Annotated in this window: 40 protein-coding genes, 1 pseudogene and 1 riboswitch; of the genes and pseudogenes, 32 read left to right on the plus strand and 9 right to left on the minus strand. The window is 60.4% G+C overall.

Annotated features, from left to right (window positions below; genetic code table 11):
- The first annotated feature begins 214 nt into the window (after positions 1-214).
- From ACIP66_RS18205 to ACIP66_RS18275, 15 genes and pseudogenes are all read left to right on the plus strand, one after another.
- Positions 215-340, plus strand: a complete 126-nt coding sequence (locus ACIP66_RS18205; RefSeq protein ID WP_276514720.1) for a hypothetical protein — start codon at positions 215-217, stop codon at positions 338-340.
- On the plus strand, positions 337-3,276 hold the full coding sequence (gene glnE / locus ACIP66_RS18210) for a bifunctional [glutamate--ammonia ligase]-adenylyl-L-tyrosine phosphorylase/[glutamate--ammonia-ligase] adenylyltransferase (protein ID WP_212549883.1): 2,940 nt from the start codon (positions 337-339) through the stop codon (positions 3,274-3,276). Before ACIP66_RS18205 ends, glnE begins: the two co-directional genes overlap by 4 nt.
- Before the next feature lie 461 nt (positions 3,277-3,737).
- The gene (gene waaF / locus ACIP66_RS18215; RefSeq protein WP_053116714.1) at positions 3,738-4,772 is read left to right on the plus strand and encodes a lipopolysaccharide heptosyltransferase II; all 1,035 of its coding nucleotides are present in this window, start codon (positions 3,738-3,740) and stop codon (positions 4,770-4,772) included.
- Between the two features lies 1 nt (position 4,773).
- Entirely contained in the window at positions 4,774-5,835 is a 1,062-nt protein-coding gene (waaC, locus tag ACIP66_RS18220; RefSeq protein WP_400649673.1) for a lipopolysaccharide heptosyltransferase I, read from the plus strand.
- Entirely contained in the window at positions 5,835-6,956 is a 1,122-nt protein-coding gene (locus ACIP66_RS18225; RefSeq protein WP_053116716.1) for a glycosyltransferase family 4 protein, read from the plus strand. The genes waaC and ACIP66_RS18225 overlap by 1 nt, the downstream gene beginning before the upstream one ends.
- Positions 6,956-7,762 (plus strand): lipopolysaccharide core heptose(I) kinase RfaP, encoded by an 807-nt coding sequence (rfaP, locus tag ACIP66_RS18230; RefSeq protein WP_400649676.1) that lies wholly within the window; start codon positions 6,956-6,958, stop codon positions 7,760-7,762. Before ACIP66_RS18225 ends, rfaP begins: the two co-directional genes overlap by 1 nt.
- On the plus strand, positions 7,762-8,496 hold the full coding sequence (locus ACIP66_RS18235; protein WP_053116718.1) for a lipopolysaccharide kinase InaA family protein: 735 nt from the start codon (positions 7,762-7,764) through the stop codon (positions 8,494-8,496). Before rfaP ends, ACIP66_RS18235 begins: the two co-directional genes overlap by 1 nt.
- Positions 8,493-9,245: a lipopolysaccharide kinase InaA family protein gene (locus ACIP66_RS18240; protein WP_400649680.1), complete on the plus strand. Its 753-nt coding sequence runs from the start codon at positions 8,493-8,495 to the stop codon at positions 9,243-9,245. The genes ACIP66_RS18235 and ACIP66_RS18240 overlap by 4 nt, the downstream gene beginning before the upstream one ends.
- Positions 9,245-10,693 carry a lipopolysaccharide kinase InaA family protein gene (locus tag ACIP66_RS18245; protein ID WP_400649683.1) on the plus strand — a complete coding sequence of 483 codons (1,449 nt, stop codon included), beginning with the start codon at positions 9,245-9,247 and terminating at the stop codon, positions 10,691-10,693. Before ACIP66_RS18240 ends, ACIP66_RS18245 begins: the two co-directional genes overlap by 1 nt.
- A gap of 235 nt (positions 10,694-10,928) precedes the next feature.
- Positions 10,929-12,686 (plus strand): annotated as a pseudogene (locus tag ACIP66_RS18250) (carbamoyltransferase).
- Positions 12,670-13,800 (plus strand): glycosyltransferase, encoded by a 1,131-nt coding sequence (locus ACIP66_RS18255; RefSeq protein WP_400649686.1) that lies wholly within the window; start codon positions 12,670-12,672, stop codon positions 13,798-13,800. Before ACIP66_RS18250 ends, ACIP66_RS18255 begins: the two are co-directional and overlap by 17 nt.
- Complete coding sequence (locus tag ACIP66_RS18260) at positions 13,800-14,696, plus strand: antimicrobial resistance protein Mig-14 (protein ID WP_400649689.1); 897 nt, start codon at positions 13,800-13,802, stop codon at positions 14,694-14,696. Before ACIP66_RS18255 ends, ACIP66_RS18260 begins: the two co-directional genes overlap by 1 nt.
- 8 nt (positions 14,697-14,704) lie before the next feature.
- The gene (locus ACIP66_RS18265; protein WP_400649691.1) at positions 14,705-16,141 is read left to right on the plus strand and encodes a PIG-L family deacetylase; all 1,437 of its coding nucleotides are present in this window, start codon (positions 14,705-14,707) and stop codon (positions 16,139-16,141) included.
- Positions 16,138-17,292, plus strand: a complete 1,155-nt coding sequence (locus ACIP66_RS18270) for a glycosyltransferase family 4 protein (protein ID WP_400649694.1) — start codon at positions 16,138-16,140, stop codon at positions 17,290-17,292. The genes ACIP66_RS18265 and ACIP66_RS18270 overlap by 4 nt, the downstream gene beginning before the upstream one ends.
- A 32-nt stretch (positions 17,293-17,324) precedes the next feature.
- Positions 17,325-18,209 (plus strand): glycosyltransferase, encoded by an 885-nt coding sequence (locus ACIP66_RS18275; protein WP_400649735.1) that lies wholly within the window; start codon positions 17,325-17,327, stop codon positions 18,207-18,209.
- An 18-nt stretch (positions 18,210-18,227) separates the two neighbouring features.
- Here the strand turns inward: ACIP66_RS18275 and ACIP66_RS18280 are convergent, their stop codons facing one another.
- Both ACIP66_RS18280 and ACIP66_RS18285 read right to left on the minus strand, forming a co-directional pair.
- Positions 18,228-19,445, minus strand: coding sequence for an acyltransferase family protein (locus ACIP66_RS18280; protein ID WP_400649696.1), 1,218 nt, complete (start codon positions 19,443-19,445; stop codon positions 18,228-18,230).
- Positions 19,445-21,307 (minus strand): O-antigen ligase family protein, encoded by a 1,863-nt coding sequence (locus tag ACIP66_RS18285; RefSeq protein WP_400649699.1) that lies wholly within the window; start codon positions 21,305-21,307, stop codon positions 19,445-19,447. The genes ACIP66_RS18280 and ACIP66_RS18285 overlap by 1 nt, the downstream gene beginning before the upstream one ends.
- Positions 21,308-21,466: 159 nt before the next feature.
- Between ACIP66_RS18285 and msbA the strand changes: the two genes are divergently transcribed.
- The 4 genes from msbA to hldE all read left to right on the plus strand — a co-directional run bounded on the left by msbA (position 21,467) and on the right by hldE (position 26,355).
- On the plus strand, positions 21,467-23,269 hold the full coding sequence (gene msbA, locus ACIP66_RS18290) for a lipid A export permease/ATP-binding protein MsbA (RefSeq protein ID WP_159811690.1): 1,803 nt from the start codon (positions 21,467-21,469) through the stop codon (positions 23,267-23,269).
- 256 nt (positions 23,270-23,525) lie between these two features.
- A complete protein-coding gene (locus ACIP66_RS18295; protein ID WP_400649702.1) occupies positions 23,526-24,230 on the plus strand; it encodes a sulfotransferase family 2 domain-containing protein in 705 nt (234 codons plus the stop codon).
- Positions 24,223-24,831, plus strand: coding sequence for an adenylyl-sulfate kinase (cysC, locus tag ACIP66_RS18300; protein ID WP_400649705.1), 609 nt, complete (start codon positions 24,223-24,225; stop codon positions 24,829-24,831). The genes ACIP66_RS18295 and cysC overlap by 8 nt, the downstream gene beginning before the upstream one ends.
- Positions 24,832-24,933: 102 nt before the next feature.
- The gene (gene hldE, locus ACIP66_RS18305) at positions 24,934-26,355 is read left to right on the plus strand and encodes a bifunctional D-glycero-beta-D-manno-heptose-7-phosphate kinase/D-glycero-beta-D-manno-heptose 1-phosphate adenylyltransferase HldE (RefSeq protein ID WP_159811693.1); all 1,422 of its coding nucleotides are present in this window, start codon (positions 24,934-24,936) and stop codon (positions 26,353-26,355) included.
- A gap of 84 nt (positions 26,356-26,439) precedes the next feature.
- Here the strand turns inward: hldE and ACIP66_RS18310 are convergent, their stop codons facing one another.
- The 4 genes from ACIP66_RS18310 to ACIP66_RS18325 form a co-directional block, all read right to left on the minus strand.
- On the minus strand, positions 26,440-27,408 hold the full coding sequence (locus ACIP66_RS18310) for a hypothetical protein (RefSeq protein ID WP_053116733.1): 969 nt from the start codon (positions 27,406-27,408) through the stop codon (positions 26,440-26,442).
- 31 nt (positions 27,409-27,439) lie between these two features.
- Positions 27,440-28,252, minus strand: coding sequence for an aldo/keto reductase (locus ACIP66_RS18315; protein WP_212549867.1), 813 nt, complete (start codon positions 28,250-28,252; stop codon positions 27,440-27,442).
- Entirely contained in the window at positions 28,249-29,424 is a 1,176-nt protein-coding gene (locus tag ACIP66_RS18320) for an NAD(P)/FAD-dependent oxidoreductase (RefSeq protein ID WP_400649708.1), read from the minus strand. Before ACIP66_RS18320 ends, ACIP66_RS18315 begins: the two co-directional genes overlap by 4 nt.
- Before the next feature lie 207 nt (positions 29,425-29,631).
- Entirely contained in the window at positions 29,632-29,964 is a 333-nt protein-coding gene (locus ACIP66_RS18325; protein ID WP_053116736.1) for a multidrug efflux SMR transporter, read from the minus strand.
- 110 nt (positions 29,965-30,074) lie between these two features.
- Between ACIP66_RS18325 and ACIP66_RS18330 the strand changes: the two genes are divergently transcribed.
- Complete coding sequence (locus ACIP66_RS18330; RefSeq protein WP_053116737.1) at positions 30,075-30,971, plus strand: LysR family transcriptional regulator; 897 nt, start codon at positions 30,075-30,077, stop codon at positions 30,969-30,971.
- A gap of 11 nt (positions 30,972-30,982) precedes the next feature.
- Positions 30,983-32,257 (plus strand): lipid IV(A) 3-deoxy-D-manno-octulosonic acid transferase, encoded by a 1,275-nt coding sequence (waaA, locus tag ACIP66_RS18335; protein WP_053116738.1) that lies wholly within the window; start codon positions 30,983-30,985, stop codon positions 32,255-32,257.
- A 98-nt stretch (positions 32,258-32,355) separates the two neighbouring features.
- On the opposite strand, the gene ACIP66_RS18340 is transcribed toward waaA, so the two are convergent.
- Positions 32,356-33,789, minus strand: a complete 1,434-nt coding sequence (locus ACIP66_RS18340) for a TolC family outer membrane protein (RefSeq protein ID WP_053116739.1) — start codon at positions 33,787-33,789, stop codon at positions 32,356-32,358.
- Between the two features lie 206 nt (positions 33,790-33,995).
- Positions 33,996-34,101: riboswitch (TPP riboswitch) on the plus strand.
- Positions 34,102-34,247: 146 nt separating this feature from the next.
- Between ACIP66_RS18340 and thiC the strand changes: the two genes are divergently transcribed.
- On the plus strand, positions 34,248-36,137 hold the full coding sequence (thiC, locus tag ACIP66_RS18345; RefSeq protein WP_400649712.1) for a phosphomethylpyrimidine synthase ThiC: 1,890 nt from the start codon (positions 34,248-34,250) through the stop codon (positions 36,135-36,137).
- 147 nt (positions 36,138-36,284) lie between these two features.
- Positions 36,285-37,577 carry a putative hydroxymethylpyrimidine transporter CytX gene (gene cytX / locus ACIP66_RS18350; RefSeq protein WP_400649715.1) on the plus strand — a complete coding sequence of 431 codons (1,293 nt, stop codon included), beginning with the start codon at positions 36,285-36,287 and terminating at the stop codon, positions 37,575-37,577.
- Here the strand turns inward: cytX and ACIP66_RS18355 are convergent.
- Entirely contained in the window at positions 37,546-38,292 is a 747-nt protein-coding gene (locus ACIP66_RS18355) for an RsiV family protein (protein ID WP_053116742.1), read from the minus strand. The two genes, cytX and ACIP66_RS18355, sit on opposite strands and share 32 nt — an antisense overlap.
- A 227-nt stretch (positions 38,293-38,519) precedes the next feature.
- On the opposite strand from ACIP66_RS18355, the gene ACIP66_RS18360 reads away from it, so the two are divergent.
- From ACIP66_RS18360 to ACIP66_RS18400, 9 genes are all read left to right on the plus strand, one after another.
- Positions 38,520-39,137, plus strand: coding sequence for an NUDIX domain-containing protein (locus tag ACIP66_RS18360; RefSeq protein WP_053116743.1), 618 nt, complete (start codon positions 38,520-38,522; stop codon positions 39,135-39,137).
- Positions 39,128-39,580, plus strand: a complete 453-nt coding sequence (locus ACIP66_RS18365; RefSeq protein ID WP_400649719.1) for a DUF1249 domain-containing protein — start codon at positions 39,128-39,130, stop codon at positions 39,578-39,580. The genes ACIP66_RS18360 and ACIP66_RS18365 overlap by 10 nt, the downstream gene beginning before the upstream one ends.
- Before the next feature lie 99 nt (positions 39,581-39,679).
- Positions 39,680-40,495: a 3',5'-cyclic-AMP phosphodiesterase gene (gene cpdA / locus ACIP66_RS18370; RefSeq protein ID WP_400649721.1), complete on the plus strand. Its 816-nt coding sequence runs from the start codon at positions 39,680-39,682 to the stop codon at positions 40,493-40,495.
- Positions 40,496-40,668: 173 nt separating this feature from the next.
- Positions 40,669-41,277, plus strand: a complete 609-nt coding sequence (locus ACIP66_RS18375) for a YqiA/YcfP family alpha/beta fold hydrolase (protein ID WP_053116746.1) — start codon at positions 40,669-40,671, stop codon at positions 41,275-41,277.
- Between the two features lie 41 nt (positions 41,278-41,318).
- Positions 41,319-43,226, plus strand: a complete 1,908-nt coding sequence (gene parE, locus ACIP66_RS18380; RefSeq protein WP_053116747.1) for a DNA topoisomerase IV subunit B — start codon at positions 41,319-41,321, stop codon at positions 43,224-43,226.
- Entirely contained in the window at positions 43,226-44,215 is a 990-nt protein-coding gene (locus tag ACIP66_RS18385) for an esterase-like activity of phytase family protein (protein WP_400649726.1), read from the plus strand. Before parE ends, ACIP66_RS18385 begins: the two co-directional genes overlap by 1 nt.
- Complete coding sequence (locus ACIP66_RS18390) at positions 44,212-44,736, plus strand: TIGR02281 family clan AA aspartic protease (RefSeq protein WP_400649729.1); 525 nt, start codon at positions 44,212-44,214, stop codon at positions 44,734-44,736. The genes ACIP66_RS18385 and ACIP66_RS18390 overlap by 4 nt, the downstream gene beginning before the upstream one ends.
- Before the next feature lie 7 nt (positions 44,737-44,743).
- Entirely contained in the window at positions 44,744-47,008 is a 2,265-nt protein-coding gene (gene parC, locus ACIP66_RS18395; RefSeq protein ID WP_053116750.1) for a DNA topoisomerase IV subunit A, read from the plus strand.
- Between the two features lie 176 nt (positions 47,009-47,184).
- Entirely contained in the window at positions 47,185-47,898 is a 714-nt protein-coding gene (locus ACIP66_RS18400; RefSeq protein ID WP_053116751.1) for a membrane integrity-associated transporter subunit PqiC, read from the plus strand.
- A 402-nt stretch (positions 47,899-48,300) separates the two neighbouring features.
- Here the strand turns inward: ACIP66_RS18400 and ACIP66_RS18405 are convergent.
- Positions 48,301-49,785, minus strand: a 1,485-nt coding sequence (locus ACIP66_RS18405; protein WP_400649732.1) for an AhpA/YtjB family protein, incomplete at its 5' end; no start/stop codon positions are given.

Consider the following 49,785-nt stretch of genomic DNA (forward strand, 5'->3'; position numbering starts at 1 on the left):
CGTCTGGCCTTGTGGGCAGACGATTTAAAATTCTTGGATTGCCGACAGGTTGTTCCGGCGGCGTGTAGTTTTACTACAAATCTTTGAGCATTTCAGCCTTTCGGATGTATAGACGAGTAGTAAAACTACAGATGAAAGGCTTGTGGCCTCTGACTGCGTTGTGAGAATAATCGTTAAGGTTGGTCGATTACCATCCGTAAAAGGTGAAACTTTGATGCTGGATGCTAAAGAAGAAGAAATTTCAGCTATTTCTAACTTTTGTTCGACAGTCCTTCAGGTAGCGGGTTTTCACCATTCACTACAAGCGGCTGATTACACGCCGATCAAGGATAGACCATGACCCTGCCCGTGCTTGCCGAACTGCCTGCCATCCTCCTGCCGTTGGTCACTCGATCCGAACAGTCGTTCCGTACGGCCGTCGCCGAACTGGAAGACGATCACGGCTTCTCGACCTGGACGCCAGAACGCTGGGCGCAATTCGCCCGCGTCACCGCTGCCAGCGAGTTCGTCATTGAACAGAGCGTTCGTGACCCTTTGATGTTGCTCGCGCTGGTGCAGTCTGGCGAACTCGACCGGCCGTTCGCACCGGGTGAATTGTGTGCGCAGATTTCCGCTGCGGTGAACGCGGCACAGACCGAAGACGAACTCGGTCGCGCCCTGCGTCGCCAACGGGCGCGCCATCAAGTACGGATCATCTGGCGTGACCTTACCCGTCAGGCTGATCTGGTGCAGACCTGCCGCGATCTCTCGGACATGGCCGACGCCACCATCGATCAAGCCTATCAATGGTTGTACAGCCGCCATTGCGAACAATTTGGCACGCCGACCGGCCGCCGCAGCGGTGAGCCGCAGCCCATGGTCATCCTTGGCATGGGCAAGCTCGGCGCGGTCGAGCTGAATTTGTCTTCCGACATCGATTTGATTTTTGCCTACCCCGAGGGCGGCGAAACGGTGGGCGTGAAGCGCTCGCTGGATAATCAGGAATTTTTCATTCGTCTCGGCCAGCGCCTGATCAAGGCGCTGGATCCGATGACCGTCGACGGCTTTGTGTTCCGCGTCGACATGCGCCTGCGCCCGTACGGTTCCTCCGGCGCGCTGGTGCTGAGCTTCAATGCGCTGGAACAGTATTACCAGGACCAGGGCCGCGACTGGGAACGCTACGCGATGATCAAGGCGCGGGTGGTGGCCGGCGATCAGGTCGCGGGCGCGCAGTTGCTCGACATGCTGCGGCCATTTGTCTATCGGCGTTACCTGGACTTCTCGGCGATCGAAGCGCTGCGCACCATGAAGCAGCTCATCCAGCAGGAAGTGCGGCGCAAAGGCATGGCCGACAACATCAAGCTGGGCTCCGGCGGAATTCGTGAGGTCGAGTTTATTGCTCAGGCCTTTCAGTTGATCCACGGTGGCCGCGACCTGAGTCTGCAACAGCGTCCTCTATTAAAGGTGTTGAGCACGCTGGAAGGGCAGGGCTACCTGCCGCCAGCGGTGATCAGCGAGTTGCGTGAAGGTTACGAATTTCTGCGTTACACCGAGCACGCGATTCAAGCGATTGCCGACCGTCAAACGCAAATGCTGCCGGACGGCGCGCAGGATCAAGCGCGCATTGCTTTCATGCTCGGCTTTGCCGATTGGGAGGCTTTCCACGAGAAGCTGATGTTCTGGCGTGGCCGCGTCGCTTGGCACTTTGCACAAGTGATTGCCGATCCCGATGAGGAAGAAGGCACCGAAAGCGAAGTGGTGGTCGGCGGTGAATGGTTGCCGTTGTGGGAAGAGGAGCAGGACGAAGAGGCGGCTTGCCGACAGCTGGAAGAGGGCGGTTTCGCTGATGCCAGCAAAGCCCTGAAGGCACTGGCCGGTTTGCGCGGCAGCCCGCAATTGCGCGCGATGCAGCGGCTAGGGCGCGAGCGCCTTGATGCGTTTATTCCGCGCCTGTTGGCGCAAGCGGTTGAGCATGCCAATCCGGATCTGGTGCTTGAGCGCGTATTGCCGCTGGTGGAAGCGGTCGCTCGGCGTTCGGCTTATCTGGTCTTGCTCACGGAAAACCCCGGTGCGCTGCGGCGCTTGCTGACGTTGTGCGCGGCGAGCCCGTGGATTGCTGAGCAGATCACTCGCTTCCCGCTGCTGATGGATGAATTGCTCAACGAAGGGCGTTTGTTCAAACCGCCCCTGGCGCCGGAATTGGCCGCCGAATTGCGCGAGCGGCTGACGCGAATCCCCGAAGACGACCTCGAACAACAAATGGAAGCCCTGCGTCATTTCAAATTGGCACACCGTTTGCGCGTCGCCGCCTCGGAAATCGCCGGCAGCCTGCCGTTGATGAAAGTCAGCGATTACCTGACTTGGCTCGCTGAGGCGATTCTTGAACAAGTGCTGGCCCTGGCCTGGCGCCAGACCGTTGCCAAACACGGCACGCCGCTGCGCACCGACGGCACCTTGTGCGATCCCGGCTTCATCATTGTCGGTTACGGGAAAGTCGGCGGGCTGGAACTGGGGCATGGTTCCGATCTGGATCTGGTGTTTATCCATGACGGTGATCCGCAGGCGGAAACCGACGGGGCCAAGCCGATTGATGGCGCGCAGTTCTTTACCCGGCTGGGGCAGCGGATCATTCACTTGCTGACGGCGCAGACCAACTCGGGCCAGCTCTATGAAGTGGACATGCGTTTGCGGCCGTCCGGTGCTTCCGGGCTGTTGGTGAGTTCGCTCGGCGCGTTTGCTCGCTATCAGGAAAATGAAGCGTGGACGTGGGAGCATCAGGCTCTGGTGCGGGCGCGGGTGCTGGTCGGCAGTCAGGATGTTGGCAAAGCGTTCGAGAAGGTTCGCGCGCAGGTGTTGGGCAAATCCCGTGATCTGGCGAAGTTGCAACAGGAAGTCAGCGAGATGCGCGCGAAGATGCGCGACAACCTCGGCACCAAGAGCACCGCGGCCGGCACAGCGGCGAATGCCTTCGACGCCACGGCGCCGTTCGACCTCAAGCAGGACGCCGGAGGTATCGTCGATATTGAATTTATGGTGCAATACGCGGCCCTGGCGTGGTCGCACAACCACCCGCCATTGCTGCGCTGGACCGATAACATCCGCATCACGGAAGAGCTGGAACACGAAGGGCTGATGCCTGCCGAAGACGCCAGCCTGTTGCGCGAGGCCTACAAAGCCTACCGCTCCGCCGCCCACCGGCAGGCCTTGCAGAAGGACCCGGGGGTGATCGCAGGCGACCAGTTTGTCGAAGAACGGCGACAGGTGTTGCGGATCTGGAAAGAGATGGGGCTAAGCTGAAAACAGTTTATGCAGCACCCAATACCCTGTGGGAGCGAGCTTGCTCGCGAAGACGGAGTGTCAGGCAACATTGATTTCGGATGTACCGGCCCCTTCGCGAGCGAGCTCGCTCCCACAGTGATCTGCGCTAAAACGCAGATATGTGAACAGATGCAAAACCCTGTGGGAGCGAGCTTGCTCGCGAAGGCGGAGTGTCAGGCAGCATTGATTTTGGATGTGCTTGCCTCTTCGCGAGCAGGCTCACTCCTACAATAGATCTGCGCTGAAATGCAGCTGTTGGAACGGATGCAAAACCCTGTGGGAGCTGGCTTGCCAGCGATAGCGGAGTATCAGACGACAATAATGTTGAATGTGAAGACCCTTTCGCGAGCAGGCTCGCTCCCACAGTAGATCTACAGTATTTGTAGAATTCTCGAGGCGGGGAGGCGTAATTGCCTCCCCGGTTCGTTTTTGGAAACCACATGAATATTCTGATCGTTGGGCCCAGTTGGGTCGGTGACATGGTGATGGCGCAGACACTGTTTCAGTGTCTCAAACAGCGCCACCCGCAATGCGAAATCGACGTGCTGGCCCCCGAGTGGAGCCGGCCGATCCTTGAGCGCATGCCCGAAGTGCGCCAGGCCTTGAGCTTCCCGCTCGGCCATGGCGCGCTGGAATTGGCGACGCGTCGGCGCATCGGCAAATCCCTGCGCGGCCAGTACGATCAAGCGATCCTGCTGCCCAACTCGCTGAAATCAGCGCTGGTGCCGTTTTTCGCCGGCATCCCGAAACGCACCGGCTGGCGTGGCGAATTCCGTTACGGCTTGCTCAACGACGTGCGCACCCTCGACAAAGAACGCTATCCGCTGATGATCGAGCGTTTCATGGCCTTGGCCTATGAGCCGAACGCCGAGCTGCCGAAACCCTATCCACGTCCAAGCCTGCAAATCGACCCGGTCACCCGCGAAGCGGCGCTGGCCAAGTTCGGCCTGAGCCTCGATCGCCCGGTATTGGCCCTGTGCCCCGGCGCCGAGTTCGGCGAGTCCAAACGCTGGCCGTCCGAGCATTACGCCAAAGTCGCCGAAGCGCGTATCCGCGAAGGCTGGCAAGTGTGGCTGTTCGGCTCGAAAAACGATCACGCGGTCGGCGAAGACATTCGCGCCCGATTGATCCCGGGCCTGCGCGAAGAATCGGTCAACCTCAGTGGCGGCACCTCGCTGGCCGAAGCCATCGACCTAATGTCCTGCGCCGACTCGGTGGTCTCCAATGACTCCGGCCTGATGCACGTCGCCGCCGCCCTGAATCGTCCATTGGTCGCGGTCTACGGCTCAACCTCGCCGGGCTTCACCCCGCCGTTGGCCGAGCACGTCGAAGTGGTTCGCCTTGGTCTCGATTGCAGCCCATGCTTCGACCGTACCTGCCGCTTCGGCCATTACAACTGCCTGCGCCAGCTGATGCCGGACGCGGTCAACGATGCCTTGCAGAAATTGCAGGGCTCCGTGGTCGAGGTTCATTAAGTTGCGGGTACTGTTGATCAAGACTTCATCGCTGGGCGACGTGATTCATGCGTTGCCGGCGCTGACCGACGCCGCCAGGGCGATCCCCGGGATCAAATTCGACTGGGTCGTTGAAGAAGGTTTTGCCGAGATCCCGACCTGGCACCCGGCCGTCGACAAAGTGATTCCGGTGGCGATCCGCCGCTGGCGCAAAAACCTCTGGAAAACCATCACCAGCGGCGAGTGGAAACGCTTCAAACAAAGCGTGCGCGCCAACAAATACGACTTGGTGATCGACGCTCAAGGCCTGCTGAAAAGCGCCTGGCTGACCCGTTACGTCAAAGCGCCGGTGGCCGGACTCGACAAAGGTTCGGCCCGTGAGCCGATGGCCGCGCGTTTTTACGATCGCAAACTGGCCGTGGCCCGTGGCCAACATGCCGTCGAACGCGTGCGCCAACTGTTCGCCATCGCCCTCGGTTACGACCTGCCAAAAGGCTTGGGCGACTACGGCCTCAACGTCGAGCGTCTGGTCGAACTGCCGCGCAAAAACGCCTTTGTGGTGTTCCTGCACGGCACCACGTGGGACACCAAACACTGGCCGGAAGCCTACTGGCGTGAACTGACCGAACGCGTCGGTTACCTTGGCGTCGGCGTCAAGCTGCCGTGGGGCAACCCGCAGGAAAAGGCCCGCGCCGAACGCATCGCCGCCGGTTTCAAACATGCCGAAGTGCTGCCGAAACTCAATCTGGCCGGCGTCGGCAAAGTCCTCGCCGGCGCGCAAGCCTGCGTGGCGGTGGACACCGGCCTCGGCCATTTGGCAGCGGCACTGGACGTGCCGACCATTTCGCTGTTCGGCCCGACCAACCCGGGCCTGACCGGCGCTTACGGCAAACTGCAGATTCACCTGGCCAGCGACTTCCCGTGCGCGCCGTGCCTGCAAAAGAAATGTACCTATCAACCGACCGCGCAGGATGCCCGTCAGTTTGACCTGAAGCGTGAACAGCCTCTGTGCTTTACGCGTCTGAACCCCGAGCGTGTCGCCAGCCGACTGAGCACGTTGTTAATGGCTGAGGAGCTGCGCTGATGCAATTGGCATTCGTCCTGTACAAATATTTCCCGTTCGGTGGCTTGCAGCGCGACTTCATGCGCATCGCCCTCGAATGCCAGAAACGCGGGCATCAGATCCGCGTCTACACGCTGATCTGGGAAGGCGACGTGCCGCCCGGTTTTGAAGTGCTGGTGGCCCCGGTGAAAGCCTTCTTCAATCATCGTCGCAACGAAAAACTCAGTGCGTGGATGGAAGCGGATCTGGCCAAGCGCCCGGTTGATCGCCTGATCGGCTTCAACAAGATGCCCGGTCTGGACGTTTATTACGCCGCCGACGGCTGCTTCGAAGACAAGGCGCAGAACCTGCGCAATTCGCTGTACCGCCGCTGGGGCCGCTATCGCCACTTCGCCGAATACGAGCGCGCGGTGTTCGCCAAAGATGCGAAGACTGAAGTGCTGATGATTTCCGAAGTGCAGCAGCCGTTGTTCATCAAGCATTACGACACGCCGCTTGAGCGCTTCCACTTGCTGCCACCGGGCATCGCTCAGGATCGTCGCCGTCCGGCAGACGCTGACGAAATTCGCGCCGGTTTCCGCGCCGAATTCAATCTGAAGGATGACGAGCTGCTGCTGGTGCAGATCGGTTCCGGCTTCAAGACCAAGGGCGTTGATCGCAGCCTGAAAGCACTGGCCGCATTGCCCGCCGAACTGAAGAAGCGCACGCGGCTGTTTGTAATCGGCCAGGATGACCCCAAATTATTCCAGATGCAGAGCGCGACGTTGGGTCTGGGCGATAACGTCACGTTCCTCAAAGGGCGCAGCGATATCCCGCGTTTCCTGCTCGGCGCCGACCTGTTGATTCACCCGGCGTACAACGAAAACACCGGTACTGTGTTGCTTGAAGCGCTGGTCGCCGGCTTGCCGGTGCTGGTCAGTGCGGTCTGCGGTTATGCCCATTACATCGCCGAGGCCGACGCCGGGCGAGTGCTGGACGAGCCGTTCGATCAAGCGCAGTTGACGCAATACCTGACTGACATGTTGAAAGACGACGCTGCACGCGCGGCCTGGAGCCGCAATGGTCTGGCCTTCGCCGAGACGGCCGACCTCTACAGCATGCCGCAGCACGCGGCCGATGTGATTCTGGCGGAGCACGCTTAATGAAGTTGATGCTGGCTGAACCGTTCAAAAGCCTTTGGGCCGGACGCGACCCGTTCGCCGAAGTCGAAGGCTTGCAGGGCGAGGTATACCGCGAGCTGGAAGCACGCCGGACACTGCGCACGGAAGTCGACGGCAACGGATTTTTTGTGAAGATCCACCGTGGCATCGGCTGGGGCGAAATCTTCAAGAACCTGCTGACCGCCAAGCTGCCGGTACTCGGCGCGGGTCAGGAATGGAAGGCCATCCAGCGTCTGCAGGAAGTCGGCGTGCCGACCATGACCGCCGTCGCGTACGGCGAGAAGGGCAGCAACCCGGCGGATCAGCACTCGTTTATCGTCACCGAAGAACTGGCGCCGACCGTCAGCCTGGAAGACTTCAGCATCGACTGGATCAAGCAGCCGCCGGAGCCAACGCTCAAGCGCGCGCTGATCGCCGAAGTCGCGCGCATGACCGGCATGATGCACCGCGCCGGCGTCAACCATCGCGACTGCTACATCTGCCACTTCCTGTTGCACACCGATAAACCGGTGACGCCGGACGACTTCAAACTGTCGGTGATCGACCTGCACCGTGCCCAGACCCGAGCGAAAATCACCCAGCGCTGGCGCAACAAGGATCTGGCCGCGCTGTACTTTTCCGCGCTGGACATCGGCCTGACCCGCCGCGACAAGCTGCGTTTCCTCAAGGGCTATTTCCAGCAACCGCTGCGGCAGATTCTCGCCGAAGAAGCGCCGTTGCTGAGCTGGCTCGAAGGCAAGGCCAACAAGCTCTATGCGCGTAAACAGCGCTACGGAGATGCGCTCTGATGGCGGGTTGGATTCTGGAACCGCAATACAGTGAACTCGCCGAAGATTTTGGCAGCCTCGAAGCGGTGTTCGCCCTGCAAGGCGAACGGCTGACTCGCGATCCGCTGTCGGAAGTCGTCCGGGTCGAGCGCAACGGCGTCAACTATTACGTCAAACGCTACGTCGGCGCCGGTAAAGGCTTGCGCCGTTACCTCGGCAAGCCGCGCGTGAAGATGGAATGGCAGAACCTCAAGCGCTTCGCCAAGTGGGGCATTCCCACCGCCGAAGTGGTGGCCTGGGGTCTGGAGCGACGTGGCGCGGCGTACGACCGTGGCGCGATGATCACCCGCGAACTGCCGCGCACCGAGGATCTCTCGGCGCTGGCTGAGCGCAACGATCCGAAACTCAAGGATCGCGCCTGGGTCGATGGTGTCAGCCGGCAACTGGCCGCTTACACGCGGACCATGCACGACCACCGCTTCACCCATAACGATCTGAAGTGGCGCAACTTGCTGATCGACGATCAGGATCGACTGTTCCTGATCGACTGCCCGAACGGCGATTTCTGGCGCGGTTTCTGGCTCAAGTACCGCATCACCAAGGATCTGGCCTGCCTCGACAAGGTCGCCAAATATCATCTGTCGAACACCCAGCGCCTGCGCTTCTACCTGCAATACCGTGGGCGTGATCGCCTGAATGCCGCTGACAAGAAGCGCATTCGCCATGTGGTGAGATTTTTCGAGGGACGCGAATGACTGATTTTCTGGCCGCTGAAGACCGTGCGTTGCTTGAGCGCCATGGCCTCGGCACCTTCGACGCGCTCTGGGCCAAACAGCTTGAAGCGGTGGACGAGCCGAACACCGACGGTGGCGGCTGGAGCAGCGTGTTTCGCCTGGAGCTGGAAGGTCACGCTTATTACCTCAAGCGCCAGAGCAACTACCTGACGCGCACCTTGCACGCGCCATTTGGCGAGCCGAGTTTTGCCCGCGAGTTTCGCAATATCAGCCGTTACAACACGCTGGGGATTCCGGCGCTGCAAGCGGCTTTTTTCGGCCAGCGCAAGGTCGATGGCGAAGTCCGCGCGATCCTGCTGACCCGCGCCCTCGATGGCTGGGATGATCTTGATTCGTTGTTGCAGCGCTGGTCGGAACTGACCGCCGCGCAGCAATCAGCGATCCTCAAGGCCTGCGGGCAACTGGCGCGGCTGCTGCACGGTCTGCGTCAGGTGCACGGCTGTTTTTACCCGAAACATATTTTTTTGCAGGCCGACGGCGCTGAGTATCGCGCGCAGTTGATCGACCTGGAGAAAACCCGGCCACTGCTGTGGGGCATGCGCGATCGGGTCAAGGATCTGGAACCGCTGGTGCGCCGTGCGCCGCAATGGAACGAGGCGCAACTGCGTGAGCTGCTTGCGGCCTATGTCGATCAGGCGACCGACAGTTCATTGGTCGACGCCTGGGTTACGCGGCTGACCGCGCGGCGTAGTCGCAAGGAGACTCGCTGATGCAGTTGTCCGACCTGAAAAACGCCGGGCGCACGCCAAGTCTGCCGTTGACGATTTCCCTGGCCGATGCCGCCGGGCCGGCCGATTTGCAACTGCTAAGTCTGCTGCGGGTGCTGCCGGGGCAGCGTTATGTCGGTGCCGGGGTCTGGCGCGGTCGGCCAGTGCTGGCGAAGTTGCTGGTCGGCAGCAAAGCGGCGCGGCATTTTCAGCGTGAACTCAATGGTGTGAAGCTGCTGGCGGCGCAAGGCTTGACCACGCCGCTGCTGTTGGCCGATGGCTTGAAGGAAGGCGAGGGCGGCTGGCTGCTGTTCGAATTCCTTGAGGACGCTGAAAGCCTTGGCGATGCCTGGCAACAGGTCGAGTCGTTGCCGGTGCTGGCGGATGAACAATCGGCGGTGTTGGGCGACGCACTCGGCGCGATTGCGCAGTTGCACAGCAAAGGCCTGTGGCAGGAAGACCTGCACCTCGACAATCTGCTGCGCCATGGCGGCCGGTTGTATCTGATCGACGGTGCCGGCATCTGCGCGGAAACCGCAGGTCAGCCGTTGTCGCGGCAGAAAGTGCTGGAAAATCTCGGTGTGTTTTTCGCCCAGTTGCCCAAGTCACTGGAGCCGTTCACTGAAGAATTGTTGGTGTATTACCTGCTAAGTAACGGCGAACACGCGTTGCCGCTGGAAGCATTGCAGAAGCAGATCGACAAAGTGCGCGCCTGGCGTTTGCGTGATTACCTGATCAAGGTCGGTCGTGAGTGCACGCTGTTTGCCGTGCAGCGCGGAGCATTCGCGCTACGTGCTATTCGTCGTGAGGAAGAAGCGGCGATGGCGCCGGTGCTGGAACAGGCCGATGCGTTGCTCGATCAGGGCCATTTGTACAAAACCGGCGGCGCGGCGAGCGTCGGCAAGGTTGAAGTGGTCGGGCGCAAACTGGTGATCAAGCGCTACAACATCAAGAATTTTGCTCATTGGCTCAAACGCTTCTGGCGCCCGAGCCGCGCCTGGCATTCATGGCGTGAAGGCAATCGTCTGGCATTCCTCGGCATCGCCACGCCGAAGCCGCTGGCCGTGCTGGAAAAACGTTTCCTGTGGCTGCGCAGCCGCGCGTATCTGATCACCGAATACCTGCCGGGCCCGGACATCATCGAGCGCTTTGCGCCGTATGTTGAAAACGGCAACGCGCCGGAATCCGAGCTGCAGGCGCTGGATCAACTGTTCGCCCGTCTGATCGCCGAGCGCATCAGCCATGGCGACTTCAAGGGCCACAACCTGTTCTGGCAGGACGATCGCTGGGCCCTGATCGATCTCGACTCGATGTGCCAACACCGCTCCCTCGGCAGCTTCGCCCCGGCCTACGCCCGCGACCGCGCACGGTTCATGCGCAACTGGCCCGAGAGCAGCGCGCTGTATCGAGTGATTGATCAGCGCTTGCCGAAAAGTATTGATCGAGTCTGAAGACTTAAAAGATCGCAGCCTTCGGCAGCTCCTACATTTGGAATGCGATTTCCTGTAGGAGCTGCCGAAGGCTGCGATCTTTTGATCCTCACCGCTGTTCGGCAAATAGCTCTGGGTCATTCCCGCCACGTTTACGCTATAATCCCGCCCTTTAGCTGTCTCTCGCCCGGTGCGAGGGCACTTCAATTTTCAAGGCGCCTTGCGCCTGCATGCAGACTAAAGAGGCTAGACCCCTGTGGCATTGACGATTCTTGGCCTGTCCGGCGCCCTTAGCCATGATCCTTCAGCAGCCTTGTACATCGACGGCAAGTTGGTGGCGGCGGCTGAGGAAGAGCGCTTCGTACGCGATAAGCATGCAAAGAACCGCATGCCCTACGAATCGGCGAAGTTCTGCCTTGAGCAGGCTGGCATCAAGCCGTCCGACGTTGACGTGGTAGCGATTCCGTTCGCACCGATCAGCCTGTTCGGTGAGGCGCGCTGGCACTACGCCAAGCGCTACTGGTACGCACCGGATCGCGCTCTTGACGCGATTCTGATGGGCAACCGCCGCTACAAGCGCTATCGCAACAAGATCGTCTGGTGCCTGGAGCAACTGGGTTTTGATCCGAAAAAGATCAAGATCGAGCCGGTCGAGCACCACCTGGCTCACGCCTCCAGCGCCTACCACTGCTCGGGTTTCCAAGAGAAAACCGCGATCCTCGGCATCGACGGCAAGGGCGAGTACGCCACGACCTTCTTCGGTTACGGCGAAAACGGCAAGATCCACAAGATCAAGGAATTCTTCGATCCGGACTCCCTCGGCGGCCAGAACGGCGCGATCACGGAGTGCCACTGTATCTAGAAGATAGACGGTGAGTTCAAGGTCATGGGCATGGCGCCGTACGGCGACGCCAGCAAATATGACTTCTCGCGTCTGGCCTCGTTCGAGAACGGCGAGCTGGTGATCAACACCGACTACGCCAACGTGATCGGCCTGCGCCGCTACAAAGAGAAGGGCAAAGGCTTCTACTTCTCGCCGAAGCTGATCGAATGGCTGGGCCCGAAACGCGAAGGCGATATCGCTGACGAGCCGTACATTCACTACGCCGCGAGCATGCAAGCGCTGTTCGAAAAGATCTCGCTGCAGATGATCGACCACTACCTGGGCGACATCCTCAAGGAAACCGGCAAACTCGCGTTCGCCGGTGGCTGTGCGTTGAACGTCAAGCTCAACCAGAAAATCATCGCCCGCGATGACGTTAAAGAATTGTTCGTACAACCTGCGTCCGGCGATGCCGGCACCGCTGTTGGCGCCGCCGCTTACGTGTCGCACGCCCGTGGCGTACCGGTCGAGAAGATGGAACACGTCTACCTCGGCCCGTCGTACAGCAACGAAGACGTGATCGCCGCGTGCGCCCGTCACGAGAACAAGCCGACCTGGCGCAAGCTCGACAACATGCCGGAGCAGATCGCCAAGATCATGGTCGATGGCAACCCGGTGGCCTGGTTCCAGGGCCGCATGGAGTTCGGTCCGCGCGCACTCGGTGGTCGTTCGATCATCGGTTGCCCGAGCATTCCCGGCGTGGCAGACCGCATCAACCACCAGATCAAGTTCCGCGAGCGCTGGAGGCCTTTCTGCCCGTCGATGCTCGACACCGTTGCGCCACAGATGATCAAGATCGATCACCCGGCGCCGTTCATGACCTTCACTTTCGAAGTGTCGGACGAGTGGAAAACCCGTGTGCCGGAAGTCGTCCATGAAGACGGTACGTCCCGTGCCCAGGTGCTCAAGCGCGAATACAACCCGCGCTACTACGACATGATGAAAGCGCTCGAAGTCCTCACCGGCAATGGTGTGTCGCTGAACACTTCGCTCAACCGTCGTGGCGAACCGATGATCTGCTCGCCGACCGACGCGCTGAACATGTTCTTCGGCTCCGATCTGCAGTACCTGATCATGGAAGACATTCTGGTGGTCAAAGAGGGCGCAAACGCTTATGACTCGCTCGGCTGAACGCCATGTGTTGCAGTTCTGTCACGGCTATGACGGGCCGTTCCTCGACTGCGCACGGCAGTACGCCAGCCTGTTCGCGGGCACCGGTTATCGGGTGACCACGGTCTTTCTGACCGGGGCCGCCGATAGCGAGGTGGCCGCAGCGTGTGCCTCCGATGAAGTGTTGTTCATGGAATACAGCTCCAAGGCCATTCGTGGCCTGAAGCTGGGCGCCATCGGCGATCTGCGCAAGATCGCCGCTTCACGCAATTTCAGTTTCTGCATCGCCCATCGTTTCAAGCCGATCTACATCGCCTTGCTCGGCACGTCACTGCCGGTGATTGGCGTGCATCACGCGTTTGGTGATTACCAACGCCGTACGCGCAAGCTGTTCGCGCACATTTTCCGTAAACGTCTGAGCCTGCTCGGTGTGTCCGATGCGGTGCGCGACGACATGCGTCGTTGCCTGCCGCAGTGGCCGCAAGCGCGGATTCAGACGCTGTACAACCGTATCGATCTGCCTGCGCTGCAATTTGCTCAGGTGTCCGCCCGCGAAGCCCGCGAGACCTTGGGTCTGGCGGCGGATGCGTGGATTGTCGGCAACGTTGGTCGACTGCACCCGGACAAGGATCAGGCGACATTGCTGCAAGGTTTCGCCGCCGCGTTGCCGGGGTTGCCCGATAACAGCCAACTGGTGATTCTCGGCAAGGGTCGGCTGGAACAGGATCTCAAAGAGCTGGCGCTAGAGCTGGGTATCGGCGACCGCGTGCTGTTCCTCGGTCAGGTGCCGGACGCACGCAATTACTTCCGCGCCTTCAATGTTTTCGCGCTGAGCTCCGATCACGAACCGTTCGGCATGGTGTTGCTGGAGGCCATGGCCGCCGGCGTACCGTTGCTGGCCACCGCATGTGGCGGGGCGAAGGAAGTCGTCGAAGGCGTGGGCATTCTGTTCCCGCTGGGCGATGCCGAGCGTCTAGCCCAGGGCTTGCAACATTTGGCCGGTATGGATGATCAACAGCGCCATCAGTGCGCCGAGATGATGCTCGAACGTCTGCGTGAGCAATTCTCCGACCGTGCGGTGCGCGACACCTTCTGGCGTCTGCCGCAAGTTATCGATCTGGCACCGAGGGGCTGATGCTCAACCGATTCCAAGGCTGGCGCGAACGTGGCTGGTCGCCCGTTGACGCCTCGACCTATGCAACCACCTGGCAGCGTTTTGGCGGCAGTGTCGCCACGCATCCGCTGGTGGTTGAGCGTCTGGCCGATCTGGCCGGCATCCCGGTGCGCTATCTGGCCTGGGAGCAGCAAGGCGAAATCAAAGCGGCGATCCCGACCTGGGGCCGCGATCTCGCGCTGTCCAAGGATGTGCTCAAGCGCAACGCCAAAAAAGGCCTGTTCGACCTCGGCAACGCCGAGCTGATCCTGCCGGCCGCCGTCGATGCCCAAGCCCCGCTGCGCCATCGCGCGCGCTACCTGTCGGCGCTCAACGAAAGTCGCTTCAGCGGCATGAAGTTGCAGACCGAGCAACTGGCCATGGCCCGCACCCCGGAAGAATTGTCGAAGAAGTTTCGCTACAACCAGCGCCGCGAATTGCGTCTGCTGGAAGAGGCGGGCGGCGTGGTACGTCCTGTCAGCGACTTCTCCAGCGTTGAGCTGGCGGCGATCTACTGCGATCTGTTTCAGCGCCGCTGGGGTTTCCCCGCTACCGGCGCGGCGCGCATGGCCGATGTGATCGAGCTGTTGCGCGAACTGCTGATCGGTTCGGTGATCTTCCTCAACGAGGCGCCGATTGCCATTCAATTGGTGTACCGCGTCGAAGCGCCGGAGTGGATCAGCGTTGAATACATCAACGGCGGCGTCGACCCCGAAACCCGTGAATTCAGTCCCGGCAGCGTGTTGAGCTTCATCAATACGCAAAGCGCCTGGGAACATGCGCGCGCGCTGAACAAGCCGCTGCGCTTTTCCTTCGGTCGCGCCGACCGTGAATACAAGGATCGCTGGTGCAATCCTGTGCCGGTGTTCACCGTATGAGCCCGCCCATGAGCCGCAAACAGCAACTGCTCAAGCGCCACCGGCGCAACAAACGTATCGGCCTGCTGATTGCGTTGATCGTGTTGATCACGATCGGCGTTTTGGTCGCCTGGTGGTTGCCGTTGCTGCTCGCGGTGATCGGCTGGGTCGCCCATGAGGCGTGGTTCGCCGATCATTTGTTCTATTCGCCGAAAGACGATTACCAGTACAGCTTTCCACCGTTTACGCCACAGCCGAAAGTGCATCTGAACGGCGAGCAATTGCGTCTGGATGACGGCGTGATGGTGATGGATGACGCCACGCTGATTCTCGCGGTGCAGGTCAAAAGCACGTGGCTGGGACGCTTCTTCGATCCGCGTATCGAATTGATGGGCGGTACGAATCCTGATGCGCAAACCTTCGAGCGCGGCGTCAACGGTCTGCGCTATCTGAACCTCAGCGGTCAGGCGCAAGCCTTGTCGCAAGGTGTGCTGCATTTGCGCGGGCGCTTCTGCCGCGTCTCCGGTGAGCCGGTTTTGTGGGCGTTGGAGCAAACCGATTATCGCCGTTCGCGGGTGATGGTCATCGCACCGCACGCCGACGACGCCGAGCTGGCAGCCTACGGTTTGTACAGTCAGGCAGACGAAGCCTGGATCGTCACCCTGACCGCTGGCGAAATCGAAGCCGAGCATTATCAGCAGATGGGCCTGAACAAGGTCGAAGCCGCCCGGCTCAAGGGTCGATTGCGCACCTGGGACAGCCTCGCCGTGCCGCGCTGGGCCGGTGTGCCGGCGGAAAACTGCGTGCAACTCGGTTACTTCTGTCTGCAACTGGCAGCAATGCAGGCGGCGCCGAATCAAGCGATGGCTTCACGCGAAGCCGATCTGAGCGATACCCGCCTGTTCCGCCAGTTGAACCCGTTCAGCTTGCCGAGCGATGTCGATGGCGCGCCGACCTGGAACAATCTGCTGGCCGACCTGCGCGAAGTGCTGCTGCGCGCACGTCCGGACGTGATCGTCCTGCCGCATCCGACGCTTGATCCGCATCCTGATCATCTGTGCAGCCAGCAAGCCGTGCTGCAAGTGCTGAACACTCTGGACTGGCAGCCAACCCTGCTCGGCTACGCCAACCATTTGCACGACAACGATCGCTGGCCGATGGGCAATGCCGGTGAAGGCATCGCGCTGCCGCCAGCGTTCGATGGCGCCGTACCGATGCAGCCGCTGTGCCTGCCACTGACTATCGAACAGCAACGCGACAAAGCCATGGCGCTGGGCATGATGCATGACTTGCAGCCGCCAGCGCCGTTCAAACGCCGTTTGCGCCGCGTGATCCAGCGTTTGCTGGCCGGTCGCGCGCCGTCGGTGTACGGCGAAAACGAATTTTTTCGAAAAGCGGTCAGACGCCAGGAATTGCTGTGGCTGCTGAAACCGGGTGAATCAGGCGTCAATCGGGGAGAGTTATGAGTCAACGGTCGAAGGTGCTGCAGTTGCAGCCTGACTACAACGTCAAAGCCCATGATTTCGCTGACCTTGCCGAGCAGATCGTCAAGGCGTTGCCGTCGGATCGCTATGAAATCACCGCAGCGTTCCTGCGTGGCAAACCCGCGCCCGGTGAGCCGGTCAGCCGCGCCGATCGCTCGGTGTATTTCGAGTTTTCCGACAAATCCCTGAAAGGCATGCGCCTGCGCGCGATGTGGGAACTGTACAAGTTCTGCCGCCGCGAGAAGTTCGACGTCGTCATCTGCAACCGCTTCAAACCGGTGAACATGATGCTCACCCTGAACCGCTGGTTGAAGGTGCCGCTGTGCATTGGCATCTCCCATGGTTTCGGCGAGTACGACCGCTTCTATCGTCGTCGTCAGACTCAACGACTGATTGATCGGCACTGGCGCTTCGTCGGTGTCTCGCCAGCGGTCAAACAGTACCTGCTGGACTGCGATTGCGGCTTCACCGACCAGAATACTTACGCCATCACCAACGCCATTGACATCGAACAGGCCGAAGGTTTGCAGCACAGCCGCGAAAAGGCGCGTGAGCTGCTCGGCATCGACCCGAATGTGCGCCTGATCGGCGCGCTGGGGCGGCTGGTTTCGGTCAAGGGTCACACTTATCTGTTGCAGGCTTTTGCCGCGCTGAAAGACAAATATCCGAACACACAGTTGGCGATCATCGGTGCCGGGCGCCTGCAAGCGCCGTTGGCTGCCGAGATCGAACAACTGGGCCTGAGCGGTCGTGCGCACTTGCTGGGTTTCAAGGAAAACGCGCTGCAATACGTGCGCGCGTTTGATATCTGGACGATGCCGTCGCTGGCCGAAGGTTTGGGTCTGGCCTTGCTGGAAGGCATGAGCGGACATTTGCCGGTGATCGCCTCGAACGTGCCGGCGATGGTGCCGCTGATTGAAGGCGCCGGCGGTCTGGCGATTACGCCCAAGGATGTGCCGAGTATTGTCGCGGCGCTGGATCAGTACCTCGCGCTGTCCGACGACGAACTCAAGGCCAAGGGCGAGCAAGCCTACCGCTATCTGCAGGAACAACATGACATCGAGGTGTTCCGTCAGGAGTACCTCAATCTGATCGACTCTGGCCTGGAACAAGCGCGCAAGGTGCAGCCATGAGCGAGCAGGAATCCATGAGCGAACAAAAAGCCATGAGCGAAGCGAACGCCCTCGTCACCGTGATCATCGCCTCGTACAACCACGGGCCGTACATCGAGGAAAGCATCCTCAGTGTCATGAACCAGACCTACAAGAACATCGAATTGCTGGTGGTCGATGATGGCTCGAAGGACGACAGCGTCGAGCGCATCAGTGCCTTGCAGGCACAGTACGGTTTCGATTTCCGTGTGCAGCAGAATCAGGGCCTGACCAATACGCTCAATGGCGCCATCGCGCGGGCCAAGGGTAGCTTGATCGTGCCATTCGGCTCCGACGACATCATGTACCCGGAGCGCATCGCGATTCAGGTGGCGTACATGGACGGCAAACCGGAAGTGGGGATTTGCGCCGGCAACATCGAATTGATGGACGCCGACGGCAACCTCTACCCGGAAAAGCGTCAGCGCCGTGATGTGCCGTTCCGTCGTCTGGATTTCGACGACATGTTCCTTGAGCGCAAGCCTTATCCGCCAGCCCCGACCCTGATGATTCGCCGCGAAGCGCTGGACAAGGTCGGTGGCTTCGACCCGACGATTCGCCTCGAAGACCTCTACATCGAACTGAAGGTGACCCGCGCCGGTTATTTCATCGATGGCTTGAACGTGGTGATGGCGCGCTATCGCAAGCACGCGACCAACTCGTATAAGAATCACCGCTTCATGATCGAAAGCATTCTGCGTATCTATGCGCTGTTCAGCGATCATCCGCTGTACGACGAAGTGCGCTACAAGTCGCTGAATTCGATGTTCCTGAAAACCGCCAACCGCAATCGCAAGCTGGCGTGGGAGCTGCTGAAGCAGATCCCGCTCAAGGCGTGGAACAAGAAGACCTGGCGCGGTCTTGGGCGGTTGCTGTTTTCGCCGCAGGAAAAGGGCTGAAACAGCGGTCGCCCGCGCTTAGCGGGCGACTTTCTCCGAGAGCTGCTTATCGCCTTTCTGGCGCGAGCGAATCCACTGCAGCACCTTCTTGCCGGCGGCCATGCCCGGCAACTCGATGTACAGAAAGCTCAGGCTGCTGATCAGAATCAGCAGGCAGGTGCAGATCGCGATCAGCGGCAGATAGACATCCGCCTCCCGCGCATCCAGATTCAGCAGCAGCGGCAGACGCTGCACCATCAGCCACAACACAAAACCGTGCAGCAGATAGGTGCTGTAGCTGATCTCGCCGAGCCAGCGGATGCTGCGTGGCTTGAGCGCACCGAACAGGCTGTTGCCCGACGCCACGATCACGAAAAACAATGACAGCAGGAACAGCGGCCCGGTCTTGAACGCACGATTGAACGCGGTGAAGGCAATCACCAGCGCCAACACGGCAATCACGCCCGCCAGACGTGTGCGGCTCCAGGCCACCAGCGCAGGCTTGCGAATCCAGTACGCCGCGGCGATGCCACCGAGAAAACTGGCGAGGAAGTGTTTCTTCAGCGAGTGCTCCCAGCCGACCACTTGATACAGCGCGTAAATGCCGATCAGGCACAGCACCACTTGTATCCAGCTGCCGCGATAGATGAACACCATCCCGGCCAGTGGCAGCGCCAGATAGAAGAACACTTCATAGGCCAGCGTCCAGGTGACGTTGGAAATCAGCATGCCGGTTTGCGGGTATTGGTTGATGTCCGGACGGTCGAAGGTCAGCCACGCCAGAATCTGTTTGAACAGGGCGCTGCCAGGCTCTTTCAGTTCCCAGTTCTGCAAATGGAACACGGTGACGAAGACGATCAGCATCAGCGGCAGGTACAGCGGATACAGACGAAATACCCGTGAAATGCCGAAGGCCAGCCAATCGTGCTGACGCCCTTGGGTCAGCAGACGGTTCCAGAACAGGAAGCCGGTGATCATGAAAAACAGCGCAACGCTGCCCTGGCCGATCATCGAGTAGAAGTTGCTCGGCGGAAAGCCGAATTCGCCAGTGCGCAGAAAGATCCAGGTAATGACGGCGTGGTGCACGAACACACCAAACGCCAGGTAGCCGCGCAGCCCATCGATGCTGGCATAGCGGCTTTCACCGGAATGCTGCAGGTGGCGGGCGATTTTCGGTACGACGCGCAACAAAAGCGCGGCGGACACGATGGCCAGCAGATAGGCTGCCAGCGCAATGAGGGGGTTGGTTTCGATCATCAATGAACTCGGGCCGCAGTGTTGCCGGCCAGCACTTGCCTGTGCAGATTATCCACCGCAGATTGCGACGCCATCACGGCGTAGCCCTGGAGTAATGCTTCGAAGTGGTCTTCGAACAACCAGCGTTTGTCGACGGTATAGCGCTGCATATGGCGCAAATTTCGCTGGCGCAGGGCCAGACTGAGCGGGCTAGGGTAAACGCGCAGGTCGGCCAGATCAATCAAGCCGAACTCGCCGTCCTCCAGCACCAACACGTTGCCCAAGTGCAGAGAGCGGAAATAGACGCCTTTCTCGTGCAATTGCGCCATGAACTTGCCAAAGCGTTCCACCAGCGCCTGACGAACGGCCGGTGCGGTAATGCTCTGCAATACCTGACGCAGCGTATGGCCGGGCAGGGGGGCGTAGTGCACGGCGCTGCTGCCATCGTCGAGGCGATAAAGATTGAGCACTTGCGGGGTAGGAATGCCCATCAGGCGCAACTGCTCGCTGTTGACGGCAAAGCGCTCTGAATAGGGATTGAAGCTGCCCGAGGTGTACCAGCGGCGACGGCGGAACAGTTTGAGGAAGCTGCCATCGGTCAGGCGCAGGACTTTCGGGCCGAGGCCGTCTTCTTCGATGACCTGAGCGTCAAGGCTCATCTGCTGCAGGTCGCTCGCGTTGAGTTTTTGCACCGGCAGGGTCAGCAGTCGCCGCGCACGCTGATTGATGCTCAGTGCCGCGATCAGTGCCAACGGGATCCACAGCAGGAACCAGTGTTCCTTGGGCCGCGAAATGATCCCGCCGCCTTCGGTCAGCCCGGCGCCGATGCCAAAGATCAGCAGTGTCGAGGCGACAATCAACAGCGGTTGTACGCGCTGACGCCAACTGCTCAGCAGGCCCCTGAAAATAAAGAACAGCCACGGCACCAGACCGACAATGCCGACGTAATACAACACACCCAGGACAAAGCTGTGTGGCTCCTGGAAATTGATGCCGACGCCGGGGTCGACGGACAACGTGGCGCTGTAACCATGTCCGATCCAGGGATGGTCGGCAATCATGTGCAGTACTTGCTTCCAGATTTCCAGTCGATACGAATCGCCACGTTCGATGATCATTTGTGCAAACAGGACGGCGACCGTCACGCCGCTAAGGGCCAGGCCGATCAACAAGCCCACCGAGCGGCGATTCCAGCAAATGAAGCACAACCACAACGCGGCCATGGTCAGCGCCACGAGCGGCGTTCTGGAGCCGGTGCCAATGACCGCCATGAACATGATTGCCATTGCCGGCACACTCAGCCACATCATCTGGCGGCGTTTGCAGGTCATGGTTACGCTGAGCCAATAGGCGGCGAAAAAGCCGAACAGGTGAGAACTGAGCAGCGGGTTGTCGAAGGCGCCACCGCCGATCAGGCGCATGCCCGGTTGATACATGTGGGCAAAACGAAACAGGAACCAGATCGTTGCGACCAACGCCACTAACGCGGCGCCGAACATCAACGGTTGCAGGATCTCACTGCGATAACGCACCAGCAGATAGGTGCCGGCAAACAGCAGCAAGGTGTGCAATGACGGTTTGAACATCCCGGCGAGGCCTTCTTCGCGCGGCCCCCAACTGAGGCTGAGCAGGGCCCAGGCGACAAATATCAACAGCGAGACGAAGATCGGTTCACGCAGTAATTCTTTGAGTTCACGTGGGCGCAGGCACAGGGCGATCAGCGTTGGAATGCTGAACAAGCCGTAAAACAGCTTGTGATGCAGACTTCGGCCCGGCAGGAAAAACAGCGCGCACAGGAGCAGGAAATAGCCGACGGGAAGTATCCACAGGCTAATGAAGTCGAAGACTCGATTGGACGTACTGCTGAAGCCGCGAAGTTGCATGCTGAGAGATTCAATCCTGAAGAAGTTGATCGACCATTCGGGTGATGGCTATTTGATGCTGAAAACGGTGCCTAACAATAACAGCCTTTCGCCGATTGCCAGAACCCCGAAGAAGCTGTGTTAAAGTCGGCGTCCTTATTTATCGACTCTTCGCGTGATATGACCGACTCCAGTCCTGCCGCAAGCCCCTCGAGCTTGAAAATCTACTTCCGCCTGCTCGGCTATGTTCGGCCGTACATCAGTCTGTTTCTGATCAGCATCGTCGGTTTTCTGATTTTCGCTTCGACCCAGCCGATGCTTGGTTACATTCTCAAGTATTTCGTCGACGGCCTGTCGAACCCGGAAGCCGTGCTGTTCCCGACCGTGCCTTACCTGCGTGACCTGCAACTGCTGCAGGCCGTACCGTTGCTGATCATCCTGATCGCTGCGTGGCAGGGTCTGGGATCTTATCTGGGCAACTATTTTCTGGCCAAGGTTTCCTTAGGCCTGGTGCATGACTTGCGCGTGCAGTTGTTCAACAACCTGCTGGTGCTGCCGAACCGCTACTTCGACAAGCATAACTCGGGTCATCTGATTTCCCGCATCACCTTTAACGTGACCATGGTCACGGGGGCGGCAACGGATGCGATCAAGGTCGTAATCCGTGAAGGCATGACGGTGATCTTCCTGTTCGCCTCCCTGCTGTTCATGAACTGGAAGCTGACGCTGGTGATGGTCGCGATCCTGCCGCTGATCGCCGTGATGGTGCGCACCGCGAGCAAGAAATTCCGCAAACAGAGCAAGAAAATCCAGCTGGCCATGGGCGACGTCACCCACGTGGCGTCGGAAACCATTCAGGGTTATCGCGTGGTGCGCAGCTTCGGCGGCGAAGTCTACGAAGAGAAGCGCTTCCTCAAGGCCAGCCAGAGCAACACCGACAAACAGCTGCGCATGACCCGCACCGGTGCGATCTACACGCCGATGCTGCAACTGGTGATCTACAGCGCCATGGCCGTGCTGATGTTCCTCGTGCTGTATCTGCGCGGTGACGCCTCGGCCGGTGACATGGTTGCCTACATCACCCTGGCCGGCCTGCTGCCGAAACCGATTCGCCAATTGTCCGAAGTCAGCTCGACCATCCAGAAAGGTGTGGCCGGTGCGGAAAGCATTTTCGAGCAGCTGGATGTTGCGCCTGAAGTCGACACCGGCACGGTTGAGCGCGATGCGGTCACCGGTCGTCTGGACGTGCGTAACCTGAGCTTCACCTACCCGGACACCGAGCGTCAGGTGCTCGACAACATCAGCTTCAGCGTTGAACCGGGGCAGATGGTTGCACTGGTTGGTCGCTCCGGCAGCGGCAAGTCGACGCTGGCCAACCTGATTCCGCGCTTCTATCACCACGACAAGGGCGAAATCCTCATCGACGGTGTGGAAGTCGAAAACTACAAACTGCTCAACCTGCGTCGTCATATCGCCCAGGTGACTCAGCACGTGACCCTGTTCAGCGACACCGTGGCCAACAACATCGCGTATGGCGATCTGGCCGGCGCGCCGCGTGAAGACATCGAGAAAGCCGCGCGTGATGCCTACGCGATGGACTTCATCGCGCAACTGCCTGAAGGCCTCGACACTCAGGTTGGCGAGAACGGTGTGCTGCTTTCCGGTGGTCAGCGTCAGCGTCTGGCGATTGCCCGCGCGTTGCTCAAGAACGCGCCGCTGTTGATTCTCGACGAGGCCACCTCGGCCCTCGACACTGAATCGGAACGGCACATTCAGGCGGCTCTGGATCAAGTGATGAAGGGCCGCACCACGCTGGTGATCGCGCACCGTCTGTCGACCATCGAGAAGGCTGACCTGATTCTGGTCATGGATCAGGGCCGAATCGTTGAGCGCGGCACCCACGATGAATTGCTGGCGCAGAACGGTTACTACGCGCGTCTGAACGCCATGGGCCTCGATGCCCCGGCTGAAGACATCGCCTGATAATGTTCACGCTGCCCGGTAGGAGCTGCCGCAGGCTGCGATCTTTTGATCTGTTTTCATAGAAGCAAGATCAAAAGATCGCAGCCTTCGGCAGCTCCTACAGGGAAAGTGCATTGCAGTTGTGGGCCGTTGTTTGTATCCAGACCTTTACCCTTCTTGACCAAACCGGCATAAAACCGGGCACCGCGCTTGTTAAGGTTCCTCAACGAACTCTTACATCTATCGAGGGGGACATCCCCGTCGCGCGGGTACTCTCATGTTGCAACGCTATCTGTGGAAACTGCTGCCCAAACCCCAGCGGGCCTTCCTGCTGGGGCGCTTGTCGGTGGTTGATCGGCAGGTCGTGAACAAGTCGATGTCGGCCAGTCTCGCGTTTCCAAAGGTTTTCCAGCAACACTCCTGTTTATTCATTCATGTGCCCAAGTGCGCCGGCAGCAGTGTCTGCGAAGCGATGTTCGACGGCTGGCGTCCGGGGCATCTGCCGTTGTACTGGTATCAGGAGCAGTTTCCGCAACAGTTCGCCACGGCGTGGAAGTTTGCCTTCGTGCGCGACCCGCTGGAGCGCGCGTACTCGGCTTTCGCGTTTCTGCGCGGTAATGAACTGAGTGGCCGCGATCAGGCCGCGCAGCAACTGGTCAGGCAGTACCGGGATTTCGACGATTTTGTCTTGCGCTGGCTGCATCCCGAGAACATTCCCCGGCAATTGCACTTCGCGGCGCAAACCGATTTTCTCACCGACTCGCTGGGGCATCTGGCGCTGGATTTCATAGGCTACCAGGAACATCTGCAACGCGACTTTCAGTTGGTCTGCGAGCAGTTGGGTCTGGCCAGTCAGTTGCCCCACGTCAACAGCTCCCGGCAACGTCAGCCAATGCCCGCACGCGAGTTTTGCACCACGCGCACCCGGCGACTGGTGAAACGGGTTTATCAGCGTGACTACGAGTTACTCGGTTATGAATGAATCCCTGTCGCTGCCGTCGCCAGCGCCTATTCGCCCTTATAGTCTGGCGCTGTCGCATCAGGCCCGCGCCATGATCAAGGGGCAGCGTCCGCGTTGCCTGTGGCTGACCGGGTTTTCCGGTGCAGGCAAGTCGACGCTGGCCAATGCGCTGGAGCTGTATCTGCATCAGTTTGGCCTGCACACGTTTTTGCTCGATGGCGACAATGTGCGCAGTGGCCTGTGTCGCGATCTGGGCATGGGCGATGGCTGTCGTCGCGAGAACATTCGGCGCATGGCGGAGGTGGCGCGGCTGATGGTCGATGCCGGGCTGATCGTGATCGTCGCGGCCATCTCGCCGTTTCGCGCCGAGCGCGAGGCGGCACGCCGACTGTTTGCGCCGGAGGATTTTATCGAGGTACATGTCAGTACCTCGTTGCAGGTCTGTGCGCGGCGCGATCCGAAGGGGTTGTATCAAGCGGTTCGCGAGGGGCGGATCAGCAACTTCACCGGCGTCGACAGTCCCTACGAGCCCCCGCTGAGTGCGGAATGCCGAATCGACACTGAAGCCCTTGAACTGCCCGAAGCCTGTCAGCAGTTGGCGGCGTTGCTGCTCAAAAAATGAACAGAAAACCCACCTGTTTCATCCTGTTGCAGCCTGCGCGCAAGCCGGCGCCAACCCTGTGTTAATATCGCGCCCCTGTTCATTTTGTATGTGGGTTGCTCCATGAAGTTGTCCATGCCGCGATTCGATCAAGCCCCTGTCTTGGTGGTCGGCGATGTCATGCTCGACCGTTATTGGCATGGTGGTACCTCACGGATTTCCCCTGAGGCGCCGGTGCCGGTCGTTAAAGTCGAGCAAATCGAAGACCGTCCGGGCGGCGCTGCCAACGTTGCCTTGAACATTGCCGCGCTGGGTGCGCCGGCGTCGCTGGTCGGTGTGACCGGCGATGACGAAGCTGCCGACAGCCTGAGCAACAGTCTCAAAGGTGCGGGCGTTCGTGCCCTGTTCCAGCGTATTGCGCATCAGCCGACCATCGTCAAACTGCGGGTCATGAGCCGGCACCAGCAATTGCTGCGTATCGACTTTGAAGAACCGTTTGCCACTGATGCATTGGCCTTGGCCTCGCAGGTCGAAGACTTGCTCGAAGGCATCAAGGTGCTGGTGCTGTCGGACTACGGCAAAGGCGCGTTGAAAAACCATCAGGTGCTGATCCAGGCCGCGCGTGCCAAAGGCATTCCGGTGCTGGCCGATCCGAAGGGCAAGGATTTCTCAATCTACCGTGGCGCCAGCCTGATCACGCCGAACCTCAGCGAATTCGAAACCATCGTCGGCGGTTGCGCCGATGAGCACGAGCTGGTGAGCAAGGGCGCGACCCTGATGCACGACCTCGAGCTCGGCGCGCTGCTGGTGACCCGCGGCGAGCACGGCATGACTCTGTTGCGCCCGGATCATCCGGCGCTGCACTTGCCGGCACGTGCCCGTGAAGTGTTCGACGTGACCGGCGCTGGCGATACCGTTATTTCCACGTTGGCGGCAGCGATCGCGGCGGGCGAAGAACTGCCTCACGCGGTGGCCCTGGCCAACCTGGCCGCCGGCATCGTCGTTGGCAAATTGGGTACGGCGGCGATCAGCGCCCCGGAACTGCGTCGCGCAATCCAGCGCGAAGAAGGTTCGGAGCGTGGCGTGCTGGGTCTGGAGCAACTGCTGCTGGCGGTTGACGATGCTCGCGCGCACAACGAGCGCATCGTCTTCACCAATGGCTGCTTCGACATTCTGCATGCCGGCCACGTGACCTATCTGGAACAGGCGCGCGCCCAAGGTGATCGCCTGATCGTGGCGATCAACGATGACGCCTCTGTCAGCCGTCTGAAAGGCCCGGGCCGTCCGATCAATAGCGTCGACCGTCGTATGGCGGTTCTTGCCGGTCTGGGCGCGGTGGACTGGGTGATCAGCTTCCCTGAAGGCACGCCGGAAAACCTGCTGCGCGAGGTCAAGCCGGATGTGTTGGTCAAGGGCGGCGATTACGGCATCGACCAAGTGGTTGGCGCGGATATCGTGACTGCGTATGGCGGGACGGTGAAAGTGCTGGGGCTGGTGGAAAACAGCTCGACCACGGCGATTGTGGAAAAAATCCGCGGTCATTAAGGTCAAAAGATCGCAGCCTGCGGCAGCTCCTACATTGGAATCTATTCCCCTGTAGGAGCTGCCGCAGGCTGCGATCTTTTGCTTTCAGGAATTCACTTTCTTGCGCGGTACGATTTTCTTCAGCAATTGCTTGGCCTTGCCGCGTAATCGCGCGAGGCCAGTCGTCTTCTCCGGTGGCGTCAGACCTTGTTGACGCAACCAGTCCTTCCAACGAATCCGCTCATCGCGCACCAGCCAGCCCTCCTGACGGGCAAAGCTTTCGGCCAGATATAAACCGCGAGTACTCGCCGGGTACAGTTGATCCTTTTTCAAGGTATACAACTCCGGCAACGGCTGACCGTCTTGCAACGGCATCAGGTACAAATCGGGCCGCTTGCGATCCAGCCGCGCCACCAGTTGATCCCCTTCCAGTCGCTCGTCGACATGAAACAGGCTCAAGGATTTGGCTTCCTTGGGCACGTCCAGGCGCAGGTCGTAAATCAATTGCAGCGACGCCGTCGGCAAATGCACATAAGCCCGTGGCCGTTCCTGCAATTGCAGATTGGCGCAGCGCACCGGTCGCGCTGAACCCGACAGCGGCGACAGGCGAAACGGCAGCGCTTCACGATAATGCAGGGCAGACGAGTAGGGCGCCGGCAGCCACGTATCGTTGAATCGGCCACCGAGCCAGCCTTCCGGGGTTTCCAGCAAACACTCTTCAGCAATTTCCTGAATCGCCGTGTGCAGCGGAATGTTCAGTTCGTGCGCCGGCACATAACCGGAAATCAGTTTCAGCACCACGTCGCCGCGATCCTGCCGCCGTTGACGCACCAGTACCCAGTAATCGCGATTCTGCCAATGCAGGGTCAGGCGCACCGAAACACCGAGGTTGGCCAGCTCCAGCGAAAACCGCTCGGCATCCGCCACGCTCACCGGTTTGCGCCGTTGCAGGGTCTGGGAAAAATTCAGCGGCATGCCAACGCTCTGATAGGTCAGGCCTTCAGGCGTGGCTTCGACGAACAGTGGCAGGGTTTTGAAGTTGCTCGGGTTCTTTCTGATGAGCGTGCGCGGCATGTCGGCTCCTGCTTAATGCCGCGGGGCGGCGTCAGTGACCACGAAGGACTTGGGCTACGGTCGCAACGTTGTGGGCGAGGTGCAGCGGATTGATCGTTCCGACAATAGCACTGGCTACGCCTGGCTGGGCAAACAACAACTCGAAGCTGGCGCGCACCGGATCGACTCCCGGGCTCAGGCAAACGTGACCGCTGGCCAAGGCCTTTTTCACCAGAATGGCTTTGCCGTGGGCAGCAGCATAGTCAATGACTGCTTTCTCGCTCTGTTCGTTCAGATTGTAGGTGACCATCGCGCAGTCCCCATGCTCCAACGCTTTCAAGCCACCCTCGACGGTTTTGCCGGAGAAGCCGAAGCCGCGAATCTTGCCTTCGGCCTTGAGCGCGGCGAGGGTTGCGTAAACTTCTTCGTGCTCAAGGATCGCCATGTCGTTGCCGTCGGAATGCACCAGAACCAGATCGATAAAATCGGTTTCAAGACGTTGCAGACTGCGTTCAACCGACATGCGTGTATGCGCAGCGCTGAAGTCGTGGTGCGACAGGCCATCGGCAAATTCTTCACCGACTTTGCTGACAATCACCCAGTCCTGACGCTGATCGCGCAGCAGCGGGCCGAGGCGTTCTTCGCTGCGACCATAAGCCGGGGCAGTGTCGATCAGGTTGATGCCCAGTTCGCGCGCCTGGCGCAGCAGCATCCGCGCTTCGTCATCGCCGGGGATCTGAAAACCGTTGGGGTATTTCACGCCTTGGTCGCGGCCGAGTTTGACCGTGCCCAGACCCAGCGGCGAAACGGTCAGGCCGGTGCTGCCCAGCGGGCGGTGGAAGTCGTGCAGGCTCGGAAGGCTCATGGCAGCAGTTGCTCCCAGGCAGGAAGGCCCATCGGTGGTTTCGGCAGGGCCGGTAACGGTTCGCTGGCGTGGGGCTGAATGCCGTCGCGCTCAAGTGCAGCGATCACGCGATCAGCGAAGTCCGGCGCCAGCGCCAGTTTGGTCGGCCAGCCGACCAGCAGACGACCTTGCTCGGCGAGGAAGGCGTTGTCCGGGCGGGTCAGCCCGGTTTGCAATGGTTCGGCACGGTCAACGCGCAAGGTCGCCCATTGCGTGGTGCTGAGGTCGATCCACGGTAGCAACTGTGCAATCTCTTTTTGTGCTGTGGCGATCTGCTCGGCGGGCTCGCGGTGTACGCCTTCGCTTTCGGCGATGTCGCCGCCCATGTACCAGACCCACTGACCGTCAGCGGCAGGATGGGTGGTCACGGTGATGCGCGGTTTGGTGCCGCCGCCCAGGCAGTGCGCGTACAGCGGCTTCAGGCCCGGGCCTTTGGCGATGATCATGTGCAGCGGTCGACGTTGCATGGCCGGTTGGCTCAGGCCGAGGTCTTCAAGCAATTGCGCAGTACCGGCGCCGGCGCTGAGCACGATGCGTTGCGCACGAATCTCGCGGCCATCGACTTTCAGGCCAACCAGCACGCCCGCTTCCAGCAGCGGTTCGATGGTTTGCCCGGCGAGCAGACCGTCGCCGGCCAGATCGGCGAGACGCTGCACCAGGCTCGGCACGTCCACCACCAGCTCGGCGAGGCGGTAGACCTTGCCCTTGAAGCGTTTGTCTTGCAGGGCCGGCGGCAGTTGCTCGCCCTTGACCTGATCGACACGGCCACGCACGGCTTTACTGGCGAAGAAACTGGTGAGATTGCCGGCGAGGGTGCCGGGCGACCACAGGTAGTGAGCTTCGGAGAGCAGGCGCACGCCGGACAGATCCAGCTCGCCGTCTCCTGCCAGCGCTTCACGCCAGCGGCGCGGCATGTCGGCGATGGCTTCCGAAGCACCGGTCAGCGCACCGTGCAGCGCGTATTTGGCGCCGCCATGGATGATGCCCTGGGACTTCACAGTCTGCCCGCCACCGAGGCTGGCGCTTTCCACCAGCACGGTCGAAAAACCCTGACTGCGCAGACGCGCGTTCAGCCAGAGGCCGGCGACACCAGCGCCGACAATCAGAACGTCGGTGGAAATAACGGATGGCATGCAACGACCTCAGGTGTTCAAGACGAGGGCGCAGTATACAGACTCGGCAAAGAGGCGGATTTGTCGATGATCAACCGGGCAAACACAAAACCAAATGTGGGAGCGGGCTTGCTCGCGAAAGCGCTGTGTCAGACAACATATTGTTAACTGACACACCGCCTTCGCGAGCAAGCCCGCTCCCACAGGGGGGAATTGCGTTACTTCAAATTAATGGCCGGCGGTTTTCGAGAACAGCTGAATGACGACGACGCCCAGTACGATCAGCGCCATCCCGAGCATCGCCGGCACATCCAGTTTCTGCCCATAAATAAACAGCGCCGCGACGCTGACCATCACAATCCCCATCCCCGCCCACACCGCGTAGGCCACGCCGACTGGCACCGTGCGCACCACCAGCGTCAGCATCCAGAACGCGATGCCGTAACCGACGATGACCAGCACCAGCGGCAGCGGCGTGCTGAAGCCTTTGACGGCTTTCATCGACACGGTGGCGATCACTTCGGCGCAGATGGCAATGGCCAGGTAGGCGTAGGCGTTCATGGTTCAAATCCTCAAGGTGAAACGTTGCTTTCTGAGCCGGCATTTTAGAGGTTCACCAGATGGGGTAAAGTCATTACCTATCTGTTCTGAAGATGGGTTGGCGAGTCAATATGCAGTGGAATCTGGATCAACTTCGGGTGTTTGTCAGCGTCGCCGAGCAGCGCTCGTTTTCCGCCGTGGCGCGGCAGCAGCGTAAGGCGCAGTCGGCGATCAGCAGCGCCATCGCCATGCTCGAAGACGACCTCGGTGTCAGCCTGTTCGAGCGTAGTAGCGGTCGCCAGCCGACCCTCACCGAAGCGGGGGAGGCGTTGCTCGAAGAGGCGCGGGAAGTGCTGCGCCAGTGCGAGCGCCTCAACGGCCGGGCGATGGCGATGATGCGCGGTCAGGAAGCGCAGTTGCGCGTGGCGCAGGATGAAGCGATGCCTTATCAGGCATTGGTGGAAAGTTTCGGCGCACTGGCCGAGCAATTCCCCAGCCTCGAAGTGCAACTGACCAGCGCCGCGCAAGGTGAAGTCGCGCGCAAACTGGAGGAGCGTCGCGCTGACCTCGGCCTGCTGTTCTATCACGACGAAATCCCCGAAGCGCTGGAGCGTCGAGTCCTTGGCAGCGTGGAAATGGTCACTGTCTGCGGGATCAATCATCCGTTGGCGACGCAGAGCTACGTCACATGTCAGCAAATGGCGCAGCATCGGCAACTGTTGATGTCGACCCAAACCAGCGTCTACCCCGGCAACGAACCGGCCAGCCCGCAGGTGTGGCGCGCCGACAGCTACTACGTGATGGCCGAATGGCTGGTGCGCGATCTCGGCTGGGCGTGGCTGCCACGCCACGTCGTGCAGTACTCGGCCTATCAAGGTTTGATGGTCGAACTCGACAGCGAATGGACACCGCCGGCGCTGGTGGTGGAACTGGTCTGGCGCCGTGACGAGCCGCTCGGCCCGGCGGCGCGTTGGCTGGCGGAGCGTTTTGCCGTGCACTTGCGGGCGATCGGCGACAAAAGTCGATAAACTCCGCCGCCATGAATAGAACTCTGTACACCGCGCTGTTTTACCTGGGGCTGCCATTGGTGGCGATTCGGCTGTGGCTGCGAGCGCGCAAGGCGCCGGCGTATGCCAAGCGGATTGGCGAACGTTTTTCCTACGGGATGCCAACGCTGCAACCCGGTGGCATCTGGGTGCACGCGGTGTCGGTGGGCGAGAGCATTGCCGCGGCGCCGATGATCCGCGCCTTATTGCAACGTTATCCACAGCTGCCGATCACCGTGACCTGCATGACCCCGACCGGTTCGGAACGGATTCAAGCGCTGTTCGCCAATGAGCCGCGCATCCAGCATTGCTACCTGCCGTATGACTTGCCGTGTGCGGCGGCGCGGTTTCTTGATCGCGTGCAACCGAAACTCGCGGTGATCATGGAAACCGAGTTGTGGCCCAACCACATTCATCAGTGCGCCAAACGCGGGATTCCAGTGGCGTTGGCCAACGGACGCTTGTCCGAGCGTTCGGCGCGCGGTTATGGGCGGTTCCGCAAACTGACGGCGCCGATGCTCGCCGAGATGAGTTTTTTCGCCATTCAGACTGAAGCAGAAGCGCAGCGCTTCCGTGATCTGGGTGCGCGTCCGGAAACGGTCGAGGTGACGGGCTCGATCAAATTCGACCTGACCATCGACCCCGCACTGCTGCAACGCGCCGCCGAATTGCGTGGGCAATGGCAGGCGCTGGAGCGTCCGGTGTGGATCGCCGCCAGCACTCACGAAGGCGAGGACGAAGTGGTGCTTGATGCCCATCGTCGTTTGCTGGCCAATCACCCGGACGCGTTGCTGATTCTGGTGCCGCGCCATCCTGAGCGTTTCAACTCGGTGTTCGAGCTGTGTCAGCGTGAAGGTTTCTCCACGGTGCGACGTTCGACCGGGGCCAATGTCGATGCGCAGACTTCTGTACTGCTCGGCGACACCATGGGCGAATTGCTGTTTCTGTATGCCTTGGCCGACAGTGCGTTTGTCGGCGGCAGTCTGGTGGCGAACGGCGGGCATAATCTGCTGGAACCGGCTGCGCTGGCGAAACCGGTGCTCAGCGGCCCGCATTTGTTCAACTTCCTCGACATCGCCGCGCAATTGCGTGAGGCCGGGGCGTTGGCAGAAGTGGAGGATGCCGAAGGGCTGGCGGTGGAAGTGCAGCGCTTGTTCGAGTTGCCGCGTGATGCGCAACGCATGGCCGACGCCGGGCTGGCCGTGATGCGCCGCAATCAGGGCGCGTTGCAGCGGTTGCTGGATGGCTTGGCGCGGCTGATCAAATAAAGCAAAAAGATCGTCCGATCGCGGCCCGAGCCTTCGGCAGCTCCTACAGGGGAATGCATTCCAATGTAGGAGCTGCCGAAGGCTGCGATCTTTTGCTTTTAAGGCCGGGCCTTGAGTTGTTCTTCTGCAGCCTTAGCCAGGTCCGGCGGCAGGAAATCCTTGTCCGGGTTGTAGTCGGCTTTCAGATAGCGTCGCAGATCTTCCAGGTCGCCGGGGTTCAACGTCCCCGCCGCCTGCTTCAAGCGCAGGTTGTCGAGGATGTAGTCATACCGCGTGTTGTTGTAGTTGCGCACCGAGGTGTACAGCTGACGCTGCGCATCGAGCACGTCAACGATGTTGCGCGTACCGACCTGATAACCGATTTCCGTGGCTTCCACCGCGCTCTGGTTGGAGATGATCGATTGCTTGCGCGCCTGTACCTGCTCGACGTCGGTGTTCACCGCGCGGTGCAGGTTGCGGGTGTTTTCGACGATCTGCCGACGCAGCGATTCGCGCTGTTGTTCGCTCTGATCCAGCTGCGCATACGACTGACGCACCTGCGAACTGGTCAGCCCGCCGCTGTAAATCGGCACGCTCAGTTGCAGGCCGACGGTGGTCTGTTCAACGTTGCCACCGTACGGCGCGCCGAACGAGTTCGGGTTGGCGAAACCGAGGGCGTCGTTGTCACCTTTTTCGTATTTGGCCACAGCATCGAGGGTCGGCAAGTGACCGGCCTTGCGCTGCTTCAATGTCTCTTCGGCCGAGCTGACGGCGTAGTTACTGGCCAGCAAATTGAGGTTCTGGCGCGCCGCCGTATCAACCCACGATTTAGCATCGTTCGGCGCTGGCGGCAGAATCGGCAGCGAGTGAACGATGCCCTGAATCGAGTTGTACTGACGGTTGGTCAGGGTGATCAGCGCTTCAAACGCATCATCGACCTGACGCTGCGCAACGATGCGGTTGGCCCGTGCGGTGTCGTAACTGGCTTGCGATTGCAGGACGTCGGTCTTGTCCGACAGGCCGACATCGAAACGCTCGTTGGACTGGTCGAGCTGGCGCTTGAACGCGGCTTCTTCGGCCTTGGTCGAGGCCAGGTTGTCCTGGCTGCGCAGCACGTTGAAATAGCTTTCCGCCGATTGCAGGATCAAGTTCTGCTCGGTTGCCGAGAGTTGCAGTGCGGCTTGCTCGTTGACGTCCTTCGCGGCCTGGTACTGGAACCAGCGATCGGCGCGGAACAACGGTTGCGCAAGGGTCGCCTGATACGAATGCGCGCTGCGGTTGGCGATGGCTGAAGGCTGATCAATCGAGGTGCGCACGTTGGCGGTCTCGGCGCCGCCGGACAGGTTCGGCAGCAAACCTGCGCGGGCCTGTGGCACCACTTCTTTCTGTGCGCCGTACTGGGCGCGGGCGGCGGCCAGATCGGCGTTGTTGTCGACCGCTTCCTGGTAAACGCTGACCAGATCGGTTTTGGTCGACAAGGGCGCTTCTGCTGCCCAGGCCATTGCGTTGGACGCACAAGACACGGCAATAGCCAGTGAGAGTTTGCGCAGCATGAGGCGATCCCTAGCATTAATATTATGGAAATAATGTGCGCGCCAAGGCTACGGCGCGGCCCCTGTAGCGTCAAGGCGCGGCAGGGCAAAGCGAGTGTAGTTGCGCAATCGGTTCACAACAATCGGCCAAGCCCCTGTATTTGCGCCATTCATCATGGTGTTTGCCGCGGTGTTGGCGTTCTTTGCCAGTTGTGTCTAGACTGGCCGGGTTCTTGTCGGGGTGCCTTGCTATGAGGCTGAGATCGAATAATTTCGGATCCCGTTGAACCTGATCAGGTTAGCGCCTGCGTAGGGAACAAGATTTCTCGTCACCCGGCGAGTCCTCTTGTGCTTCGTCCGGGAAATTGTTCGACAATCGAACGCTCGACGACGATGCACAGCACCAGTCCTGGTGCGTCCGTGCCTTTCAGGTTCTGCTCCGACAATCCACTGCCTGGATGCTGTCTGGAGAGCCCGTGATGACTACAAAATCAAAAAACGCGATCAACCTGAGTGACTCGGCCAAAGTCGACGAGCAATCGGTCAAGCCGTTCACCCGTTCGCAAAAAGTCTACGTTCAGGGCTCCCGCCCGGACATCCGCGTGCCGATGCGCGAAATCAGCCTCGACGTGACGCCGACCGATTTCGGCGGTGAAATCAACGCGCCGGTCACCGTTTACGACACCTCCGGCCCGTACACCGATCCGAACGTGGTGATCGATGTGCGCAAAGGTCTGGGCGATGTGCGTTCGGCGTGGATCGATGACCGTGGCGACACCGAGCGCCTGCCAGGCCTGAGCTCGAACTTCGGCCAACAACGTCTCGCCGACGCCGAGCTGACTAAACTGCGTTTCGCCCACGTCAACAACCCGCGTCGTGCCAAGGCCGGGGCCAACGTCAGCCAGATGCATTACGCCCGTAAAGGCATCATCACCGCCGAGATGGAATACGTCGCCATCCGCGAAAACATGAAGCTGCAAGAGGCCCGCGCTGCCGGCCTGTTGACGCAACAACACACCGGCCACAGCTTCGGCGCGAGCATCCCGAAAGAAATCACTGCCGAATTCGTCCGCGAAGAAATCGCCCGTGGCCGCGCGATCATTCCGGCCAACATCAACCACGTCGAACTGGAACCGATGATCATCGGCCGGAACTTCCTGGTGAAGATCAACGGCAACATCGGCAACAGCGCGCTGGGTTCTTCGATCGAAGAAGAAGTGGCGAAACTGACCTGGGGCATTCGCTGGGGTTCGGACACCGTGATGGACTTGTCCACCGGTAAACACATTCACGAAACCCGCGAGTGGATCATCCGCAACTCGCCAGTGCCGATCGGTACCGTGCCGATTTATCAGGCGCTGGAGAAAGTGAACGGCGTCGCCGAAGACCTGACCTGGGAGCTGTTTCGCGACACGCTGATCGAGCAGGCCGAGCAGGGCGTCGACTATTTCACCATCCACGCCGGCGTGCTGCTGCGTTACGTGCCGCTGACCGCCAAACGCGTAACCGGCATCGTTTCCCGTGGCGGTTCGATCATGGCCAAGTGGTGCCTGGCGCACCATAAAGAGAACTTCCTCTACACCCACTTCGACGAAATCTGCGAAATCATGACGGCCTACGACGTCAGCTTCTCGCTGGGCGATGGCCTGCGTCCGGGCTCGATTGCCGACGCCAACGACGAAGCGCAATTCGGCGAACTGGAGACCTTGGGCGAGCTGACCAAGATCGCCTGGAAACACGACGTGCAGTGCATGATCGAAGGCCCAGGCCACGTGCCAATGCAGTTGATCAAAGAGAACATGGACAAGCAGCTGGAGTGCTGCGACGAGGCGCCGTTCTACACGCTCGGCCCACTGACCACAGACATCGCGCCGGGTTACGACCATATCACCTCGGGTATCGGTGCGGCGATGATCGGCTGGTTCGGTTGCGCGATGCTTTGCTACGTGACGCCGAAGGAACACTTGGGCCTGCCGAACAAGGATGACGTGAAGACTGGGATCATCACTTACAAGATTGCGGCGCATGCGGCGGACTTGGCCAAAGGGCATCCGGGCGCACAGATTCGCGACAACGCCTTGAGCAAGGCGCGTTTCGAATTCCGTTGGGAAGACCAGTTCAACCTCGGCCTCGATCCGGACACCGCGCGTTCGTATCACGATGAAACCCTGCCGAAGGATTCGGCGAAGGTCGCGCACTTCTGTTCGATGTGCGGGCCGAAATTCTGCTCGATGAAGATCACCCAGGAAGTCCGCGAATACGCGGCCAACCAGCGGATCGAAGCGGTCGACGTGGACGTCGCCCAAGGCCTGGCGGAACAGGCCGAGCGGTTCAAGAAGGAAGGCAGTCAGCTGTACAAAAAGGTTTGACCCCGTACTGATCGTTCCCACGCTCCGCGTGGGAATGCAGCCCGTGACGCTCCGCGTCACTGGACGCGGAGCGTCCCTAGAGGCATTCCCACGCAGAGCGTGGGAACGATCACAACACAACAAAAATGTCCCTCTGAGATAACACCCTTGAGCATTCAACCCAGCACTTATTCCCCCGACCTCGCCGTACCCGCTGACAAGCGTGTCTTCGGCGGTCGTGATCTGTTTTCCCTGTGGTTCTCCCTCGGCATCGGCCTGATGGTTTTGCAGACCGGCGCATTGCTCGCGCCGGGCTTGGGCCTGTCCGGTTCGCTGTTGGCGATTTTCCTCGGCACGCTGGTCGGCGTGCTGTTGCTGGCCGCCGTTGGCGTGATCGGCAGTGACACCGGCCTGTCGTCGATGGCCGCGCTGAAGCTCAGCCTCGGCAGCAAAGGCGCGAGCCTGCCGGCGCTGCTCAACCTGCTGCAACTGATCGGTTGGGGCTCGTTTGAAATCATCGTCATGCGTGACGCCGCCAGCCTGCTCGGTACCCGCGCGTTCAGCGAAGGTTCGCTGTGGTCGAATCCGATGTTGTGGACGCTGTTTTTCGGCGCTCTCGCGACGTTGCTGGCAGTCAGTGGCCCGTTGACCTTCGTGCGGCAGATCCTGCGCAAGTGGGGCATCTGGTTGTTGCTCGCCGCGTGCATCTGGCTGACCTGGAACCTGTTTGCCAAAGCCGATCTGGCCGATCTGTGGTCGCGTGCCGGTGACGGTTCGATGCCATTCGCCGTGGGCTTCGACATTGCCATCGCGATGCCGCTGTCGTGGCTGCCGCTGATCGCCGACTACTCACGTTTCGGCAAGCGTGCGAAGAATGTGTTCGGTGGCACTGCGGTCGGTTTCTTCATCGGCAACTTCTGGCTGATGAGCCTTGGCGTCGCCTACACCCTGGCCTTCGCGCCGAGCGGTGAAGTCAACGCGCTGCTGTTGGCATTGGCTGGCGCCGGTCTGGGCATTCCGCTGTTGCTGATTCTGTTGGACGAGTCGGAAAACGCCTTCGCCGATATTCACTCGGCAGCGGTGTCCAGCGGGATTCTGTTGCGCCTGAAAGTCGAGCATCTGGCCTTGGCCATCGGCGTGATCTGCACGCTGATCGCCTTGCTGGCGCCGTTGGCGCAGTACCAGAATTTTCTGCTGCTGATCGGTTCGGTGTTTGCGCCGCTGTTCGGCGTGGTGCTGGTGGATCACTTCATTCTGCGCAAGCGCAGCGCTCAGGTCGCATCAGCCGCATTGCGCTGGCCGGCGTTGTTGGCGTGGCTAGGTGGCGTGAGCACCTACCATTTGCTGGCGAATCTGTATCCGGATGTCGGCGCAACCCTGCCGGCGCTGGTGCTGGCAGGGCTGTTGCAGCTAGTGCTGGGTCGGGCCTTCAGTTACGGCCGGGAAACAGCTCAGGCTTGAGAATGCCGTTCAGACGCGGATAAGGAATCTTCAGTTCGACGTGGCCCAGCGCGTAAGGCGCAATAGTGGTCACGTCGTACTTGAGGATCACGCCGCCATAGGTCAGCGCCACGTTCTGGGTTTTCACGAACGGCCAGTTCTTCACGAACTCCGCTTCCTGATCGAGCTTGGTGCTGATCAACCAGCTGTTGTGCGCGACCTGTGCCGCCTTCCAGAAAGCGTCTTCCTGACCCGGCAGCAACATGTCGGACAGGTTCAGCACCTTGTGCTGCTGGCGCGAATAGTTGATGAAACCGCGACCCGGATTGCCATGCGCGCCGCCGGTGTCGAGGTAGCTCGACAACTCGATGATCACCAAGCCGTCATGCTGCTCACGTACTTTCGCTTGCAGGTAGCTGCTGTTGCGCGGGCCGGCACTGGCCAGAAACTGATCGCGATAAGCCGCCAGGGTCGGCGCTACCGGGGCATTTTTCTCGGTGCGGGTCATTTGCAGCAGACGTTTTTCGATGATGCCGTCCAGTGCAGGTTCGGCCGGGAAGCGCAGGGTGTCGATGTTCACCAGCGGACAATCCGGGTTGGAACAGCCAGGTTTCAACTGTTCGGATGCGTCGCGAGTGGTCTCCAGCGGCGTGCGGTAGTTGGGCTGGAACAGGCTCGCGCAGGCGCCCAGAGTCAGGGCGATGGCGGCCACGGAGGCAATTTTGAAAAGCGACATAGGCGTCCTTTCGAAAACAAGGGAAGGCAAAAAGTTACCGCTTCGACTCTCAACGAGGCAGTCAGTTCGCCACTAAGCTAATTAGAGTGGGTTTCGCCTCCACCGTCCATCCCGCTGACGGTAAAGGGGCTGCATCAAACCGTTCGGGCGCGTTAGGATGGCGCGAAGTCGAGGTTGCCAATCAAGCAACGCAGCCTCGTAATGGAATTGCAGTAAAGAGGATGCTCATGACTGATTTTGCCAACGCCATTCCGACCGCCGTCGATATCGTGCGGCGCGAAAAATGCTACGAGGGCTTTTACAAGCTCGACCGCGTGCACCTGCGCCATGAATTGTTCGCCGGGGGCATGAGCCGCGAAATCAACCGTGAAATCTTCGTCCGCCACGATGCCGTGTGCATGCTGCCGTACGATCCGCAGCGCGACGAAGTGGTGCTGATCGAGCAGTTTCGCATCGGCGCCATGGGCAAGACCGACAACCCGTGGCTGGTCGAACTGGTCGCTGGTCTGATCGACAAGGATGAACAACCGGAAGAAGTTGCTCACCGCGAGGCGCAGGAGGAAGCTGGGCTGGACATCAAGGCCCTGTGGCCGATGACCAAATATTTCCCGTCGCCGGGCGGCAGCAACGAGTTCGTGCATTTGTACTTGGGGCGTTGCAGCACCGAAGGCGCAGGCGGCCTGCATGGCCTGGAAGAAGAGGCAGAAGATATCCGCGTCACGGTCTGGGCCTTTGAAGATGCCTTGCAGGCCGTCCGTGACGGACGCATTGCCAACGCGGCGAGCATTATCGCCTTGCAGTGGCTGGCGCTGAACCGCGCCGAAGTGAGGGGGCTATGGTTGTAAACAAGTTGCGCGATCGTTATCGAGTCGACCTCGCGGGGCTGCAAGCCGCCTGCGAGGCCAACTACGCGCGCCTGATGCGGCTGGTGCCGGACATGCGCAACGACCCCGAAGCGCGGCGCATCGCCGTGACTCAGGGCGAGCAGATGCTCGGCGTGCTGGCCCTCGAAGTGCTGCAAACCTGCCCGTACACCACCACTTTGCAAGTGCGTCAGGAACACAGCCTGCCGTGGCTGCCGGTGCCGCAACTGGAAGTGCAGGTTTATCACGACGCACGCATGGCCGAAGTGGTCAGCGCCGAAGATGCACGACGCTTTCGCGGCATCTATCCTTACCCGAACGCCGCGATGCATCAGCCGGATGAAAAGGCTCAGCTCAATCTGTTCCTGGGGGAATGGCTGAGTCATTGCCTGGCGCTGGGGCATGAGTACGAAGTCGTACGCTAGTTGTGAACTGCGTCCGGTTCACCGCTTTCCTCTTTTACTGATCCCCCAGCATAATTGCGGCACTTGATCGATTCCGTGCTTTTGCCTTGGGAGAACGCCTTGCCGAGCGTATCCACGTTGACCCCCGCCGATTCGGCGCTGCTGGTGCAGTTGTCCGACAGCCATCTGTTCGCCGAGGCGGACGGTTCGCTGCTGGGCATGAACACCCGCGAGAGCCTGCAAAAGGTCATCGATTTGGTGCTGGGGCAACAGCCGCAGATCGATCTGATTCTGGCCACCGGGGATATTTCCCAGGACGGCACGCTGGAGTCGTATCAACAGTTTCGCCAGATGAGCGCGCAGATCGATGCGCCGGCGCGCTGGATTCCTGGTAATCACGACGAACCGCAAATCATGGCGGTTGCCGCCGTGCAAAGCGCATTGCTGGAACCGATTGTGGATATCGGCAACTGGCGGGTGACGATGCTGGATTCGGCGGTGCCGGGTTCGGTGCCGGGGTATTTGCAGGACGATCAATTGCAGCTGCTGGCCCGTTCGCTGAGCGAAGCGCCGGAGCGGCATCATCTGGTGTGCTTTCACCATCATCCGGTGTCGATTGGCTGCGCGTGGATGGAGCCAATTGGTTTGCGCAATCCTGAAGCGTTTTTCGAGGTGCTGGATCGTTTTCCACAGGCCCGCGCGGTGTTGTGGGGGCATGTGCATCAGGAGATTGATCGCGAGCGTAATGGCGTGCGGCTGATGGCTTCGCCGTCGACGTGCATTCAGTTTGAGCCGGGCAGTGAGGACTTCAAGGTGGGGGAGCAGGCGCCGGGGTATCGCTGGTTGCGGTTGTTACCGGATGGTCGCCTGGAAAGCGGCGTCGAACGCGTCACCGGATTCGCCTTCACCGTCGACTACGGCTCCAACGGCTATTGATAATCCCTGTAGGAGCTGCCGCAGGCTGCGATCTTTTGATCTTAAAAACAGAATCAAAAGATCTCAGCCTGCGGCAGCTCCTACAGGATGCAGCCAGGCATCATTTGGATGGCCCATCCTGCCGTGACTCCCTGTAAACTCCGCTATCTTTCGCCGACACTCAGGGAGCTCAAATGTCCGGTTCGATCCTCTATATCCACGGTTTCAACAGCGCCCCGGCCTCGAAAAAGGCCTGTCAGCTGGTAACGGTGATGGAGCAACTGGGTTTGAGCGACAAACTGCGTGTCCCGGCCCTGCATCACCATCCGCGCGAAGCCATCGGTCAGTTGGAGCAGGCAATCGCCGAGCTGGGCAGCCCGCTGCTGGTGGGAAGCTCACTCGGCGGCTACTATGCGACTCACCTGGCCGAGCGCCATGGCCTGAAAGCCCTGCTGGTCAACCCGGCGGTCAGCCCGCACCGGATGTTCGACGGCTATCTGGGCACGCAGAAAAACCTGTATACCGATGAAACCTGGGAATTGACCCACGACCATGTAACGGCCCTGGCCGAGCTGGAAGTGCCAGCACCTGTGGACGCCCAGCGCTATCAGGTATGGTTGCAGACCGGCGATGAAACACTGGATTATCGCCTCGCCCAGCAGTATTACCGCGCCTGCGCCTTGCGCATTCAGGCCGGCGGCGACCACAGTTTCCAAGGCTTTGCCGGGCAATTGCCGGCGTTGCTGAGTTTTGCCGGCATTGGTGCCGATGTGTATCAGGCAATCGATTTCACCGCACTGTGAAGTCTTGCCCCTATTTCATGAATGACTGACGACGAGACCCTATGGCCACTCCCAGCGCTAGCTCTTATAACGCCGACGCCATCGAAGTCCTCTCGGGCCTCGACCCGGTGCGCAAACGCCCCGGCATGTACACCGACACCAGTCGGCCGAACCACCTCGCCCAGGAAGTCATCGACAACAGCGTCGACGAAGCCCTGGCTGGTCACGCCAAATCGGTGCAGGTCATCCTGCACGCCGATCACTCGCTGGAAGTCAGCGATGACGGCCGTGGCATGCCGGTCGACATCCACCCGGAAGAGGGCGTGTCGGGCGTCGAACTGATCCTCACCAAGCTCCACGCGGGCGGCAAGTTTTCCAACAAGAATTACCAGTTCTCCGGCGGTCTGCACGGTGTGGGTATTTCGGTGGTCAACGCCTTGTCGACCGAAGTGCGCGTGCGCGTAAAGCGTGACGGTAACGAATACCAGATGACCTTCGCCGATGGCTACAAAGCCACCGAGCTGGAAATCGTCGGCACCGTCGGCAAGCGCAACACCGGCACCAGCGTGTACTTCGCGCCGGATCCGAAATACTTCGATTCACCAAAATTCTCCATCAGCCGCCTCAAGCACGTGCTCAAGGCCAAGGCTGTGCTGTGCCCGGGCCTGCTGGTCAGCTTCGAAGACAAAGGCACCGGCGAAAAAGTCGAGTGGCATTACGAAGACGGCCTGCGCTCGTATCTGGTCGACGCCGTCAACGAATTCGAACGCCTGCCGAACGAGCCGTTCTGCGGCGCGTTCGCCGGTAATAAAGAAGCCGTCGACTGGGCGCTGCTTTGGCTGCCGGAAGGTGGCGACGCGGTACAGGAAAGTTACGTCAACCTGATCCCGACGGCGCAGGGCGGCACCCACGTCAACGGTTTGCGTCAGGGCCTGCTCGATGCCATGCGCGAATTCTGCGAATTCCGCAGCCTGCTGCCACGCGGCGTGAAGCTGGCGCCGGAAGACGTCTGGGAGCGCATTGCGTTCGTCCTGTCGATGAAAATGCAGGAGCCGCAATTCTCCGGCCAGACCAAAGAACGTCTGTCGTCCCGTGAAGCGGCGGCATTCGTCTCCGGTGTGGTTAAAGACGCCTTCAGCCTGTGGCTCAACGCCAACCCGGAAACCGGTCTGGCCTTGGCCGAACTGGCGATCAACAACGCCGGCCGTCGTCTCAAGGCGAGCAAAAAGGTTGAACGTAAACGCGTCACCGCAGGCCCGGCATTGCCGGGCAAACTGGCGGATTGCGCCGGCCAGGATCCAATGCGCTCCGAACTGTTTCTCGTCGAAGGTGATTCCGCCGGCGGTTCCGCCAAGCAAGCGCGGGACAAGGAATTCCAGGCGATCCTGCCGTTGCGCGGCAAGATCCTCAACACTTGGGAAGTCGACGGCAGCGAAGTGCTCGCCAGTCAGGAAGTGCACAACATCGCCGTCGCTATTGGTGTCGATCCTGGCGCGGCAGACATGAGCCAGTTGCGCTACGGCAAGATCTGCATCCTCGCCGACGCCGACTCCGACGGTCTGCACATTGCCACGCTGCTGTGCGCGCTGTTCGTCCAGCATTTCCGCCCGCTGGTGGATGCCGGTCACGTCTACGTCGCCATGCCGCCGTTGTACCGCATCGACCTGGGCAAAGAGATCTACTACGCCCTCGACGAAGCCGAGCGCGACGGCATTCTCGACCGTCTGGTTGCCGAGAAGAAACGCGGCAAACCGCAGGTCACGCGATTCAAAGGTCTGGGTGAAATGAACCCGCCGCAGCTGCGCGAAACCACCATGGACCCGAACACTCGGCGTCTGGTGCAGCTGACGCTGGGCGAAGACTACGCCGAAACCTCGGAAATGATGGACATGCTGCTGGCGAAGAAACGCGCCGGTGACCGCAAAACCTGGCTGGAATCCAAAGGCAACCTCGCCGAGGTGCTGACCTGATGCACTTTGGCTGGGCCTTGGCGGGTGCGTTGCTGCTGAGTTCAATGAGCGTGTCGGCCGCGCCGATACAAGAGCTGCGCCTGCTCGCCGAGCATCCGGTCGACGGCATGCGCGGAGGCAACCTTTCGGGGCTGGCGCTGTGCGGTAACGAGTTGTGGACGGTGTCCGATCGTGATGACGATCAGATCTACCGTCTCAATACCGGCGACAAGGTCTGGCAGGCCGAAACCGTGCACATCGACGTCCCGCCGGTGCCCGACAGCGGTTTGCCGTGGGGCATCAGCTCGCGCACGTGGGCTGCATCGTTTGTGCGTGGCGGCGATCTGGATTTCGAAGGCATTACCTGCGACAACGCTGGCAATCGCTTCATCGTCAGCGAGGCCCACGCGGCCGTGTTGCAAGTGCCGCCACAAGGCCCGGCGTCATGGCTGAAAATCTCGCCGATGCTGGTGAAAGAAGCCCGCGCCAGTGGCATGTTGCTGCACTTCAATGCGCTGTTCGAAGGCTTGGCGATCAACCCGGCTGGCGATCAGATCTGGTTGGCCGCCGAGCGTGAGCGCCGTGGTCTGCTGACCATCAAGCGTCAGCAAACGGTCTGGGATTGCGACGGTGCCTGTGTTCTGCTCAGCGAAGCTGGCGTTGAAATGCAGCCGCCGCAGTTCCCCAAGGCTCGCGCCGTCACCCGTGATTTCGCCGACCTTTCGCTGTTCAACGGCAAGCTGTTCACGCTGGAACGCAATGCCTTCGAGATCTGCCGCCGCGACGCAGTCACGGCTAAAGTCGAGCAATGCTGGTCGTTCGCTGAAGATGCCTTGCAACCGCAGCGCCAATACCCACAGGCCTACGGTCTGGCAGAAGCGTTGGTGGTGGATGCGCAGGGCGCGTGGATCGGTATCGACAACAATGAAGGCGTCCGCGCCGACGGCGAAAAACGTCCGATCATCTGGCGCTTTGCCGCGCCTGACGGTGGCTGGAGCGCCAAGCCTTGAGCCAGCAACCCCCGGGCAAACGCGCCGGTCGCGTGCTGATGATTCTGGCCTGGTGCGCGGCGCTGTTTCTCGCTACGCGGTTTTTCGGCCAGTGGGAGCAACGCCAGCAGAATCCGAACGTGGTGGTCAGTTCGGAGCAGGGCGAAGGATTTATTGAGGTGAAACTGGCCGGCAATGCCCAAGGGCATTTTGTCGCCAGCGGTCAGATCAACGGTGAGCCGGTGGAGTTTATGCTCGACACCGGTGCGACCGATGTGGCGATCCCGGCGGATCTGGCCAAACGTTTGAAGCTGGAAGAAGGTTTCGGTGTGACCCTGAGCACGGCCAACGGCCTGAGCCAGGGCTATCGGACAAAAATTGCCCGCCTGCAATTGGGCGACATCGTGCTGCGGGACGTCCGCGCACTGGTGGTGCCGGGGTTGCATGGCGATCAGGTGCTGCTCGGCATGAGCGCCTTGAACAAACTTGAATTTACTCAGCGCGGTGGCACCATGTTGCTGCGCCAGACAACGAACCGATGAGGCCTGCATGAGCAATCCCCTTGATCTCAGCCTGGACGGTGTAGAACGCCGGTCGCTGGCTGACTTCACCGAAAGTGCCTACCTCAACTACTCCATGTACGTGATCATGGACCGTGCGCTGCCGCATATCGGCGACGGTCTGAAACCGGTACAGCGTCGCATCATTTATGCGATGAGCGAGTTGGGCCTGGACGCCGATTCCAAGCACAAGAAATCGGCGCGTACCGTCGGTGACGTGCTCGGTAAGTTTCACCCGCACGGTGACTCGGCGTGCTACGAAGCGATGGTGCTGATGGCTCAGCCGTTCAGCTATCGCTACACGCTGGTCGACGGCCAGGGTAACTGGGGTGCGCCGGACGATCCGAAGTCCTTCGCCGCCATGCGATACACCGAAGCGCGTTTGTCGCGTTATTCCGAAGTGCTGCTCAGCGAACTGGGCCAAGGCACTGCAGACTGGGGCCCGAACTTCGACGGCACCCTGCAGGAACCGTTGGTGCTGCCGGCGCGCCTGCCTAACATTCTGCTCAACGGCACCACCGGCATCGCCGTGGGCATGGCCACCGACGTGCCGCCGCACAACCTGCGCGAAGTCGCCACTGCTTGCGTGCGTCTGCTCGATGAGCCGAAAGCTACAGTCGAACAGCTCTGCGAACACATTCAGGGCCCGGACTATCCGACCGAAGCGGAAATCATCACGCCGCGCGCCGACCTGCTGAAAATGTACGAAACCGGCAAGGGCTCGGTGCGCATGCGTGCCGTGTACCACGTCGAGGACGGCGATATCATCGTCACCGCGCTGCCGCACCAGGTCTCCGGTGCGAAAGTGCTGGAGCAGATCGCTGCGTTGATGCAGGCGAAACCGTCGAAAGCCCCGCAGATCGCTGACCTGCGCGACGAATCCGACCACGAAAACCCGTGCCGCATCGTCATCATTCCGGTCAACAGCCGCGTTGATCACGACGCGCTGATGCAGCACCTGTTCGCCAGCACCGAGCTGGAGTCGACCTACCGGGTCAACGTCAACATCATCGGTCTGGACGGCAAACCGCAGCTGAAAAACCTCCGCGCCTTGCTGGTCGAATGGCTGGAATTCCGCGTGCAGACCGTGCGTCGCCGCCTGCAATTCCGCCTCGATAAAGTCGAGCGTCGTCTGCACCTGTTGGACGGTTTGTTGATTGCCTACCTCAACCTGGATGAAGTGATCCACATCATCCGTACCGAGGAACACCCGAAAGCCAAGCTGATCGAGCGTTTCGCCCTCAGCGAGATTCAGGCCGACTACATTCTCGACACCCGTCTGCGTCAGTTGGCGCGACTGGAAGAGATGAAGCTGCGCGATGAGCAAGACGAACTGCTCAAGGAACAAGCCAAGCTGCAAGCGTTGCTGGGCAGCGAAGCCAAGTTGAAAAAACTGGTGCGCACCGAGCTGATCAAGGACGCCGAAACCTATGGCGACGACCGTCGTTCGCCAATCGTCGAGCGCAGCGAAGCCAAAGCGTTGACCGAGCATGATCTGCTGCCGAACGAGAAAGTCACCGTTGTGCTGTCGGAAAAAGGCTGGATTCGTTCGGCCAAAGGTCACGACATCGACGCGACCGGCCTGTCGTACAAGGCCGGCGACGGCTTCAAGACCTCGGCGGCGGGGCGTTCCAACCAGTCTGCCGTGGTAATCGACTCCACCGGCCGCAGCTATTCGGTCGCCGCGCACACGTTGCCGTCGGCGCGTGGCCAGGGCGAACCGTTGACCGGCCGTCTGACGCCGCCACCGGGCGCCTCGTTTGAATGCGTGCTGATGCCGGAAGACGACGCGTTGTACGTGATCGCCTCCGACGCCGGTTACGGTTTCGTCGTGAAAGGCGAAGACCTGCAAGCCAAGAACAAGGCCGGTAAAGCCCTGTTGAGCCTGCCGAACAACGCCAAAGTCATCGCGCCACGCCCAGTGGCTGATCGTGAGCACAACTGGCTGGCCTCGGTCACGACCGAAGGTCGCCTGCTGATCTTCAAGATTAGCGATCTGCCACAATTAGGTAAGGGCAAAGGCAACAAGATCATCGGTATTTCCGGTGAACGTGTGGCCAGTCGCGAAGAATATGTCACGGACATCGCCGTCATTCCGGAAGGCGCCACGTTGGTATTGCAGGCCGGAAAACGGACTCTGTCGCTGAAGGCCGACGACCTCGAACACTACAAAGGTGAGCGTGGACGTCGTGGCAATAAGCTACCTAGGGGCTTCCAGAGAGTGGATGCGCTGCTCGTCGAAAACCTCAATTAGGCGTCCTAGACGCGTCGATCCACGATTTAACGCGTAGATCGACGCTTTGGCGCTGGAGTCGGAACGCATATTCACGGATGATATGGCCTTTCAAGCGCCGGCGTGGCCGAGCGTTCTTCATATTTATTGAGTATTTTCACTGTGGTCAGCCTTGTGGCGGCCACCTGGACGGGATGATGACTGCGCTACGCCTTCCACTTATTTTGTTGCTCGCCGGCGTTCTTGGCCTGGCGGGTTGCAGCGTTCACCAGCCGGTGTCGCTGTATCAACTGGACAGCGGAAGTCCGGTTCAGCCTGCGCAAAGCGCGGGCATGGCGGTTCTGCTGGGCCCGGTAGTCGTCGCCGATTACCTGCAACGGGAAACACTGCTGCAACGTCAACCCGACGGCAGCCTGCAAGCGGCGACCGATGGTCGTTGGGCCGGCAGCCTTTCGTCGGATATCGATCAGTTGTTGATGCGTCAGGTCGCGGGTCACCTCGACAGCCAACGTGTGGTGCTGGCACCGGCCACCAGCGGGTTTACCCCGGATGTGCAGGTGTTGCTGACCATCACGCGTCTGGACTCCGGCGTTAAACAACCGGCGATTCTGGATGCGCAGTGGCGTTTGATTGACCGTCGTGGTCAGGTGCGGGATAACCGCATCATTCATCTGCAAGAGCTGCATGCGGGCAGTACGGCTTCGCAGGTTCAGGCGCAGGGGATTTTGTTGCAGCGTCTGGCTGAGCAGTTGTCGGTGGCGCTGAAACCGTTGGCTAATCAGCCTCCAGTGGCTGAAGCGCCGCGTAAATCGGCACCGAAACCGGCAGCGCCGGCGGCGGACGCGGATAAGCAGCCGAAGATTCCGATGGCTTCGCCGATTCGGACGGATATGGAAGTGTTCCGCTTCTAACGCTGGATCGAGTTAAAACAGAGCCCGCCTTGTGCGGGCTTTGTTGTTTCTGGGGTTCTGCGTAAAAGATCAAAAGCCCCTCACCCTAACCCTCTCCCAGAGGGAGAGGGGACTGACCGAGGTGTCTGGCGTCATACGTCGACCTGAAAGGTCCAGGCGATTATGGTTTCAAAGCAGGCGTCATACATCGATCTTAAATATCCTGGCGATTATGGATTCACAGCTGGGCGTTCAAGTCGGTGCAGCTCTGCAATATCCCCCCAATCAGTCCCCTCTCCCTCCGGGAGAGGGCTAGGGTGAGGGGATTTTCAGTCACCCACAAAAAAGCCCGCAGACAATCACTCGTCTACAGGCCTTATGTTTAGCAGCGAAAAAATCGCAGCCTTCGGCAGCTCCTACAACTTAAGCCCGACGCTCATGCATCCGCGCCAGTTGCCGTTCCAGCATCGACGGATAAGGCTCCATCAACCGCTCCACACAGCAAGCGCCCTCAGGGCTGGCGATCGGGCGGATTCGCGCGCGTTGGCGGATCAGCGCGTCGTCACCAATCTTGCGTTCCACCAGTAGCAGATTGCGGCTGTGCTGCGACAGGGCCAAAGCATCCTGCGCCGAATCCGTCAGCAGCAGATCGATCTGGCTCAACCCAAACAGCTCATCGCCCAAGGTCAGGCCCAACTGCAATTGCAGGGTGATGCCGCTGTCCGCGACTTCAATCTGCAACTGATGGCCCAGCGCGCGCAGCAGCTCGCCGCAGCAGATCGCGTTGGTCAGGTAATCGTCGCCGCTGTCTTCGGTGTGGAACAGCATCAGCGTGCTGCCGTCGTTCAAGGTTTCGATTTCACCCTGATACAACGAAGCCGCCTGATCGAGACAGTCGCGATAACGTTCCAGCAATTCTTCCAGACGCGCACGCGGCAGGCGACGCAGTTGTTCCTGCGAACCCAGCTGCACGGCGAGCACCGCACTGTGTTGCGGCACGCTCGGCGTGGCTTTGCGCACGACCGGTTGCGGTGCTGCATCGAGCGATTCGTCGCGCAGATCGGCAAACGCATCGTCGTCTTCATCGTCTTCAACGGTGCTGACGACGTGGCGTGGCGCCGGTTTCTGGGCGGCCATCGGACGGGATTCGTCGAAGCTCGGATCGCGCAGGTTGCGCACTTCGAACTCGGGCTCGTCGTCCTCTTCTTCGAATTCCGGCTCGGGTTCCGGTTCAGGCACGGGCGCTGGTTCCGGGGCGTAGTTGGCGTGCAGTTGACGCGCCAGATCGCCGATCTCGTCCTGACGATCTGTGCCTGGCGTGTACTCGTCGATGTTGCGCAGCCACACGCGCAATTGCAGCAGTGGCGTCGACAAATTACGGCCAATGCGCAGGCTCAGGGCTAGCGACAGTGCCAACAGAATCCCGCTGAGAATGCCCATGCTTTGCAGGCTGATGGTCATCGGCTGCTGGAACTGATCCATGTCGAGGCTGATGCGCAGTTGCCCGGCGGTCACGTCCTGGAACGTGATCTTGCTCTCGTACATGCCTTCGGCTTCGCCCAACAGGCTGTGCTTGGGCCGCTGACCGGACTCGGCGAGGATGCGGTTATCCACGCTGTAGATCGCCGCGTGGGCCACCAGTTTGTTCTTGGTCAGGTTGTTGAGCAGCACGTTGAGGCTGAGGATGTCGTTGGACACCAACAGCTCCGTGGCAGAGGTCGCGGTCTGCGTGGTCAGGCTTTCGCCCAGCGCATCGGCCTGCTGGTGCATGGCCTGCTTGAATTGCAAACCCATCACGCCGGCATAGATCACTAGGGCCAGAGCGACCAGGATCACGTTATGGCTGGCAATGCGCAATGCAATCGGTACACGGCGGTGGCGAAGTGCAAGGACGATCAGCAGGAAGAA

Origin of the sequence: Pseudomonas sp. NPDC088429, from assembly GCF_044753305.1 — a bacterium.
Lineage (GTDB): Bacteria > Pseudomonadota > Gammaproteobacteria > Pseudomonadales > Pseudomonadaceae > Aquipseudomonas > Aquipseudomonas rustica.

Bases quoted from the DNA above. Each gene is read 5' to 3' on its own strand.
- ACIP66_RS18205 (WP_276514720.1), top strand. From the start codon at position 215: ATGCTGGATGCTAAAGAAGAAGAAATTTCAGCTATTTCTAACTTTTGT.
- glnE (WP_212549883.1), top strand. From the start codon at position 337: ATGACCCTGCCCGTGCTTGCCGAACTGCCTGCCATCCTCCTGCCGTTG.
- waaF (WP_053116714.1), top strand. From the start codon at position 3,738: ATGAATATTCTGATCGTTGGGCCCAGTTGGGTCGGTGACATGGTGATG.
- ACIP66_RS18225 (WP_053116716.1), top strand. From the start codon at position 5,835: ATGCAATTGGCATTCGTCCTGTACAAATATTTCCCGTTCGGTGGCTTG.
- rfaP (WP_400649676.1), top strand. From the start codon at position 6,956: ATGAAGTTGATGCTGGCTGAACCGTTCAAAAGCCTTTGGGCCGGACGC.
- ACIP66_RS18235 (WP_053116718.1), top strand. From the start codon at position 7,762: ATGGCGGGTTGGATTCTGGAACCGCAATACAGTGAACTCGCCGAAGAT.
- ACIP66_RS18240 (WP_400649680.1), top strand. From the start codon at position 8,493: ATGACTGATTTTCTGGCCGCTGAAGACCGTGCGTTGCTTGAGCGCCAT.
- ACIP66_RS18245 (WP_400649683.1), top strand. From the start codon at position 9,245: ATGCAGTTGTCCGACCTGAAAAACGCCGGGCGCACGCCAAGTCTGCCG.
- ACIP66_RS18255 (WP_400649686.1), top strand. From the start codon at position 12,670: ATGACTCGCTCGGCTGAACGCCATGTGTTGCAGTTCTGTCACGGCTAT.
- ACIP66_RS18260 (WP_400649689.1), top strand. From the start codon at position 13,800: ATGCTCAACCGATTCCAAGGCTGGCGCGAACGTGGCTGGTCGCCCGTT.
- ACIP66_RS18265 (WP_400649691.1), top strand. From the start codon at position 14,705: ATGAGCCGCAAACAGCAACTGCTCAAGCGCCACCGGCGCAACAAACGT.
- ACIP66_RS18270 (WP_400649694.1), top strand. From the start codon at position 16,138: ATGAGTCAACGGTCGAAGGTGCTGCAGTTGCAGCCTGACTACAACGTC.
- ACIP66_RS18275 (WP_400649735.1), top strand. From the start codon at position 17,325: ATGAGCGAAGCGAACGCCCTCGTCACCGTGATCATCGCCTCGTACAAC.
- ACIP66_RS18280 (WP_400649696.1), bottom strand. From the start codon at position 19,445: ATGATCGAAACCAACCCCCTCATTGCGCTGGCAGCCTATCTGCTGGCC.
- ACIP66_RS18285 (WP_400649699.1), bottom strand. From the start codon at position 21,307: ATGCAACTTCGCGGCTTCAGCAGTACGTCCAATCGAGTCTTCGACTTC.
- msbA (WP_159811690.1), top strand. From the start codon at position 21,467: ATGACCGACTCCAGTCCTGCCGCAAGCCCCTCGAGCTTGAAAATCTAC.
- ACIP66_RS18295 (WP_400649702.1), top strand. From the start codon at position 23,526: ATGTTGCAACGCTATCTGTGGAAACTGCTGCCCAAACCCCAGCGGGCC.
- cysC (WP_400649705.1), top strand. From the start codon at position 24,223: ATGAATGAATCCCTGTCGCTGCCGTCGCCAGCGCCTATTCGCCCTTAT.
- hldE (WP_159811693.1), top strand. From the start codon at position 24,934: ATGAAGTTGTCCATGCCGCGATTCGATCAAGCCCCTGTCTTGGTGGTC.
- ACIP66_RS18310 (WP_053116733.1), bottom strand. From the start codon at position 27,408: ATGCCGCGCACGCTCATCAGAAAGAACCCGAGCAACTTCAAAACCCTG.
- ACIP66_RS18315 (WP_212549867.1), bottom strand. From the start codon at position 28,252: ATGAGCCTTCCGAGCCTGCACGACTTCCACCGCCCGCTGGGCAGCACC.
- ACIP66_RS18320 (WP_400649708.1), bottom strand. From the start codon at position 29,424: ATGCCATCCGTTATTTCCACCGACGTTCTGATTGTCGGCGCTGGTGTC.
- ACIP66_RS18325 (WP_053116736.1), bottom strand. From the start codon at position 29,964: ATGAACGCCTACGCCTACCTGGCCATTGCCATCTGCGCCGAAGTGATC.
- ACIP66_RS18330 (WP_053116737.1), top strand. From the start codon at position 30,075: ATGCAGTGGAATCTGGATCAACTTCGGGTGTTTGTCAGCGTCGCCGAG.
- waaA (WP_053116738.1), top strand. From the start codon at position 30,983: ATGAATAGAACTCTGTACACCGCGCTGTTTTACCTGGGGCTGCCATTG.
- ACIP66_RS18340 (WP_053116739.1), bottom strand. From the start codon at position 33,789: ATGCTGCGCAAACTCTCACTGGCTATTGCCGTGTCTTGTGCGTCCAAC.
- thiC (WP_400649712.1), top strand. From the start codon at position 34,248: ATGACTACAAAATCAAAAAACGCGATCAACCTGAGTGACTCGGCCAAA.
- ACIP66_RS18355 (WP_053116742.1), bottom strand. From the start codon at position 38,292: ATGTCGCTTTTCAAAATTGCCTCCGTGGCCGCCATCGCCCTGACTCTG.
- ACIP66_RS18360 (WP_053116743.1), top strand. From the start codon at position 38,520: ATGACTGATTTTGCCAACGCCATTCCGACCGCCGTCGATATCGTGCGG.
- ACIP66_RS18365 (WP_400649719.1), top strand. From the start codon at position 39,128: ATGGTTGTAAACAAGTTGCGCGATCGTTATCGAGTCGACCTCGCGGGG.
- ACIP66_RS18375 (WP_053116746.1), top strand. From the start codon at position 40,669: ATGTCCGGTTCGATCCTCTATATCCACGGTTTCAACAGCGCCCCGGCC.
- parE (WP_053116747.1), top strand. From the start codon at position 41,319: ATGGCCACTCCCAGCGCTAGCTCTTATAACGCCGACGCCATCGAAGTC.
- ACIP66_RS18385 (WP_400649726.1), top strand. From the start codon at position 43,226: ATGCACTTTGGCTGGGCCTTGGCGGGTGCGTTGCTGCTGAGTTCAATG.
- parC (WP_053116750.1), top strand. From the start codon at position 44,744: ATGAGCAATCCCCTTGATCTCAGCCTGGACGGTGTAGAACGCCGGTCG.
- ACIP66_RS18400 (WP_053116751.1), top strand. From the start codon at position 47,185: ATGACTGCGCTACGCCTTCCACTTATTTTGTTGCTCGCCGGCGTTCTT.